Below are 57,671 nucleotides of genomic sequence, written 5' to 3'. Positions count from 1 at the left end.
ATATAATAGAAAGGCTCGCAAATGGAATTCCGACAAAAATAAGGGCAACGAGACCCAATTCTTTGTATAGAATGAAAAGAACAAAACCCATTGGGAAAGTAATAATTGTCGTTACAGTTTCCCAAATAAAATCAATGCCAAATGTCTCTCGTTTCCCATTATAAAGAACCATATTAATGATCCAAATAAAGAAATGATTAAATATATAATAGAGAATCGGATAAATAGGAATCAGCCAAAAAGAATGATCCATTTCCGCTAATCTTGCACCAGGGCTGCCGCCAAGCTTGTAATAAATTGTACCGCTCAGGAAGGAAACGAACAAAAACATAAGTGAGTTTAGGGGAAGCCGAAAAATTTGTTCTTTTGTTAATTTAACTCTTATAAATAAGGCGATTAACGTTAACTGAACGATAATCAATTCAATAAACAAGCCAAAAGTTAAAAATAAAGCCCAGGCAACCCACTGTAATAGGAAAATAGGTGTTCCGTTTATTATCATTGGGGTTGCTGCTACAAAGAGCGCAAGAATTAGGAAAACAAAAATGTCAATTTCGGCTACAGTTATATGAGGAGGGTATAACTGATAGATTAGCCATAAGCTTGGTGGGAAAATAAGGACCCATAGCCCCCAAATTACCTTTTTCTTAATAGCACTTATCATTTTCGCCCCTCCTCGCAAACATTTATAGGAAAATAGTAACAAGACCATCTTATCAAATTTTCAAAATAATGTCACATATCATTTCTTTAACATTTTTGCTAGATAAGGCTTCATTTCCGATAAAAAGTATAGAGAGCCTGTTATTGCAAGTATTTCACTTTCTTGCAGTGGTCTGATATTTTCTTCAATGGCTTTTTTCCAATCAGGGTTAAAATGCTTATTTATATTTCCGCTTAGTTCAAATAAGTCCTTTGCTTTAGCCGCACGTGGATAGTCAAATTCAACAAAGGTAATTTTGTCAGCGATTGCATCTAAATTCTCAATCATTTTATCTAGTTTTTTGTCTGCAAGGGCTGTAAAGATGAGGTTTATTTTTTTGTCGCTAAAGCGATTTTTCAACTCATGTATAAATGCAGTAATCCCTTCCTCATTATGGGCGCCATCAATGACAACCACTGGGTCTTTAGACATCATTTCGAATCTTCCTGGCCAATAAGCCTTTTTTAACCCGCTATAAAGATGCTCGTCCTCAATTAAAAAGGAATAAAACTTATTTAATACTTCTGCTGCCATAACGGCTAATGCCGCATTTTCTGTCTGATGTTTACCTGCCATTGATATTTCGAGATTTTCCCATTCTTTAAACGGTGTTTTTTGCGTAAATACTTCTCCAATTTCGGTTGATGTGTGCTCTCGAATGACTATTTCGTTTCCTAGTGAATAGATTGGAGCATTCAGTTCTCCTGCTTTTTCAAGGATTACTTGTAGAGCTTCCTCCTGTTTAACAGCTGTGATTACACTTACACCTGGTTTAATAATACCAGCCTTTTCAAAAGCAATCTCTGCATGTGTGTCGCCGAGAATGCCAGTATGGTCAAGACCGATATTCGTGATAATGGAAAGGATCGGCAAAATTATGTTGGTTGAATCAAATCTGCCGCCAAGGCCTACTTCAAAAAGCACAATGTCAACGGGATTTACACGTCCAAAATATTGTAAAGCCATAGCGGTAATAATTTCAAATTCGGTTGGACCGCCGAGCTCTGTTTCCTCTAATTCAAGTGAAAGGGGGTAGATATCATTAGCCAATCTAATAATTTCATCATCGCTTACCGGTATTCCATTGATCGATATTCGTTCATTAAATTGTTCGAAATAAGGAGAAGTGAACGTCCCGACAGCATAACCTGCATCCTGGAGTATTGAGCGCAGATAAGTAACCGTTGACCCCTTGCCGTTCGTTCCACCTATATGCACCGATTTTACCCTTCTCTCGGGGTGATCCAGTTTTTCCATCATCCATTCCATTCTTTTGAGCCCTGGCTTGACTCCAAGCCTTAGCCTAGAGTGAATCCAAGAAACAGCCTCTTCATAAGTTGTAAACATGATTACTGCCTCCAAAAATGACGTTATATTATGTAATTTTTTAATAGCAAGAGGAAGACGAACCCATATGGATTCGCCTTCAACCAAATTTATTCCCCTTTTAATTCTTTAATGCGTGCTTCTACGGCTGCTCGCTTTTCGCTGTAGTCCTGCATTTTTGCTTTCTCTTCTTCAATTACCTTTTCCGGAGCTTTTTTGACAAAGCCTTCATTGCTGAGTTTCTTTTGAACCCGCTCCACTTCTTTATCTAATTTCTCCCATTCCTTCTGCAGACGGGCTACTTCTTCCTCGATATTGATTAACCCTTCAAGCGGAAGAATAATTTCTGCACCTGTAACGATAGAAGTCATAGCCTTCTCAGGTGTTTCTACTTCAATCGCAACTGTCAGCTCTTCTGGATTACAGAAGCGTTCAATGTATCCACGGTTATTTTCAAGAGTACTAAGAACAGACTCGTCTTTGGCCTTTAAAATCATTTTGATTTTCTTGCTTAGCGGAGTGTTTACTTCCGCGCGGCTATTACGTACGGAACGAATGATTTCTACTAAAAGCTTCATTTCGCCTGCCGCGCGGGTGTCTGTAAATTCCGCATTTACTTTAGGCCATTCCGCAACTGTAATGGATTCCCCAGCATGAGGAAGGTTCTGCCAAATTTCTTCTGTGATAAACGGCATGAACGGGTGCAATAGACGCATCGTATTGTCTAAAACATAAGCCAATATAGAACGAGTTGTTTTCTTTGCCGCTTCATTTTCACCGTATAGCGGAAGCTTCGCCATTTCAATATACCAATCACAGAAATCATCCCAGATAAAGTTGTATAGTACGCGGCCAACTTCTCCGAATTCATAACGGTCGGACAATCTTGTCACCGTTTCAATCGTTTCATTTAACCTTGTTAAAATCCATTTATCAGCAACCGATTTTTCTCCTGTTAAATCGATTTCTTCAAATGTTAATCCATCCATATTCATTAAAGCAAAACGGGATGCGTTCCAAATCTTATTCGCAAAATTCCATGTTGCTTCAACCTTTTCCATGCCAAAACGCAAATCATGGCCTGGAGAGCTTCCTGTTGATAAGAAATAACGCAGTGAATCTGCACCATACTTATCAATGACATCCATTGGGTCTACACCGTTGCCAAGGGATTTACTCATTTTGCGTCCTTCCGCATCACGAACAAGGCCATGGATTAATACGTCTTTAAACGGTCTTTGTTCTGTAAATTCTAGTCCTTGGAAAATCATCCGAGATACCCAGAAGAAAATAATATCATAGCCTGTAACGAGACAGTCTGTCGGATAATAACGTTTGAAATCCGCTGATTCAACGTCCGGCCAGCCCATTGTTGAAAATGGCCATAAAGCAGAACTGAACCATGTGTCTAAGACATCTTTATCCTGTTCCCAGTTTTCAATATCTTCTGGAGCTTCTTGCGCTACATACACTTCACCAGTTTCTTTATGGTACCAGGCTGGAATCCGATGTCCCCACCAAAGCTGACGAGAAATACACCAGTCGCGAATATTTTCCATCCAGCGCAAGTACGTATTTTCAAATCGGTCGGGAACAAAGTTTACTTTTTCTTCCTTCGACTGCAGGGCAATGGCTTCATCTGCTAACGGCTGCATTTTTACGAACCATTGAGTTGATAAATATGGCTCGACAACGGCACCGCTTCGTTCAGAGTGGCCAACTGAATGCATATGCTCTTCAATTTTGAATAATACACCTTGCTCCTGCAGATCTTTAACAATTTGCTTACGGCATTCGAAACGGTCCATATCCTTATATTTGCCGGCTCTATCATTCATTGTGCCGTCTTCATTCATAACAAGAACTCGTTCTAGATTATGGCGATTTCCGATTTCAAAGTCATTTGGGTCATGTGCAGGTGTAATTTTTACAGCTCCTGAACCAAATTCCATATCAACATAATCATCTCCGACAATTGGAATTTCACGGCCAACAATCGGGAGCTTAACCGTTTTCCCAATTAAGTGCGTATAACGGTCATCTTCCGGATGAACAGCTACTGCTGTATCACCTAACATCGTTTCAGGACGAGTTGTTGCAATTTCAATATGTCCTGTGCCATCAGTGAGCGGGTATCTCATATGGTAAAACGCACCCTGAACATCCTTATGAATAACCTCGATATCTGATAAAGCTGTTTTCGTTGAAGGGTCCCAGTTGATAATATATTCGCCCCGGTAAATAAGCCCTTTATTGTATAAACTCACAAATACTTCACGAACAGCCTTTGATAAGCCTTCATCAAGTGTGAAACGCTCACGTGAATAATCTAAACCAAGTCCAAGCTTAGACCATTGCTGGCGGATATGGCTAGCATATTCCTCTTTCCATTTCCAAGTTTCTTCAACAAATTTTTCACGGCCTAAATCATAGCGGCTTTTTCCTTCACTGCGAAGCTTTTCCTCTACTTTTGCCTGAGTTGCAATCCCCGCATGGTCCATTCCTGGCAGCCATAGAACATCATAGCCCTGCATACGCTTCATTCGTGTCAAAATGTCTTGTAGAGTCGTATCCCATGCGTGGCCTAAATGAAGCCTTCCTGTCACGTTGGGAGGGGGAATAACGATTGTATATGGCTCTTTATCCGCATCATCCTTTGCCTCGAAAAATTTCCCCTTCAGCCACCATTCATAGCGTCCCTGTTCAATTGTTTGAGGATCATATTTGGTCGGCATTGTTAATTCCTTCGTTTCCATTTCATTCATTCCTTTCGATTACATCCATTATCCTAAAAAAACAAAAAACCCCATTCGTCATAAAAGGACGAATGGAGTTTGCTTCGCGGTACCACCTTTTTTTCAACCGAAAATAGAAAAGCAGGGACGACTTAACGCCCGCAATCTATAATTGATTGACTCTTAACTAGATAACGGATTTCCCGTCTTCCACTACTCGAATTTGCATCCTTTCGCGAAAGAAGCTCAAGGGCGACCTTCCAACGGATCTGCTTAGAAAACCTTTCAGCTAATAGTTTTCCTCTCTAAAAGCAAATAGCCATCGTACTCTTCCCTATCTACGCTGTTCATTTATTAATATCAATATAGTACCTAATAAATAGGATTTACGTCAATCATTATTCCCTTTTTATCAATATATTATACAAATGGACGGGATTGGTGCCTTAAAGCATGATCGATTTTCTATTTAAGCCGTTCAGATAGTTCCAAATTTAAAGCACGATCATTGAGGATGACACATAATATGAAAGGAGAAAAGTTGGAAAGGGGCATGTAAATGAGAAGAAAGTATAATCCTTATACACTGCCGCCGTGGTTAAGAACAATTAGAGGGGCTTGCACCCAATTTATTATTCCATTTTGCTGCTTTCAAGGAATACGAGTCATTATTTTTCCAACTACGTTTGACGTATTATTCCTTGCTGTCTTAATACTAATTGCCGTTGCTTTCCGCATGGAGCTATTATAGGGCCCAAAATTTATTTAATTTTGGGCTCCTTCTTGTTTTGCTGCTGCCTCTGCCTGCGCTTTTGCTTCTTGCTTTTGCCTCTCGATCTCTTCCATCCTCATTAATACATATTCCGTATTTTTAATTTGCCAATATTGTCTTTGATAGTGCAGAAGAATCTTCCGCTCCTGATGGCTATAAGGATTTTTGTAATATTTCTCAGCTGCACGAATAACCGCACCTGGATGGGCAAAATAGCTTTGAAATAGGAGCAATTCATCCTCTTTTAAAGGGAAGTATTTCAAATACGTATAAATCCACTCAATACATTCCTCTGATCTTTTTGGATAGGTTTTTAACGTTCTTGACAAAAATGGAAGCAGGTCATGTAAGGGGGAACCTTGTTTAGCCCGTTCAAAGTTTGAGAAATACCCATAGCCCTTGTCATCATATAAAAAATGGTCTGTTGAGATTTTCCCATGAACGGTTACAATTCGGGCCTTTTCATGATCCTTCGTTTTTTCGTACCACTCTTTCAGCTTTCTAATAGAATAATCTAAAGCCTGCTGCATTTCGTTATAGGAAAGAACGAACATTAATTCAAAGGGGGACAAATAGTCTCTTTGTTCACAAGCTTCCATAAATCCTTCTAAAAACTCCTGTTCTTTTTCCCTTTCTAACAGTGTTTTTTCATAATGTTCGCTTCTGTCTTCTTTACTAATCTTTAATTCAGTTGCTGATAAAGTATGCAATCTTGCTAATTCACGAAAGAGCTGATGGTGGCGTTCATGGCTTAATTCTTTTGCTTCATTCATCATCCAGGGCATGAGGTAATAAAGTTCATTTTCATGTAATACAGCATACCTTCCATCCATTGTTGGAAAGACGGGCACGATGCGATTATAGCCCTTTTGATAAAGGCCTTGTATGTGCTTGACAAAATCTCCCCCGTCTTTAGGGTCAATTTTTTTCAAGGCAAAAACGCCTTTATTTGAATAGATTTTTTGGACCCTTCCCATTTCCTCAACAAAATGGGGTTCAATTGCATAATGCTTTAAAATTGGATATACGTTCTGTAATCGATTCTTCTCTTTCATAAGAATCACCTGCCTTTATAAAAAAGCGTTTACGCGGCTAGTGCTAGAGCTAGACAAATAGAAAAACTGAGCAGGTTGCTATTTTCCCTGCCCAGCTATGATTTAGAAATTATTTGTGGGCAACAGCAACTGGGATATAAAGGACTTGCCCCTCATATATATCCTGACTAATTTCTAAATGATTCACACTGAGTAGCCGCCCAACAGGAATTTCGTATCTTTCGGCAATGATATCGATCGTATCGCCAACCTGAACGATACAAACCTTTAGCCTTGCCACATCATCCTCTGTCTTCCGAGCAAAAAATTCAGTTAAAGACATGCTTTTCTTTTTCGATGGCTTTTTCTTCTTTTTATCTGCTTCTTGTTTTTTGGCAATATGATCAGAGGATTCGTCACTGCTTGATTCTTGCTCGATTTCTATTTCGACTGCCTGAACCGGACTTTTTTCTACATTTGGCATCGAATAGATTTCCTCGGCGGAAGGCGTTTTTTCTTCGCTTCTTTGTGCCGAGAAGGAGATCTCCGGCTGTATTTCAATCTTTTCCTCAACAGCCTCTTCCTCAACTTCTTCATTTCTCACTGCTTCTTCAGGCTGTTTTTTCGCTTCAGCCTCGAATGGAACATAAATCATATTGCTTTCCTGTTCTGCACTAGGTTCTCTATCCCCAGTTGATTCATCCTCTTCTTCTATATTCCAGTTTAATTCAGGCGTTGCCTCTTCCATATGATAAGCTGGCTCATTGTCTTCAGTTTCTGTCCTTTGTGGAGCATGCTGCTGTTCCCCGTACAAACCAGAAATAGTTAAATTCGCTGTTAACTTCATGCAGCTTCTTTCAGGAAAAACATAATCAAAAGACTCGACTAACACATCAATGTTATGGACACTTTCAATTCTATTTCTGGGTATCGTTATGTCTACCGGGAAGAAGTGAGTGAATTCACAAACCCCTTCTTCTCTTTCTTCTACAACTTGAATAAATTTCGGAGCGGTAAACGAATCATCAAATTCTATTTCTGCTGATTCATACCGTTTATATTCACCTGATAGCTCGAGTGCTCCTTGAATCGTTACATATTGATCATTTTCTTGAATAAGAATATCTGGGTCAAGTGATATTGAAATTAAATCAGATACTTCCTGTCCTCTTTGAAACCAGACAGATTCCTCTAAAGAAAATCGTAAAGACGATGGGTTTCCTTGAGACAAAGCGACTCCTCCTTTCATAACCGTTACGTTTAATCACTATGTCATTTACACTTTATGAGAATGACAATTTTTTTATGATTGAAATTATCACAGCTCGGCAAAAAACTTACATAAAAAATACATTCACTTGTTTTTAAATAAAAGGCTCTGTTAACATGATTGTTGATCTTCCGTTCCAGGCACTTCGCTTTCCGCGGGCGACCGCCGAGCCTCCTCGCCACTTCGTGTCTGCGGGGTCTCGCCTGTTTCGCTTCCTCCCGCAGGAGTCTTCGTGCCTTCCACTGCAATCAACAGTGGTCAAAATCAACATCATTCTTTAACATAGCCAAATAAAAAAACACCCATCTAATAAGATGAGTGTCAGTCAATTTAGCCTTTGAGCTTTGAAAAGGCATTTTCTGTTGCTTGGATTGTTTTTTCGATATCTTCATCACTATGTTCAGTGGATAGGAAGAGACCTTCGAATTGGGAAGGTGGAAGGAATATTCCCTGATTAGCCATTTCTCTGTAGTAGGTTGCAAAATAGTCAAGGTTTGAAGATTTGGCTTTGTCATAGTTGATGACATCTTCATTTGTAAAGAAGAAACCGATCATTGAGCCAGCACGGTTGAAAGTATGAGGGATTTCATATTTTTCTGCCGCGGCTTTTATGCCTGCCTCTAATAAATCCCCTTTACGCTGGAATTCTTTATAGGAATCTGGTGTCAATTGGCTTAATGTTTCATAGCCTGCCGTCATGGCTAATGGATTTCCAGACAATGTACCCGCTTGATAAATTGGGCCGCTTGGTGCAATTTGCTCCATAATCTCAGCCTTACCACCGTAGGCACCAACAGGAAGTCCCCCGCCGATTACTTTGCCTAAACAAGTGATATCTGGTGTAACATTGTAATAGCCTTGAGCACAATGATAGTCAACACGGAACCCAGTCATAACCTCGTCAAAGATTAGAAGGGCACCATATTGAGTCGTGATCTCTCTCAAGCCTTCTAGGAAGCCAGGAAGCGGCGGAACAACTCCCATATTCCCAGCAACAGGCTCGGCAATAATACAGGCAATATCTTCGCCAAACTGTTCAAAAGCATACTTAACACTTTCTAAATCATTATAAGGAACAGTAATGGTATTTTTGGCTACACTTTCTGGAACCCCTGGGCTATCTGGCAGTCCAAGTGTAGCAACTCCAGACCCTGCTTTAATAAGCAAGGAATCCCCATGTCCGTGATAGCAGCCTTCAAATTTCAAAATTTTATTTCGGCCAGTATAGCCGCGCGCAAGCCTTAACGCACTCATTGTTGCTTCTGTACCAGAAGAGACCATGCGGACGATTTCAATAGAAGGCACTCTCTCCTGAACAAGCTTGGCCAGATCATTTTCTTGAACAGTTGGTGCCCCGAAGCTTGTACCCATTTCGGCAACCTTCTTAATGGCTTCCACAACACGATCATTCGAATGTCCTAGAATTAGGGGGCCCCATGATAAAACATAGTCAATATATTCATTGCCATCGATATCATAAATTTTGGAACCCTTTCCTCTTTCCATGAAAATCGGGTCCATCTTTACTGATTTAAAGGCACGTACAGGTGAGTTAACCCCACCAGGCATCAATTTGCTTGCTTCTTTAAACGCCTGAACAGATTTTTCGTAAGAGCGCATTTAATCCCTCTTCTCGTTTTTATTGGAGTTGTTATTAACAATTACTGATTTCTCAACCATCTTGCCGCATCTTTAGCGTGGTAGGTAATAATTAAATCACAGCCGGCACGCTTCATTCCAACTAGCATTTCCATGACAATACGCTCTTCATCAATCCAGCCATTTTGTGAGGCTGCTTTCACCATGGAATATTCCCCGCTCACATTATAAATAACGACTGGAAGATTAATATTATTTTTCACATCACGGACGATATCAAGATAAGGCATTCCCGGCTTCACAATGATAAAGTCAGCGCCCTCCATTAAATCGGATTCTGCTTCACGCAAAGCTTCCATGCGGTTCGCCGGATCCATTTGGTAGGCTTTACGATCGCCAAACTGTGGTGTACTGTCAGCCGCATCACGGAATGGGCCATAGAATGCTGAAGCATATTTAACTGCATAAGACATAATCGGCACATTTTCAAAGCCAGCTTCATCCAAGCCTGCACGAATCGCAGCGACAAATCCATCCATCATATTGGATGGAGCAATAATATCTGCGCCTGCTTTCGCCTGGCTGACAGCGGTTTGCACTAATAAATCAAGTGAAGCGTCATTTAATACTTGTCCGTTCTCAATCACACCGCAATGCCCATGACTTGTGTACTCACATAGACAAGTATCGGCAATCACAATGACATCAGGGAACTTATCTTTAATAAATCTAGTCGCTTCTTGAACAATTCCATGATCATGAAAAGCTTGGTTGCCACATTCGTCTTTTTCAATCGGAATCCCAAAAAGGAGAACAGATTTAATCCCTAATGAAACAACCTCATTCATTTCTTCTTCAAGATGATCTAAAGATAAATTATAAATTCCAGGCATAGAGGAAATTTCTCTTTTAATATTCTGTCCTTCAGCAATAAAAATCGGATAAATTAAGTCGTCTGTACTTAAATGGTTCTCACGGACTAAAGCTCTCATATTTGGACTTTGGCGAAGTCTTCTATGTCTCGTAAATTGGATATCCATTAGGCTCACTCCTCTAAATGAAAAATTACTTTTTCATATTTACATATTCAATAATACTTTCTAGCATATGATCAGTTGTATAGATGGCCGGCTCACAGTGAACATTTAGTCCGTAGGATATAATTCTATCCTTTGTAATTGGGCCAATACAGCTAATTATACTATTTTCCAGCCGATGATAAAGCTCGTTTTCCTTCATCACTCTCATAAAATGATCAACAGTTGAGGGACTTGTAAAAGCAAGGATATCAATTATTCCTTCCGTATATGCCTCAGCTAATTTCGTTCTGCTTTCATCAGGAAAGAAAGTATCATACATGATAATCTCGTCCACATTTGCGCCTTTTTCCGTTATGGCGGTATAAATAATATTTCTAGCCAGTTTTCCTTTAGGGATTAAAATATTCATACCTGCCTTCACATGCGGCAAGAAATCCTTAACAAACCCTTCCGCTACATACTCTCTTGGAATAAAATCCACCTTTATTCCTGCGTCCAGCAGGCAGGCTTCTGTTTTTTTTCCAATGGCTGCGATTTTGGGCAGCTCCATTCTTTCAGGAGAGTCGATAAAGGAAAGAAAGGTTTCAACCGTGACATTGCTCGTAAAAATAATCCAGTCATACGTATGTAACTGATGAATAATCTTCGTAATCTCATCTGTAATTTCTACTGGCTTAAAGGCGATGAGAGGAATTTCAACAGGAATTCCCCCATATCCTTTAATTAAATTTGAAAAGGTTTTCGCTTGCTCCTTCCCTCTAGGAACGAGGACTGACATTCCCTTAAGAGGAAGGGCCCCTACGCCCTCGCCTCCACCGGTCATTCCTGGTCCAGCTCCTCTTTCACCTGATCGATTAATTCTTTAGCTCCCTGCTTAATTAAGAGATTAGCCGCTTCCACTCCGACCTCTTCTGGGTCTAAGCCTTTCACTTGTTCTGAGTAGATCACTTTACCATCAGGAGAGCCAACCAGGCAGGTAAGCACAATTTCTTCTCCATTAAGCTCCGCAAAGCCAGCGATCGGCACTTGGCAGCCTCCCTCCATTTTGTGAAGGAATGCTCTCTCTGCGCGAACAGTTGCTTCTGTTTCCTTGCATGTAAATTTATCTAATAAACCGCGCAGTTCTTCATCATCACTGCGGCATTCAATAGAAAGAGCCCCTTGCCCAATAGCAGGCAAGCAAATATCTGGGTCTAATAATTCTGTCACGACATCACTTGCCCAGCCTAACCGCTTTAATCCAGCAGCTGCTAATAGAATCGCATCATACTCTTCAGTTTCAAGCTTAGCTAATCTTGTATCTACATTTCCTCTAATCCATTTAATTTCTAAGTCTGGTCGGCGAGCTAATAGCTGCGCTCCTCTGCGTAAGCTGCTCGTACCAATAACAGCACCAGGTTTGAGGTCTGCGAAACGAACATGGTCTTTTGATATTAGTGCATCCCGATGATCTTCTCTAGCGGGAATACATCCGATTATTAACCCTTCAGGCAGAACTGCCGGCATATCCTTCATACTGTGGACAGCCATATCAATTTCTTTATCCAGCATGGCCTGCTCGATTTCCTTCACAAATAAACCCTTACCGCCAACCTTCGAAAGTGTCACATCTAATATGCGGTCGCCTTTCGTGACAATTTCCTTCACTTCGAATTCAAAGGATGGGTCAATCTCCTTCAATTGATCGATTACCCAATTTGTTTGTGTTAATGCAAGTTTACTTCTGCGTGAACCTACGATAATTTTTCTCATGACAGCCTCCTAATTTACGAATACCAGAAATGGAAAGATGATAATGAACCGAATAGAAAAAAGTTAATTAAGACAATTAGAAAGGATGCAATATTCCATAATGCTAATTGGTTCCCGACAAGCCCTTTGCCTACTTTTAAATACAGATAAATGCTGTATGCAGCGATAACGACAAAAGAACCGACCACTTTAGAATCGTACCAAATCATATCTGGCACCTTAATATAGGCCCACTGAACGCCTAAGATTAAGCTAATCATCAACATGGGAACACCAATCACATTTAATACATATGAGGTTTTATCCAGCTTCGATAAATCCGCAACCCTTAATAGCCTTGGGCCCCATTTCTTTCTTTTCAACAGGTCATACTGAATTAAATATAATACGGAAAATACAAAAGACAAGGAAAATGCCCCATATGACAAAATCGCAACTGTAATGTGTATTAACAGCAACTCAGAAATGAGCTTTTGAGCCATCACATTTGATTCATACTGCACAGGGGCAAATGTATGAATGGCCATAATGATAAAACCAATGACATTTGTAAAAAAGACAATAAAATCTACCCTAAGAAAACGGTTTAACGCTAATGACAAAGTAATGAGCACCCAGGCATAAAAATATAATCCTTCAAAAATCGTCAATACAGGAAATCTTCCTGTTTTCATCATGTACAAAAAGAGAAAGACAGTTTGCAAAAGCCATACAAATGCAAGTAACCAGAAGGCAATACGGTTTGCCTTCCGGTTATGATGTAGGAAATCAATAAAGTATAGTAAGACACTTAAGGCATACAGAACGACAGTAGCTTCATGCAGCCGTGTCATATATATATCGATCATATTCTAGTACTCCTACGATTGAAAGGAAGCCTGTGACATATGAGCGATAGAATTTTGTGATTCGGCTTGCTGTGCTATTTTCCGCTCGGAAACAAGTTCTTCGATATTAAAAATTTTCATAAATAATTCTAATGCCTTATCAGCTTCCTTGCCCCCAGCCATTTCCTTCGCCTGTAAAATAGGATCTTTTAACAGCTGGTTAATGATGCTCTTTGTATGTTTATTTAGTACCTTTTTATCGCGTTCACTTAAATTTGGCATCTTTCTTTCAATACTTTCCATTGTTTCAGCCTGAATCGCTAATGCCTTTTCCCTTAATGCAGAGATAACTGGAACGACGCCTAGCAAATTCAGCCATTGTTTAAATTCAACAATTTCCTGCTCAATCATAAGCTGAATTGTTTCTGCCGCCTTCTTACGCTCCTGCAGGTTTGCTTCAACAATTCCTTCAAGATCATCTATATCATATAAGAAGACAGTATCTAATTCAGCGAGGGCAGGGTCCAAGTCACGGGGCACAGCGATGTCTACCATGAATAAAGGCTTTCCTTTACGCATTTTTTCAACGCCAGTCATCATTTCCTTCGTGACAACAAACTCTTTTGCACCAGTGGAACTAATTAGAATGTCTGCCTCAACTAGAGAGCACTGAAGTTCTTGAAGCGTTTTCGCCTTGCCAGCGTATCGTCCGGCTAAATCCTGCGCTTTTTCAAAAGTACGATTGATAACGGTTACCTTACTTGCACCGTTTGCATGGAGGTTTTGGATCGCAAGCTCGCCCATTTTCCCGGCTCCCAAAATCAGTACATGCTTATTCTCTAATGAACCAAATATCTTTTTTGCCAGTTCTACTGCTGCATAGCTAACTGAAACGGCATTGGCGCCAATTTCTGTTTCAGAATGAGCACGTTTTGCTACCGTAACTGCTTGTTTAAATAAATGGTTAAACACCGTTCCAATCGTATGATCTTCCTGGGCCATCAGAAAGCTTGTACGTACCTGTCCCAAAATTTGGGTCTCTCCTAGAATCATGGAATTCAGTCCACAGGAGACATTAAATAAATGCTCAATAGCCCCTTCATGCTCATAAAAAAACAAATAAGGAGAAAATTCTTCCTTCTCTATGTTAAACCACTCTGATAAAAATTCCTTAATATAGTAACGGCCTGTATGAAGCTGATCAACAACCGCATAGATTTCAGTCCGGTTGCAAGTAGACAGAATAACATTCTCAAGGATGCTTTTTTTATCTTTTAACGTTTTCATAGCATCTGTTAATTGAGAAGGGTTAAACGTCAATCTCTCCCGAATTTCTACAGGGGCTGTTTTATAATTTAGACCAACAACAACTATATGCATTTAGAATGGACCCCCCAAAGGATTTACACAATAATATCTTAATTGTAGCACTTATTTCCCGTTAATTTATGCGAAAATGTGAACAGATCTTGAACTCATATGGTAAAATATTCATTGAAATTGATCGTACACAAATCATGTTTATATGTTTTTTCGACAAAATACTCCCATATGTACAGTATCAAAAATTGCCTATAGATTCAAGTGAACCTTATTGAAAGGGTGTAAATATGAAAAATCAGAGAGTTTTCCCTGGTATTATCCTAATTGGCTTTGGAGCATACTTCTTTCTTCAACAATCAAATATCAAGATTTTTCAGCCCTTTTTTACATGGCCTAGCCTTTTAATCATCGTTGGGATCGCATTTTTATTTCAAGGCTACGGAGCGAAGGATTATCATGCCATCTTACCAGGTGTCATCCTGACGGGGTTTGGCTTGCATTTCCATGTTGTGAATCGTCTTGAAATATGGCCGGATCATATCGGAACATTTATTTTAATCATTGCTTTAGGCTTTTTACTTCAGCACCAAAAAACTAGAACCGGGTTATTTCAAGGAATCTTATTTTTAATTCTTGCTTCCTTGCTCCTATTTTACGACCGGATTATTGTATGGTTTGGTTTATTGGAAAACGGGGTTTCAACCGCCTGGAAGTTTTGGCCAGCCATCTTTATTCTTGCGGGTATTTACTTTCTGTTTTTTAAAAAGAAATAAGAGGACAAGGTTATTATTCCCTGTCCTCCGTGTTTATAATACCGAATCTAAGAAGTGTTTTGTACGGGTTTCCTTTGGATTAGAGAATAAGTCCTTCGGATGTCCAACTTCGACAATACGGCCTTCATGCATATAGACGACCCAATCAGCAACCTCCCTGGCAAAGCCCATTTCGTGTGTGACGACAACCATTGTCATTCCCTCTTCAGCCAGCTCCTTCATTGTAGCAAGCACCTCGCCAACAAGCTCGGGATCTAAAGCAGATGTAGGCTCATCAAACAGCATGATTTCAGGTTTCATCGCTAATGCCCTTGCTATGGCTACCCGCTGTTTTTGTCCGCCAGACAGCTTGGATGGGTACACATTTTCCTTATCTGAGAGACCTACTTTTTTCAATAATGCTTTTCCTTCGGCTAAAGCTTGCTCTTTAGATATCTTTTTCACATAAATGGGAGCTTCAATCACGTTTTCGAGTACCGTCCTATGAGGGAATAAATTAAAATGCTGAAATACCATCCCAACTCGTGCCCGAACCTTATTAAGATCATGGGTTTCCTTTTCAATTTGCTCCCCGTTAATTATGACTAGCCCACTATCCTTTAATTCCAAATAATTGATGCATCGAAGAAGTGTGCTTTTCCCTGAGCCGCTCGCGCCTATTAAACAAACCACTTCACTCTGCCAAACCGTCATATTAATATCCTTTAATACGTGCAAATCCCCAAAGGATTTATTTAGCATGTCAACTTTTATCATGACCGTACCGCTCATATGATAACTCCTTTCTTAATCGCTGCTAGCCATTCTTTTTTCGATTATCCTGACAATAATGGAGAAGAATAGAACTAATACTAAATAGTAAACCGCTACAATGAGCAAGTAGCTCATATAGTCGTATTTAATTGAGCCTTGAGTAGTCGCTACATTAAACAGCTCGTACATTCCGATAAAAGATGCAAGCGAGGAATCCTTTAGGGCAATGATAAATTGATTTCCAAGGGGCGGCAGCGCCCTGCGAATAGCTTGTGGGAGAATTATCCTCCTCATCGCTAAGGAAACTGTCATACCAAGAGAACGCCCTGCCTCCATCTGACCATGATCGACTGACTGGATCGCCCCTCGGAAAATTTCAGCAATATACGCACCGTTATGAAAGGCTAGTCCAAGAACAACAGCCCAGAAGTCTGGCATATTGATAGAGGTTAAACCAAAGTAGAAAATAAAGATTTGCACAACGAGCGGTGTTCCCCGTACGAGAAAAATATATGCATCTGCTACTAACTCTAATACCTTCACCTTCGAAATCTTTAAAAAGGCAAAAAAGAGGCCAATAAATATAGCGATAAAAATGGAAATAATCGTGAGTTGGAATGTAAGGACCATTCCTTTTAAGAAAATGGGGTATGTGTCCATAAATTTTGTAAATAAATCCACAGGCTTTCCTCCTTTACTTTTATTAATAGCTTTTGTTACTGAATATTGTTGGCGATCAAACCGCCTTATGCACACCTGCTCTCTACGTTATTCGTCCCGAATAAAACCCGTTCGCATGCATGCATAAGGCTAATTCTCAACTATAGTCTTATTAATAAATAGAGGATGACTAAGTCATCCTCTATTTGCTTATTCCTTCTCAGGGTCTTTCGTAATATCTTCGCCGATGTATTTTTTACTGATTTCCGTCAATGTTCCGTTCTCATGTAATTTCTCAAGCGCTTCATTAATTTTTTTCAAAAGCCCCTCGTTTTCTTTCGCAACAGCTATTGCTTGTTCACTTTTTCCCAGCAATTCTTTACCAACAATATTCATTCCAGCGCCAATTGCCTCTTTACCCGTAATAAAATCAGTGATGACTGCATCATGCTTTCCTTTACTTAATGCTTCAAGCGCCACGACATCGCTATCGTAAAATTTAATATTATCTGTTACAGGCTGTGCGACATCTGCATAAGTAGTTCCTTTAGCGACAGCAATTTCTAATCCTTTTAAATCATCAATTGTTTCAACCTTGCTGTCAGGACGGACATAGATTTGCGGTCCAGAATAGTAGTATGGAATCGAGAAATTTACCGCTTCTAACCGTTCTTCCGTGATTGTATGACTAGCAACAGCTGCATCAAAGCGGCCTGATTTAACCCCTTCCACGATGCCTCCGAACTTAAACTTTTTCTGAACTGGCTCCAGCCCAAGTTCTTTTGCTATAGCTTCTCCTACCTCAATGTCAAAACCGGTCATCGTCCCATCTGCATTCGTCACACTAAATGGGTTAAATTCACCTGACGATGCATAAATAAACTTACCTTTCTCGACAAGCTTAAAGCCCTCATTCGATGCTTCCTTTGACCCACAGGCAGCAAGAACAATAATAGAAATGAATAAAAGTAATCCCTTTCCAAGATGCTTCACTATTAGAAATTCCCCTTTCATCTTCTCTCAAATTTTTTCTAATTACCTAAACATATGATAAGAATTCTTCTAAGATTCATATTTTCTGCTAAATGTTTTCGTGATTGCTTCTAGCAGTCTAAAAATATTCATACTTTCATACCGGCTTTTTCTCTATTAGTAAAATATAGATTGATATAATTCATTCTTATAGCCAAAAAAAATCCCGGTGCATTTCTGCATCGGGATTGAAGCTTATATATAGCTTAGAAGCACAGACCATGCTTCATCCTTCCCTTGTCCAGTTTCGGACGAAAAGAGGATCAAAGGATCATTTGGATCGAGGTCCAGTGTTTCTTTCGTTATTTTTATATGCTTTTGCCATTTTGATTTCGGAACTTTATCGGCCTTTGTAGCAATAATGACACATGGGATTTCGTAATGCTTTAGAAAATTATACATCATGATATCATCCTGAGATGGGGGATGACGCAAATCAACTATTTGCACAACAGCTTTTAGCTGCTCTCTTGATGTTAAATACGTTTCAATCATTTTGCCCCAGGCTTCTCTTTCTTTTTTAGAAACTTTAGCGTAGCCATAACCAGGTACATCGACAAAATGTAACATCTCATTAATCAGGAAAAAATTTAATGTTTGTGTTTTCCCAGGCTTTGATGAAGTTCTAGCTAACGCTTTTCGATTTAACATTTTGTTAATAAACGAAGATTTCCCAACATTGGACCTGCCTGCTAAAGCAAACTCTGGTAAAGCGTCACCCGGATATTGGTCAGGCTTTACCGCACTAATGACGATATCTGCTGAATTTACCTTCATGCTTCTGCACCGCCAGTCAATGCATGCTTCAGCACTTCATCTACATGGGAAACAAGAACAAATTCCAGGTCATCGCGGACACTCTCAGGAATATCATCAATATCCTTTTCATTATCCTTTGGAAGAATGATTTTCGTCAGACCCGCTCGATGAGCACTGAGTGTTTTCTCTTTAACGCCGCCAATTGGCAGGACGCGCCCACGCAAAGTAATCTCCCCAGTCATCCCAATTTCTTTACGGATTCGCTTACCAGAAAGGGCAGACACTAAAGCAGTTGTAATCGTAATACCTGCAGATGGGCCATCTTTAGGGACGGCACCCTCCGGAACGTGAATGTGAATATCATACTTTTCATGGAAGTCCTCTTCAATCCCTAGCTCACTTGCTTTGGAACGAACATAGCTAAAGGCTGCTTGAGCTGATTCCTTCATGACATCTCCAAGCTTCCCTGTAAGAACAAGCTTGCCTTTGCCTGGTGAAAGAGATACTTCAATTTGCAGTGTATCCCCACCAACTGTTGTATAAGCAAGCCCTGTCGCCACACCAACTTGATCTTCAATCTCAGCTTGCCCATAGCGAAAAATTGGCTTGCCCAGGAAGTCTTCCACATTTCTTTCGGAAATTACAACTTTTTTCTTTTCACCTGAGACAATAATCTTCGCTGTTTTCCGGCATATCGTTGCCAACTGTCTTTCAAGTCCGCGTACGCCCGCTTCTCTTGTGTAATAGCGAACGACCTTTTGAATTCCGTCCTCGCGAATTTGAAGCTGGGATTTTGTAAGACCATGCTCTTTAATTTGTTTCGGTAAAAGGTGATCTTTTGCAATATGGTTTTTCTCTAGCTCTGTATAACCAGCAATTGTTATAATTTCCATCCGGTCTCTAAGTGGTCCAGGAATAGTCGCTAAATTATTTGCTGTTGCGATAAACATGACTTTTGAAAGATCATATGTTTCCTCAATATAATGATCACTAAAGTTATGGTTTTGTTCAGGGTCTAAAACTTCAAGCATCGCTGAAGACGGATCTCCCCGGAAGTCACTTGACATTTTATCAATTTCATCAAGTAAAAATACTGGGTTAATTGTTCCAGCTTTCTTCATTCCCTGAATAATACGGCCTGGCATAGCACCTACATACGTTCTTCGATGTCCCCGAATTTCAGATTCATCGCGAACACCGCCAAGTGAAATACGGACAAAATTTCGGTTGAGGGATGTAGCAATGGAACGTGCTAAGCTTGTTTTACCTACTCCAGGGGGTCCTGCAAGGCAAAGGATTGGCCCTTTTAATGAATTCGTCAGCTTTTGAACAGCTAAGTATTCCAGAACACGTTCTTTCACTTTTTCAAGACCGTAATGGTCATTATTTAAGATGCGTTCTGCTTTATGAATATCTAAATCATCTTCCGTTGCCTTGCTCCATGGCAATGAAATCAGCCATTCAATATAATTTCGGATAACGCCGCTTTCCGCAGAGCTTGAAGGGATTTTTTCATAACGATCTAGCTCTTTAAGAGCGGTCGTTTGGACATGCTCTGGCATGCCGGCTTTTTCAATTTTTTCAGTAAGGTCAGCAATTTCTCCTGTCTTTCCTTCTTTATCTCCAAGCTCTTTCTGGATAGCCTTCATTTGTTCGCGTAAATAATATTCCTTCTGTGTGCGTTCCATTGATTTCTTTACGCGCTGCCCAATTTTCTTTTCTAAATTTAATACTTCTTTTTCATTATGAATGATTTCAATAACTTGATTCATCCGGTCTTTAACATCAAAGGTTTCTAATATGTCCTGCTTTTCCTTTAGCTTTAAAGGTAAATGGGATGCGATAATATCCGCCATGCGCCCAGGCTCTTCAATATCCGAAACAGCAGAATACGTTTCTGCTGATACTTTTTTCGATACCTTTATGTATTGTTCAAAGTATTCCAGCATCGTTCTCATTAAAGCTTGATCTTCTGTATCCTTTGTCGTTTCCTCATCGAATACTTCTATTTTGACTGTGTAGTGGTTAGGGTCATCTTTAAATTCAATGATTTGCGCCCTTTTTAACCCTTCTACTAAAACCCGGATTGTCCCGTTAGGAAGCTTAAGCATTTGCTTGACACGTGTTAATGTTCCAATTTGGTATAAATCGTCTTCTGCGGGTTCATCTATCGATATTTCTTTCTGTGTAGTCAAGAAAATTAGATGGTCATCTACCATCGCTTTTTCAAGGGCTTGCACCGACTTTTCACGGCCAACATCTAAGTGCAGGACCATCGTTGGATATACAAGCAGACCCCTTAGCGGCAGGAGGGGGACGATAATTTCTTTCTTTTTCGCCATAACCCAGGAAGCACCTCCATAATACATATCTTCATTAGCCTAAAATTGCTAATATTTTCTTTGTACAATTCTAACTTATTTATGTGTAAGTGTCTAATTTGAGAAGCTGTAGCACTATTTAAAGTGTTCTTGGATGGACTTTTCGCATGCCAACTTTGGTCTAAATGTCCGTCCAAACGGGCTGGATGGACTTCTCGCACGCCAACCTGGATCTAAATGTCCGTCCTCTCTACATAAAGAAAACTTCGGCTTTCATGCTGGTAACAATTAGCCGAAGTTGACCATCTAAATGCTTTCTTTTTTTGCCAATTCGATTGAAGCAGTGATGGATTGTTCCAGGTGAAAGTTCTTCAATAGGGCTATTTCAAAAACTTCATTCAAATGACTGACAGGAACAATGGTGATTCCGGTTATTTCATTTAGGATGGATTGCATATTTTCTTTTGGAATAATAACGGTTTTGGCCCCAGCCTTTTTTGCTGCTTTAACTTTAGGATAAACACCGCCAACCGGTTTCACATGCCCATGAATACTTATTTCTCCTGTCATGGCAACAGTGTGGTCAATAGGATACTTATAAATCGCTGAATAAATCCCGGTGGCCATAGCAATACCTGCGGATGGGCCATCTATTGGAACACCGCCGGGAAAATTGACGTGGATATCATAGTCGCTTGCAGGGACACCCATCGAACGAAGAACGGTTAGAACATTTTCAACCGATCCTCTTGCCATACTTTTTCTGCGAATGGATTTTCCTTGTCCGCCAATGCTTTCCTCTTCAACAATACCTGTAATATTAATACTTCCTTTGTCTTTTGCAGGAATAATGGTAACCTCAATTTCGAGGAGTGCGCCTGAGTTCGGGCCATATACAGCTAGACCATTAACTAATCCCACTTCAGAACTGGTGTTTATTTTTCTTTCCATTCTTGGTGTCAGCTGACTCGATTGAATAACCCACTCAATGTCTTCATCTTTTATGTAATTTCGTTCTTCTGTAATGGCAAGCCCTGCTGAAATTTGAATCATGTTGACTGCTTCGCGGCCGTTCCGAGCGTAAGAAGCAAGGATCATTAATCCATTTTCACTAATGGACAGATTAACTTTCTCCGCTGCTCTTCTGCCGACATCTGCGATTTCCTCTTCAGCCAGCTCGCGGAAAAATACCTCCATACATCTGGAACGAATGGCCGGAGGAATCTCACTAGGTGTTCTTGTAGTCGCTCCAATTAATCGAAAATCAGCTGGAAGGCCATTTTTAAAAATATCATGGATATGATTCGGGATTTGGGTGTTTTCCTCATTATAATAGGCACTTTCCAAGAATACTTTCCGATCCTCTAACACTTTTAGTAATTTGTTCATTTGGATAGGATGAAGTTCTCCAATTTCATCAATAAAAAGGACGCCACCATGTGCATTTGTGACAGCCCCTTGTTTCGGCTGAGGTATGCCAGCTTGTCCCATGGCTCCCGCTCCTTGATAAATAGGATCGTGAACTGATCCGATCAGCGGGTCTGCAATCCCTCTTTCATCAAATCGGGCCGTAGTGGCATCTAATTCAATAAATACAGATGAAAGTTTAAAAGGGGATTTTGCCGTCTTTTTCGCTTCTTCTAAAACTAATCTTGCTGCGGCTGTTTTTCCTACTCCTGGCGGTCCGTAAATGATCACATGCTGCGGGTTTGGGCTGCATAGAGCTGCTTTTAACGATTTAATTCCATCCTCTTGACCGACTATGTCTGCAAAGCTTGATGGGCGAACTTTTTCTGCTAAAGGCTCAGTTAAAGAGATGGATCTCATCTTTTTCAATTGGTCCATTTCTTTTCTTGATTCTCTATCAATTGATACTTTCTGTGTTCGTTGATTTTTAAGCAAATTCCAGAAATAAAGACCAATCACAATTCCAAAAAACAATTGAATAAATAAGGCGATCCCCGTCCAACTCATACTTTTCCCTCCTGCAATCTAGTTCTCGGTGATATATGCTAGTATCTCCCTGACTGAGTTGGAATAAACAAGATTTTACTGTAAAAAGCTGGGGGGATTTTGAAATATGCTGCTTAAAAATATCCCAAAAATCCATGCAAAAAGCCAAACCATAAAGGCTTGGCTTTCTCTATTTCAAGGGCTTCTTTTTTGTTATGCAGAAGTCTTTTCTTCTTTTACAATCGTTCCATCTTCAAGAATAAGCTTTGGTGATGTATTTTCTGTGATTGTTTCCTTTGTAATGATACATTTTTTAATATCATCACGGGAAGGAAGATCAAACATAACATCCAGCATAATTCCTTCGATAATAGAACGAAGTCCGCGGGCTCCTGTTTTGCGCTCAATGGCTTTCTTGGCAATTTCTACTAGTGCCGCATCTTCAAATTCAAGCTCAACATCGTCAAGCTCTAGCATCTTTTGATATTGCTTCACTAATGCATTTTTTGGTTTAGTCAGAATTTCAATTAATGCTTCTTCATCTAGCAAGCCAAGACTTGCAATCACTGGAAGACGGCCAATAAATTCCGGGATTAAACCAAATTTCAGAAGATCTTCTGGAAGAACTTTAGTTAGAAGTTCTTTTTGGTCTACATCGGTTTCTTTTGTGTTCGATCCAAAGCCAATAACCTTTTGACCTAAGCGGCGTTTAATAATTTGTTCGATGCCGTCAAATGCGCCTCCACAAATAAATAAAATATTCGTTGTGTCAATTTGAATGAATTCTTGATGAGGGTGTTTACGGCCACCTTGAGGCGGAACGCTTGCTACAGTCCCCTCTAGAATTTTTAATAATGCTTGTTGAACCCCTTCACCAGAAACATCTCTAGTGATGGAAGGATTTTCTGATTTACGGGCTACCTTATCAATTTCATCAATATAAATAATGCCTTTTTCCGCTTTCTCCACATCATAGTCTGCTGATTGAATAAGCTTTAATAAAATATTTTCAACATCTTCCCCTACATAGCCTGCTTCTGTTAAAGAAGTAGCATCAGCAATAGCAAACGGCACATTTAAAATACGTGCTAATGTTTGAGCTAATAAGGTTTTTCCGCTTCCTGTTGGTCCAATCATACAAATGTTGCTTTTGAAAAGCTCCACATCATCGATTTTACTATTGGAATTAATACGCTTGTAATGATTGTACACGGCTACTGATAATGATTTTTTCGCCTGATCCTGTCCAATTACGTATTCATCAAGAATGTCACGGATTTCAGCTGGTTTTGGGACATCTTTAAACTCAACTTCCTCTTCGGTTCCAAGCTCTTCTTCAACGATTTCGGTGCAGAGCTCTATACACTCATCACATATATATACACCTGGACCTGCAACAAGTTTTCGCACTTGATCCTGAGTTTTTCCACAGAAAGAACATTTTAATTGTCCTTTTTCATCACTAAATTTAAACAAATCCTTCACCCCTTAAAAAAACATCCAATTATTTCTGCGAATCTTATGCAAACTGTTACGTTATTAAAACTTTTTCTTTACAATCATTTTTTGTTATGTACTGCATTGTAACATATTTTCACAATGGACAGGAAATGAAAACACTTATGTTCTATTATGTATCTTTGTTTGCAAAGAGGATTCACATCTAACTTATGTTAAAATTATATTCCTAATAAACTAAGCTTAACCATTATTGATCAATTTAAATCGAAAGAATTTATCCAAATCCTTCATATGTAGGTTATTAAAAAACATTATGTAGTAATAAGATTAATTATGTATGTAATTATATGTTTATTGTATAAAACAAGGCACGAATAATCGCGCCTTGTTCATTTTATTTACTTATGTTTATTCTTTGTCTAGTTCTGCCTCCTTGCCACTCGAGGTCATAAGTCAATCCATCTAGAAGGTTAAAGTACAACCTTCCAGCTGGCTTGCCTTATGCTTGTCGTGGCAGAACAGTCGGCTCCACTTTTCTATTTTGTTTTGCTGTTTTCTACTAAGAACTCAACTGCTTTTTTAATTTGAAGGTCTGTTTTAAGTCCTTCTAGGCTTCCAAGAGCTTTTTCGATGCTTTCAACGGACATGTTGTACATTTCAGCCATTTTGCTAAGCTCAGCAGTTACTTCTTCGTCTGTTACTTCGATGTTCTCTGCTTTTGCAATTGCTTCAAGAGTTAAGTTTACACGTACGCGATTTTCTGCTTCTTCTTTCATTTGAGCGCTTAGTGCAGCTTTATCTTGACCAGAGAATTGGAAGTAAAGATCAAGGTTCATACCTTGCATTTGAAGACGTTGTTCGAATTCATTCATCATGCGGTCGATTTCTGTATCAACCATTACAGATGGAAGATCGATTTCAGCATTTTTTGAAGCTTTTTCTACTACAGCATCTTGAACAAAATGCTCACCTTCATGCTTCTTGCTGTCTACTAAACGTGTTTTTACTTTTTCTTTAAGAGCATCTAAAGATTCAACTTCTTCATCAACATCTTTTGCGAACTCATCATCTAGAGCAGGAAGTTCTTTTGTTTTGATTTCATGAACAGTTACTTTAAATACAGCAGGCTTGCCAGCTAATTCAGCAGCATGGTACTCTTCAGGGAATGAAACTTCAACATCCTTAGATTCGCCAGCTGCAGTTCCAACTAATTGTTCTTCAAATCCAGGAATAAATTGACCTGAACCAAGCTCAAGAGAATAGTTTTCAGCTTTGCCGCCTTCAAATGCTTCTCCGTTAACAAATCCTTCGAAGTCCATTACAACTGTGTCGCCAGTTTCAGCTTTGCCTTCTTCTTTCACTACAAGCTCAGCTTGTCTTTCTTGCATAGATTTAAGTTCGTTATTTACGTCTTCTTCTGTTACTTCTGTATCGAATTTTTCTACTTCAAGTCCTTTATATTCGCCAAGCTTTACTTCAGGCTTTAAAGTTACTTTTGCTGTAAAAATTAAGCTCTTGCCTTTTTCGATTTGTTCTACATCGATTTCTGGGCGATCTACTGGCTCAATTCCAGTTTCTTCGATAGCACCTGCATATGCTTCAGGCAGAAGAAAATCTACTGCATCTTGGTAAAGTGATTCAACGCCGAAACGCTTTTCAAACATACCACGAGGCATTTTTCCTTTACGGAAGCCAGGTACATTAATTTGTTTAACGACTTTTTTAAATGCAGCGTCTAAACCTTCGTTTACCTTTTCTGCATCTACTTCAATTGTAAGAACTCCAACGTTCCCTTCTAGCTTTTCAAATTTAGCAGACATATAATTATTTCCCTCCAACAATCTATTATCATTTCATTCGTAACGAATTGGTATTGATACAGCTCGATTCCCAAGCATTATCATTTTTTTACATAATAAATACCATTTACATATACAACCATTATATTATAACATACAGACCCTAGCTTTCAACATTGAAGCTAATAATTTGGGGATGAAATTTCTTCTATTTTCTTTAGAAATGCCCCTGCTTGACCGATCTCTTTCTCCGTAGCTTTGTATCTTAAAGCTAGATCCTTTATAGTGTAACGGAGTCCTTGATACTCCGCTGCAAGTTGATGATAGGCAGCTCCCCAAACATTTTCACTAAAGGGCTTAAGCTGAAACGGAAATAGAATAAATAAATGGCGCTCTATCAAACTTTTGATATGTTCAAAGAGAATGGGGTCTTCATGTTCAAGCTGGTTGGCTGCGATGTTTACCAGTTTATCCATCTGACTATTATGCTGAGCACCTAGGAGATTTGAAGGTTTAACAATCATCGCTTCCCCGAACTTTTCCACGTTAACCTCTTTTTCATACCCGTGTTCAATTAGAACATTTAAAAGCAACGTTTTAAAGAACAGCTGTCCTTCACTTGATTCTAGATAAGCCTTTATATGATTAATAAAAGGCTTTAAGTTTCTATTTGTTAACATTGTAGCCATTTGGATTTGCTCGTGCTGATCCTTTAATGAAAAAAGATCTATTTCCATATCCGAAGTTTCATCCTGAATAGGATCATCTATATGAATATTTGGAGATGTTTCAGCCATTCTTTTGCTAAAGTGGAGCATCCGTGAAAAATGGTCAATTTTTTCTTCCGGAATTTCTTTTTCTTCTATTAATATTTCAATCGTTTTTACGATTTCATCGTACTGATGCAATTGCACGAGAATCATTAAATAGAGATCAATAATTTGAATATAATCACCGATGCCCTTTTGGAGCATGCTATTTGCCAATTCCTTTGCTTTCGTTAATTGTCCGGACTCAAAATAAGCAAGAACCAGTCCAATATGTATATCATTATTTTCTTCTTCTAAAATATTTGCCTCTTCAAGAAAGTCAATCGCCTCACGGAACCTTTTTTGCTGAAGGCTTTCAAGGCCTTTTTCCAAAAGCCTCTTTTCCAAACCAGGAAAAAGGACAACTTTATCGTTTAGTTTTTTCCGATTCCGTTTTTTCATTTATGTCACGCCGCTTCGTTTTTGAAGTTTAGTGTAGCATGATTATTATAAAAAAACAAAAGGATTCACAGAGTTGACTGTGAATCCTTTACGCTTAGCGAACACCTTGCAGGGACTTTTCATATTCAGCAATTTTTTCATCCAGCTGAAGGGTAATTTCAATTTCATCCCAGCCGTTCATCAACATCTTCTTCCAGTAATCATTGATCGGGAATGATGTGGAGAAGCCACTATCATCTGAGACTGTTTCCTGTTCTAAGTCAATTTTCAGCTGGAACGCCTGAGATTTTCCTTTGGCTAATAAATAAGATACTTCTTCCTCTTTAAGCTGAATTGGAAGTATTCCGTTCTTCAAGCAATTTTGATGAAAAATATCAGCAAATGAAGGGGCAATGACCGCTTTAAAGCCATAGTCTAATAGTGCCCATGGTGCATGCTCCCGGGAAGATCCACAACCAAAGTTCTCATTGACAATTAAAAAGGATGCACCTTCGTTTTCGGGACGATTTAATTCGAATTCTGGATTTGGCTCCCCATCTTTCAAAAATCTCCAATCATAAAATAAAAATTGGCCAAACCCTGTTTTTTCAATTCTTTTTAAAAATTGCTTCGGGATAATTTGATCTGTATCTACATTTGCTCGATCAAGAGCTGCCGCTTTTCCTTCTAAAACTTTAAAACCGCTCATTCGTATTCCCTCCTTCTTTCCTATAATTAAACTGTTTCTGCTGTTATCAATGAGCTAACATCAACGAATCTTCCATAGATTGCAGCAGCTGTAGCCATGGTTGGACTGACTAAGTGCGTTCTTGCCCCAGATCCTTGTCTGCCCTCGAAATTCCGGTTAGAGGTTGAAGCACAATGCTCTCCGCTAGGAACGATATCATTGTTCATACTTAAGCACATGCTGCAGCCAGAATCACGCCATTCAAACCCAGCTTGTTTGAAGATGACATCTAATCCTTCTGATTCTGCTTGCTTCTTCACTTGCTGTGAACCTGGAACGACAAGCGCTCTAACATTCTGATGGACTTTCTTTCCTTTTGCAATGCTAGCAGCTTGGCGTAAATCCTCTATTCTAGAATTCGTACAAGAGCCAATAAAGACATGTTGAATCTCAATATCTTCAATTTTTTGACCTTCCTGCAATCCCATGTAGGCAAGTGCCCGTTCAAGCGATTTCTTTTCGATCTCTGTTTTGCAATTATCCATAGTCGGGATTCGATCACTTATTTTCGCAGTCATCGATGGATTTGTTCCCCAGCTTACCATAGGAGCAATGTCATTTGCATCAATAGCGATGACCGAATCATATTCAGCATCCGCATCGGAAGCAAGCTCTTTCCACTTATCCACAGCCTGAGAGAATTCCTCACCCTTTGGAGCATATCTTCTTCCTTGAATATAATTAAATGTCGTTTCGTCCGGGTTAATAAGTCCAGCACGCGCTCCGCCCTCAATGGACATATTACAAATGGTCATTCTTTCTTCCATAGTCATTCTCTTAATCGTGTCTCCACAATATTCAATGACATGACCTGTTCCGAAATCAATTCCATATTTCGCAATAACGTAAAGGATGAGATCCTTTGCAGTCACGCCTTTTTTAAGCTCACCATTAATTTCAAGCTTTAATGTTTTTGGTTTTTCTCTCCAAATTGTTTGAGTCGCTAAAACATGCTCAACCTCGCTCGTCCCAATTCCAAACGCTATGGATCCGAAAGCTCCATGTGTCGATGTATGACTATCACCGCAAACAATCATCATTCCCGGCTGGGTTAAACCAAGTTCAGGTCCGATAACGTGTACAATCCCTTGATCCGGGCTATCAATGCCTGCTAGTTGAACACCAAACTCTGTACAGTTCTTTTCTAGCGTCGACATTTGATTTAAAGCAACAGCATCCTTGATTTCATAACGATTATCAGTTGGGATATTATGATCAACGGTTGCAAATGTTTTATCCGGTCTTCTTACTTTCCGATTCTTCATTCTCAATCCAGAAAACGCCTGTGGAGATGTAACCTCATGGACTAAATGCAGGTCAATATATAATAGGTCAGGGTTCCCCTCTTCCTGATGGACAATATGCTGTTCCCAAATTTTATCAATTATTGACTTTCCCATTTTTTCCTCCCCCTTCAATGTGTTATTTTTAAAAGAAACACGACCATTTCTGGCCGTGTCTATACTTTTTTTATCTGTCTAACTGTAACTCAAAAGAGCTTCCGCTTTTCTATCTGTCTAGCTCCAGCGCCTAGGGGCTCGAGGTCATAAGTCAATCCGTCAGAAAAGTTAAAGTACAACCTTCCTGTCGGCTTGCCTTATGCTTGTCGCCCCTGGGCACAAAGGAAATCTTCTGCGAATAATCATCGCAGGAACAATTGTCCTTTAATTGTTCCGAAGGCGCTTCCGCTTTTCTATGCATAAGCACCCATGATGTTCAAAATAGCTTCATTATCAAGCAATGTTGCTTTAACTTCTGCAATCATTTCAGTAGTTGAAACTTGCTTCATTCCGGGCGACATGATGTCACCTGTACGGTATCCGGCTTCAAGTACTTGATTTACTGCATGTTCAATCGATTCTGCTTCCTCATTCATTCCAAATGAAAGTCTTAGCATCATCGCGGCTGAAAGAATCGTTGCTAGTGGATTAGCAAGGTCTTTCCCTGCGATATCGGGAGCTGAGCCATGGATTGGTTCGTATAGATATGGCCCTTCCGCTGATAAACTTGCTGATGGCAGCATTCCTAATGATCCAGTAAGAACAGAGGCTTCATCACTTAAGATGTCTCCAAACAAATTCTCAGTAACTACGACATCAAATTGTGTTGGCTTTCTAATCAGCTGCATCGCCGCATTGTCGACTAACATATGCTCGAGAACAACTTCAGGATAGTCCTTTGATATGTCTTCGGCTACCTCTCTCCACATTCGGCTCGATTCTAATACATTAGCCTTATCGACTGAGGTTACTTTCCCATTGCGTGCTTTTGCAAGCTCAAATGCAAGCTTAATGACTCTTTGCATTTCTTCCTTTTTATAAAACAATGTATCTACGACAGCTGCTTCGCCATCTCTTGTCGTGCGTTCACTTGGCTTTCCAAAGTATAAGCCGCCTGTTAATTCCCTAACCATCAGCATATCTACGCCTTCAATCACTTCCTTTTTAAGAGAGGAAGAATCTGCAAGACTTTGATAATAGGTGGTTGGTCTTAAATTGGCATATAAATTTAAATCTTTTCGAATTTTCAATAAACCGCGTTCAGGCCGGAGGTGAGGCGGCTGGCTCTCCCATTTAGGACCGCCAACTGCCCCTAGTAAAACCGCATCGCTTTGTTTGCATAGGTCAACTGTCTCATCGGGCAGCGGTGTTCCAACCGTATCAATTGCTTCCCCACCAATTACTCCATATTCAAAATGAAACTGGTGACCGAAACGCTCTCCAACAGCCTGTAAAACTTCTATTGCTCCTTTTACCACCTCTTTGCCGATTCCATCTCCTGGTAGTACAGCGATACGCTTTTCCATTTTTATCCCTCCGTTTAGTAATTATGTGATTTTCTAGTTGATATAAACCTTATAATTTACTGGGTCAGACTAAGTTCACGACCCATATTTTTCATATAAATGACTCTGTTAATCGCATTTAGATAGGCCTTTCCTGAAGCCTCCAACACATCTTGTGCAAGTCCCCGCCCGCTAGTCTCGATATCCAAGTATTTCATTTTTACATAAACCTCTGCTAAAGCATCTCTTCCTGCACCAACAGATTGGATTCGATAATCTAATAGATTAATGGTTCCATCCACGCATTTTTCCAGCGTATTATAAAGGGCCTCGATGCTGCCCGCTCCGGTTCCAGCTTCTTGAATGACTTCCTTGTCAACACCGGTCAAAGTGACTGTTGCTGTCGGGATTTGATTTGTTCCGTATTGAACCTGAATTTGATTTAGTTCATAGAAGCTAACTTCTTTTGATAATTTTTCATCAAGCACAAGAGCAACTAAATCATAGTCCGTCAATTCTTTTTTCCGGTCGGCCAATTCTTTAAAGGAAACAAATAATTTGTTAAGCTCTTCATCAGGAACATTTAAGCCTAATTCATTTAAACGATTTTTAAAGGCATGTCTTCCGGAATGCTTCCCAAGCACTAAAGAATTGGACTGTACTCCTACTAATTCTGGAGAAATAATTTCGTAAGTTGTTTTTTCTTTTAGTACTCCATCCTGGTGAATGCCAGATTCATGGGCAAATGCATTTTTCCCTACTACCGCTTTATTGGCTGGAACAACCATTCCAGTCAATTTGCTTACTAAGCTGCTTGTGCGGCTAATCTCCTGAAGATTCAGACGAGTTGAAGCCTGGTAAAAGTCTTTTCTAATATGAAGGGCTACAGCAATTTCTTCAAGAGCAGCATTCCCGGCTCTCTCCCCAATACCATTAATTGTTCCTTCCACTTGAGTAGCTCCGTTCTCTACTGCTGCAAGTGAGTTAGCAATCGCCATCCCTAAGTCATCATGACAATGAGTGGATAAAGAAACCTTATCAATAGAAGGAACATGTTCTCTTAAGTATTTAAAAATCTTCCCGTATTCCTCTGGAGTACCGTATCCTACTGTATCTGGAAGGTTGATTACGTGTGCACCTGCTTGGATTACCTTTTCAACAATCTCAGCTAAGAAAGGAAGTTCAGTTCTTGACGCGTCCTCTGCGGACCATTGAATAATCGGGAATTTTTTGGCAGCATACTTAACAGATTCAACTGCCCTCTCAATTACTTCTTCCTTTGACATCTTCAATTTATATTGGCGATGAATTGGGGATGTCGCAAGAAAAGTATGCAGTCTAGGCTCTGCTCCATCTTTAAGCGCGTCCCACGCAGCGTCAATATCTGATATGACGCCGCGTGCAAGACCCGTTACGGAACAGTTTTTTACCATTTGAGCAATTTTTTGAACTGATGCAAAATCACCTTTTGAAGCAGCTGGAAAGCCAGCTTCAATGATATCAACGTTTAATCTTTCAAGTTGTCTCGCAATTTCAAGTTTCTCTGATAAGTTAAGATTGACACCGGCCGATTGCTCTCCATCTCTCAAAGTTGTATCGAAGATTTTAATTTTTTGCACTGCCAACAACTTCTTTCTTCTTGCCTTGGTTAATGAACGGCATCATTGCTCTTAGTTCTCTACCAACTTTTTCAATTAAATGCTCGTTTTCTCTCGTCTTGATTGCAGTATAAACTGGACGGTTTGTTTGGTTTTCAATGATCCAGCCTTGTGCAAATTTGCCATCTTGAATATCTTTAAGTACAGCTTTCATTTCCTCTTTCACTCTAGCATCTACAATACGAGGACCTGTTACGAAATCTCCCCATTCTGCTGTATCAGATACTGAATAGCGCATTCCAGCCATTCCGCCTTCATACATTAAGTCAACAATTAGCTTTAGCTCATGTAATGTTTCGAAATAAGCAAGTTCTGGCTGGTATCCAGCTTCTACTAAAGTTTCGAAGCCAGCTTTTACAAGTGCAGTTAATCCACCGCAAAGTACTGCTTGCTCTCCGAAAAGATCTGTTTCTGTTTCTTCTTTAAAAGTAGTTTCTAATGCGCCTGCACGCAACGATCCGATTGCTTTTGCATATGCTAAAGCAAGTTCTTTCGCTTCTCCTGTTACATCCTGGTGGATAGCGAATAATGCCGGAACACCTGCATCTTGTTCAAACGTTCTTCTTACAAGGTGGCCAGGGCCTTTAGGAGCAACTAGCAAAACATCACAGTCAGCTGGAGGCACGATTTGGTTAAAGTGTACGTTAAAACCGTGAGCAAACATGATTGCTTGGTTTGTTAAATTAGGCTGGATTTCTTCTTTATATACTTTCGTTTGCTGCTCGTCTGGAAGTAAAATCATTACGATATCAGCTTGAGCAGTTGCTTCTCCTACTGAGTATACTTGGAATCCGTCTTCCACTGCTTTATCCCATGATTTTCCTTGGCGAAGACCAATGACAACTTCAACGCCGCTGTCTCTCATATTTTGTGCATGTGCATGACCTTGTGAACCGTAACCAATTACTGCTACTTTCTTTCCGTTTAAATATGCTGCATTTGCGTCTCCGTTATAGTACATTTTTGCCATTGTTAATCTCCCTTTCTTCGTCTAAAGTTTATTTTTTATTTTGAATTTTTTAGTTATTATAATGTGTTGAACTATTACTCTTAAACAATTGATATGTTCTTTAAATCTTTTGCTGTTCTTTGTGTCCCTCTAGGGAAGGCTGTTGTTCCGGTTCTTGCCAATTCTTTAATGCCATATGGCTTAATTAACTCAATGAAAGCTTCAATCTTTTCGAATTCACCTGTTATTTGAATAACTAGACTGTCCTTGCCCACATCGATTACAGTTGCTCGAAACGGCTCAATAAGTGAATAAATTTCACTTCTTGTTTGTGCAGTTACAGGAACTTTTACTAAGGCCAATTCCCTTGCGACAATCGATTGATCACTTATATCCACAACTTTTAATACATCAATTTGCTTATTCAGTTGCTTCGTGATCTGTTCAGCCTCACGATCGCTCTCAACATGGACAACGCATGTGATTCGAGAAACGCCTTCATGCTCTGTCAGTCCGACTGAGATGCTTTCAATATTAAAGTTTCGCTTGGAAAATAAATTAGTGATTCTATTAAGTACGCCTGGACGGTTTAAAACTGTCATACTTATTGTTCTTTTCAAGGCTTAGCACCTACCATTTCATGCAATCCTTTTCCTGGTGCGATCATTGGATATACATTTTCATTTGGATCAATTCTGAAATCTAGCAGAACTGGTTCACGATCATTCAATACCTCGTTTAAAATCTTCTCTGCTTCTTCCTCTGATCTAATCACATACCCTTTAATATCGTATGCTTCAGCTAGTTTCACGAAGGAAGGCTGAACTGAGATTTTACTATGAGAAAAACGCGATTCATAGAAGATTTCCTGCCATTGTCGTACCATTCCTAAAGAGTGGTTATTAAAAATACAAATCTTGATTGGAAGATTGAATTCTCTTATGACAGCAAGCTCTTGTGTAGACATTTGGAAACCAGCATCTCCTAGAACAGCAACAACACATGCGTCAGGATCAGCGAATTGGGCACCGATACTTGCTGGAAGACCGAATCCCATTGTTCCTAATCCCCCTGAAGTTACCCATCTGTCTGCTTGATTAAAGCGGTAATACTGCGCTGCCCACATTTGATGCTGACCAACGTCAGTAACAACAATTGCATTCCCGGCTGTTTTCTCGAATAGCATCTCCATCGTTTTCTGAGGCTTTAAATTGTCTTCAGTAGACACTCCGTAATAATACGGGTATTCCTCATTCCACTTTTGGATCTGCTCACGCCACTCCGCATTGACTGGCGGCTTTCCATTTTGCTGAACCAATTGCTTTAAAGCTTCCTTTGCATCAGCTACAATCGGAATCGCTGTCGGCACGTTTTTGCCAATTTCAGCTGGATCGATATCGATGTGAGCTACTGTTGCTTTTGGTGCAAAGTGCTGTAAATTACCCGTTAATCTATCATCGAAGCGTGCTCCGATATTGATAAGTAAATCACATTCGCTTAGTCCCATATTTGCCGCATAGCAGCCATGCATCCCTGCAAGCCCTACGAAAAGCTTATTATCAGCTGGGAAACCGCCTAAGCCAAGCAATGTATGGATAACAGGAATCTGCTGCTGTTCGGCATATTCCTTTAACTCTTGTGAAGCTTTAGCATGAAGCACTCCGGCACCCGCTAGTATGACTGGTTTCATTGCACTGCTTACAGCTTCAGTTAATTTACGAATTTGTAAATAGTTAGGCTGTAATGTTGGCTGATACCCAGGTAAATTAATTTCTTGCTCTTCCGGACGATTTGAAACAGAAGCTGCAATATCTTTTGGAACATCTATTAGCACTGGACCAGGTCTTCCGCTAGAAGCAATATAGAATGCCTCCTTCACGATCCTTGGAATATCCTCAATATTTCGAATTTGATAGTTATGCTTTGTTATTGGTGTTGTTATTCCCAGAATATCCGCTTCCTGGAACGCATCTGAACCGATGACACTTGTTGCTACCTGACCTGTAAATACGACGAGAGGCAAGGAGTCCATCATGGCATCTGTTAATCCTGTCACAATATTTGTCGCTCCTGGTCCTGAAGTGGCAATTACCACCCCCGGTTTACCTGAAATTCTTGCGTAGCCTTCAGCCGCATGAATTCCGCCCTGTTCATGTCTCGGCAATACATGGAGGATTTTTGAATGATATATTTTGTCATAAATCGGTAGGACTGCTCCTCCTGGATATCCAAAAATTACTTCTACATTTTCCTTTTCCAAGGCTTCTAATAACAGATCTGCACCCGTGACAGTTGTAGTCTTCGGACTTGATTCTGTATAGGCAGCTTCCTGCAACATTCTAATAAAACCTCCTCTTTGTTCCTTACATAATTTCAATAAAAAAAGCCCTTCCATCCCTCATAAACCTACTTATCGCAGGTAAAGGGATGAAAAGGCTTATTAACCTATTCCACGGTACCACCCTAAATTCACGCAAAAGCGTGCACTTATGAACAGAAAATCCTGTTCGTTTTGATAACGGGTGGGCAACACCCGACCAACTCTACTAGAGAGATCTTTCAAGCTGGTGCTCTGAGGTGAGTTCACTTTACGTTGGAATTACCGGCTTTCAGCACCCGCCGGCTCTCTGGAAATCCCATATCATAAAACTACTTATCCTCTTCTTCGCTTTAACTCATTATGATTTTTCACTGCTTTAAACCATTGAACTTTAAGGTTAAAAAAAACTGTTTTAAGAAATTAATTTATCAACTAAAGTGTTTGCTTAGCTTTTGTTGAGCTTTTTATTTTCTTATATTGAGGACTATCTTACGCTGATTTTATTAAACCGTCAACACCCTATTTGCAAATTATTTGATAATTTTAATTACTCCAATTATGTGAATCCGCTTTCATCGTTGATTTACAAATGTTCCTGCACATAATAAATTTTTTAACTTTTTTATGAACAAATTAAATTCAATAAATTGAATTTAATTTGTTGGATTTTCCTTAAGTCGGCTCAGAGGATCATTTCATCCATTTTAATCTTACAGAAGAATATTGTTTTCACTCATTTATGGTCTTTTTATAATCGAATAGCTTTAACTAATATGGAAATAATTTATCTTAGAGAATAATGGAGGAGGAATTCCTTTGAAGCAAATTAACCCTATAAGTTCCTCAGAGCTCGGCACGCTTTGGGTTACATATCAAGAAAAGACAATGATTTTAAGAATGTTAGAATACTTCCTTGAAAAGGCGGATGACCAAGAGTCTAAGAACATAATGGGCATGCTGTGGCAGGAGCTCGATTATTATGTCGAATTGATGAAATCGGTTTTTGAAAGTGAAGGAGCAGTTATTCCTATTGGATTCACAAAAGAAGATGTTAATTTAGATGCACCAAACTTGTTCGAGAAAGGCTTTGACATTATGTTTATCCGCGTCTTAAAACAAGTTAGTTTGGGAATGTACTCAATTAATATGAATAGGCGTGAAGTACAGTGACAAACTCAACTGTTGCGCCATTTTCTGATAAACTTATGATGTTTTGCATCAACCTTCTAAATGGGTTTAGTATTGTGGGGAGCAGTTTCGGAACGTTTTTTACATTAAGAAATGATATATCCTTAAAAACAGCAATACTCGCCAAAGATGTATATTTTTATGGGCAAGATGGGCTTGAAATTATGTTTAAAAACGGTTGGTATGAAGAGCCTCCTCAAGTTGAAGACCGAAGCAAATTAATAAACCGATAAGAATAAAATTGGGTGATCAATCGGAAAATAAGACTGTGTTATTTATAACACTAAAAATTCAATGTGGAGGGATACATGTTGAAAACTCTACTTAGCTTATTGACATTATTAATTGAACTGGCTGTTAGAGCTTCCTTCTTTATTCATAGGATGGAAATAAAGTTAAAGTCTTCATTAAGAATGCCAACTTTAGCATAAGCATTGAGTCAATTTTAAGTATCGACAATTTCCACATTGCATGAAAAAGGCAGGCACATTCATTGTGTTTGCCTATTTTTGTCATATAAAAAAACCTTCTATATCGTAGAAAGTCCAAGTCAATAATGGCTGTAATTTCTTACGATATAAAAGGTTATAAAATTATGGTGTATGTAGTATTTAGATGGCGTCCCAGGAGAGATTCGAACTCCCGACCGTACGCTTAGAAGGCGTATGCTCTATCCAGCTGAGCTACTGGGACATAATTAATTAATTTCAACGACAAGTTTTATTATAGTAGGCTAACAATGAAATGTCAACATAAAAAGTAAATATTTTTTATTTAGGGGGGAGATGATCTTCCCCCTGAATAATATATGCTTCGTAGCATCTTACGTTAGTAAAAACTTTTGTGAAAATCCATTTATTTCGCCAAGCCTTAGATCATAAACACTTAAGTTTATTTCATCTTTTTCAATGTCCATTATAACATATGTTTTCTCTTTTCGTCCTCTTGGCTGCCGAATGCTCCCTGGATTGATATAAAGAATATCATCAATCATTTCTGCTCCTAAATAGTGGGAGTGACCAAAACAAACAATCTTGGCACCGACTTCCTTCGCACGCAGGCTCAGATTTAATAAGGTTGATTTTACAGCATAGCGATGGCCATGTGTAATGAAAACCTTATGGCCGCCTATTACCTCAACATGTTCCTCTGGGAAAGCTTTATCAAAATCACAATTTCCGCGTACAACAGTATAGCCCTCTAAGCTAGGATGATCTGATTCTAATTCTGAATCCCCGCAATGTATCAGTTTATCAATTTCCATAGAATGCTCTTTTATTTCCGTTAATTCATCTGTCAAGCCATGACTATCACTGACAATCAACAATCTCATGAGTTTTCTGCCTTCGGGAGGAGGGTAGGCAGCTTGCTTTCTAATTTTCTTAAGGCCTGTGCCCTATGGCTAATTTCCGCCTTTTCTTCTGGCTTTAATTCTGCCATGGCTTTACCCTTGTCCACTACAAAGAAGATGGGGTCATAACCGAAACCATACAAGCCCCTCTTTTCACGTAAAATCAAGCCCTCACATGTTCCGGAAACAGTGAATGTTTCAACACCTGGTACGGCTACAGCCAATGCACAGTAAAACCTCGCTTGTCGATCATTATCAGGTATATCCTTTAATTCATCCAGCACTTTTGCCATATTGGCTTCATCGCTTTTTTCTTCCCCGGCATATCGAGCTGAGTAAATACCTGGCCGGCCATTAAGCGCATCGACAGAAAGCCCGGAATCATCCGCGATCACGATTTTATTTAGTGCCTTTGAGACACTTTCTGCTTTTAAAATCGCGTTCTCTTCAAAGGTACTCCCTGTCTCTTCAATGTCTTCTATCTCTGGAAAGTCTATTAACGTTTTAACTTTATAGCCGAGCGGCATGAACATGCGCTCAAACTCTTTTGCTTTTCCTGCATTTTTTGTAGCAATAATCACTTCTTGCATTCTAAGCCTTCCCCTCTAAACTTTCTTTTCTTGCATTAATTTTACTTGTAATGGCTTCACCAAGCGCTTCTTGCTGCATCTCAAAAAGGGAGGCCATTCCGTTCTGGGCTGCTTTTAATAGCTCCTGGAGCTCGCTATATGAAAAGGTGGCTTCTTCCCCTGTTCCTTGCAGCTCAACGAATTCCCCATTGCCGATCATAACCACATTCATATCAACGAGAGCTTTCGAGTCTTCTATATAATTTAAATCTACGACAACTTGTTTATTTTCTAATATTCCTACACTTGTTGCTGCTAGAAAGTCTTTGATTGGGTATTTTGCCAGTTTTTTACTTTTTGCAATTTTATCTAAAGCCAAAGCCATGGCAACGAATGCGCCTGTTATGGAGGCAGTTCGCGTGCCTCCATCCGCTTGGATCACATCACAATCCAGCCAAATTGTTCTCTCTCCGATTGCCTCCAGATCAACAACTGCCCGAAGAGCACGTCCAATTAATCTCTGAATTTCCATTGTTCGTCCAGAGATTTTCCCTTTCGCTGCTTCACGAATATTCCGTTGTTCGGTTGCTCTGGGAAGCATGGAATATTCAGCTGTAATCCACCCTTTTCCTTCTCCCCTCATAAAATGCGGAACCCGCTCATCTATACTTGCAGTACAAATAACTTTTGTATCCCCAACGCTTATTAACACGGATCCTTCAGGATGCTTTAAATAATTTGTTTCAATATGTATAGGTCTTAATTGCTGTTGTTCCCTTCCGTCAGCACGCATAAGTTACATTCCTCCCTTATTCCAAAACAACAAATAAAGAAGAGGGGGCATGTCGCCTCCTCTTTCATTGTCATTATATAGTATATCAAAAAACTTTTTTTAAAAACTACCTGTGTTTACTTTTTGCGGACGTGTAACAGGCTCGGTCATTTTTTCTCCCTCATCATTGACAAAATCTGACTTGCCGTTAACTGTGATCGCAACGCTTTCTATTCCTTTTTGTTCAGTTAATGAAAGAACAAGGGCATCTAATAAATGCCTGGAAACAATTTTCTCTTCAGAGTTGCTGTATACAAACTCATTAAAGTTAAGAGTCACTTTTCCATTTTCAATTTTCGGATCATCCAAAAGCTTAACTTCTGCTAAGAAGTCGCTTTCAAGGTTAGAGGCAATGCTAGGGCCTTTAACTAACTCGTTTACAACAGCTCGCAAATTGTTAGCCTCATTATTCGTCACTCTCTTCGTTACCGGAACATAATAGTATGAGTCTGCTTCTCCGCCAATGTAGTAAACAGTAACAGGCTTCGTATTGCGAATATCAAGGACATCTGCAGTATCGAGATTAATACCTTTTGATCTGCTATATGTTTCCCCGATAGGAGTGCCATTTACAGGCATTTCATTAAGCTCATGACCATTTAATTTAAACTTTACTTTATCAATCGAATCAAATTGAGTTAAAGTCCATGTGACAGATTCAAGGATTTTCAATTCATCCTCTGCCTGATATTCCTTAAATTCTTTAGAGAAGTTGACTGTTGCCACCTTATCCTTAATATCGACAGATAACTTCGTATCAACAGGCAGAACAGACATAAAGCCATTTGGCAGCATTTCTGTTACTGGACCATCCTTTACTAAATGTTCCAAGGCTTGTGTTGCGACTGATTCTGTTTTCGGCAGATTTAAAGTTTGAGGGACTACTAAGCCATCTTTATTAATTAAATAGAGCTCCGTTTGCACAGTGTTTGTAACAGCTTCGTCTTTTCCTGCAGTTTCCATTCCCACATCCTCTTGACCCTCAACAGCCGTTTGATCCTCTTCGTAGACAACTGATTTCGGCGGATCAATTTGCTCTTTTCCGCTCCCCCCAAATAACCCGCAACCTGATAAAAACACCGATGACGCAAAGACAGCCGAAACGATCGTTGTTTTTTTATTTATAGACATATAATCCCTCCAAAGAACAGTTTGTACTAACATGTATACGAGCCTGTTTGTAATTTAGACCGGCTAGATGAAAAAAATTTCGGCTTTTTTTATACTGTCTTTGGATGAGGCATCTGAATTAATTTATTGGCTTAATTGGTTTCATTTTTAGCTAAGACTGCTTTAATCGTGAAATAATCAATACTAGGGTCGAGTTCATCTTTTATCGGTTTAAGTTTTTCCCTTCCAACTCTTCCTACAGCCTCCATAATGCTTTGTTCTGTCTCTTCATTAAAAATATCAGACCATTGCAAAGCATTTCCTTCTTGAACAGCACGAATGATATGGTTCTGAATGGTAATGGGCGAAAATTTACGCTTTTTGGCAATTTCATCAATTGTTATCCCTTCCGAATAATATTGGTAGGACAATAAGTAGCTAGGCGAATCGTTAATTTCCCGATCCTCTGAACGTACTTCAACCTGCGGAATGGCGTCTACGTTTATATTGTGATCATTCATGAAATTCTTAATTTCTTCAATAAATAACTCACCATATCGATCAAACTTTACTTGCCCAACGCCCTTTATTCTTAGCATTGCTTCCCGATTAATCGGAAAATACTGGCTCATTTCTTTTAGAGCAGTATCGGCAAAGACCACATACGGAGGAACCTTTTCCTGATCTGCAATCGATTTTCGCAAAGTCCGCAGTCCTGAAAATAAATCAGTATTTTCTTCTGCTTCCTTAATAGGGGCTTGAATTGTCTTTTTCATAAAAACATTTTCTTGTTTCTTTATTACTGGTACGACCCTCTCAGCGAGTCTGACTACCGGAAATTTACTATCTGTTAAAGTTAAGTATCCTTCAGCCAGTAAATAATTGATGATGTCCGAAATTTCTTTTTCCTTATAACTTTGAAGTAAACCATAAGTGGTTAGTTTATCAAACTGAAATTCGCGAATCCTTTTGTTCTGGGACCCTTTTAATACTTGTGCAGTTAAGGTGACACCAAATCGTTCTCCCATTCTTTTAATGCAGGAGAATATCATAAGCGCCTCCTCTGTTATATCGATCTGCTCCCGCTTATCTAAGCAATTGCTGCATTTTCCACAACTAGCATTCTCATATTGCGAATCAAAATACTCGATAATATAAGCTTGAAGACATTTTTCCGTATGACAGTAGTGGATCATTTGCTTTAATTTATTATATTCTTGCTCCCTTTTCTGAAAATCAAGGTTGGATTCCTCAATAAGAAATTTTTGAAGCTGAATATCCTGTGGTGAAAATAATAAATAACAGGAGCTTTCGTCTCCATCCCTTCCTGCTCGGCCAGCTTCCTGATAATAAGCTTCGATATTACGCGGGAGGTTATAATGGATGACGAAGCGGACATTGGATTTATCAATTCCCATTCCAAACGCATTTGTCGCAATCATAATATCAGCTTCATCAAAAACAAACTGGTTTTGTGACTCCTTACGTGCATCCTCTCCCATTCCTGCATGGTACTTGGCAACAGAATGATTCTTTTCCTTTAAATAGCTGTAAAGCTGATCTGTTTCTTTCCGGCTTGATGTATAAATGATTCCTGATTCTCTAGGGTGATTCTTCAAATACTGTGTAATAAATTCTCTTTTGTTAACACCCTTCATCACGTTAAAAGCAAGATTTTCTCTTGCAAAACCAGTAATGAAGCTATCAGATTCTTGAATATGTAAGAGATTCCGAATATCATCGGCAACATCCTTTGTAGCTGTTGCTGTTAATGCTGCAATAACAGGTACGTGATTAAGTCTGCCCAAATGATTAATGATGGAACGATAGCTTGGTCTGAAGTCATGGCCCCATTGGGAAATACAATGGGCCTCATCAAAGACAATCATAGATATTTGCAGAGAATTGAGCATGTCTATAAAGCTGTCTGATTCGAACCGTTCTGGAGCAACATAAATTAATTTATACTTCCCGGCAAAGATATCAGCCATTCTTTCTTTATATTCCTGCATATTAAGTGAGCTATTAATAAATGTGGCTCGTATATCTGCAGTGATTAATGCATCAACTTGATCTTTCATTAAGGAAATTAATGGAGAGATGACAATCGCTGTTCCTGGGAGAATGAGTGCGGGAATCTGAAAGCAGAGGGATTTGCCTCCTCCGGTTGGAAGGATGCCGAGCGTGTTTTTATGCTCCAACAAATTGTGGATGATTTCCTTTTGCCCGGAACGAAATGTGGAATATCCAAAGTATTGGTTTAAATAAGTTTCTGCCTGCGAGTACAAAATATATCACCTTATTCTATTATATTTGTTCTAATCTTATCATCTTTTTCATAGACTTGGAAATGGATTGCTATTAAATAAGTGGATGGGATAGTTGAAAGAAATTAATGCGGACACTAAATCCCTTATTTTCCACGCCCCAAATAACCCTATCCAATACAAAAACCTCCCGAAAGGAGGTTTATAACGTAACTTTTTTCACATGACGAACGGGTACCGCCAGCCATTCGGAGGCTATTTTCGTAAAAATATCTGTCGATCCTGTTGTGAAGAACTGATGGTTCGGCTCGTCCTGACAGCTATTTAATAAGCCTTGATGATATAGAATTGTACTAACCTCTCTTGCTGTTTCGTCCCCTGAACTTATCACGCTGACTTGATCACCTGCCGCCTTTTGTATTAACGGTTCAAGCAGCGGATAATGTGTGCAGCCCAATATAAGTGTATCCATTCCATTATTTCTAAATGGCTCCAAAGTTTCAGTTACAATTCTCTCGGCTAAATGCCCCTCATATTCTCCACTTTCCACAAGGGGGACAAATTTAGGACAGGCTAGGCTATGAACCTTTACCCGGCTATTAATTTGCCTTAAGGCCATTTCATATGCACCGCTCTTTATCGTACCTTCTGTGCCAATGACACCGATCGTTTTATTTTTTGTTTTCTTTATCGCTGCTCTTGCACCTGGAGATATGACACCAATTACCGGTATCGGCAGCTGACTTCTAATTTCATCTAGAGCGACTGCTGTTGCCGTGTTACAGGCAATAACTAGCATTTTGATTTGTTTGTTTAAAAGAAATCGGGTTATTTCCCAAGTAAATGCTTTTACTTCTTCACCTGACCTTGGCCCATATGGACATCGTGCTGTATCCCCCAAATAAATAATTTCCTCATGTGGGAGCTGCCTCATTACTTCCTTGGCTACAGTCAAGCCTCCGACACCTGAATCAATAATACCTATCGGATTTTTCAATCGAACCGCCTCATTCTTCGCGCATATCTTGATGTAATCTTGTTAAGTTCTTTTTTAGGAGCTGAACCTCTTCATCAGTAAAATTAACGAGTACCTCTTTTAAATATAATTGCCGCTTTTTAATACACTCGTCAATAATCCTTTCCCCTTCTTCTAGAAGATGGATCCGAACAACCCTCCGATCATTCGGGTCTTTAACCCGTCTAACAAGGTTGTTTTTTTCCATACGATCAACAAGATCTGTCGTCGTGCTAAAGGCAAGATACATTTTATTCGATAGCTCGCCAATTGTCATATCTCCCTCTTCAAAAAGCCATTGGAGGGCAACAAATTGGGGTGGAGTGATTTTGTAATTGCTTAATATTTCACGGCCCTTTTGCTTAATAATGCCTGATATATAGCGCAGCTCCTTTTCTATAATAGCTACTGTATCTATGTCATCAATTGCTTTCACGTCTTCTAAATCCATTACATACAACTCCTATATGGCTATTTCTATTCCAACAAGATGATATAATCCACAAGCTCTATTGCATATATTTTCGCCTTTTTTCAGCTAAATTTCAAGGCTGAAATAAATATAGAAGCTATAGTTAAGTTAATTTTGCTTATTAAATAATATAAACCGGCATCCAATAAAGGATGACCGGTCTTAATTAAAGTTCTAGCTCTCCCATTCGAAGGAGCTCTACAACAGCTTGTGATCGCCCCTTAACACCAAGCTTTTGCATGGCATTCGAAATGTGGTTCCGAACCGTTTTTTCGCTTATAAATAATTCACCAGCGATTTCTCTCGTTGTTTTATCCTGTACTAACAGTTCGAATACTTCTCTTTCTCGTTTGGTGAGTAACGGCTTATGAGTAAATTCGTTCTCCTTCAAGTATTGTAACCCTCCTTGCCTTTCGCCAGCTATGAACCGCGGGATGGGTATATATTTAGTCACAATATCTTATGTAACGCAGAGGACTTGAGTGACACCAATTCCTTAAAGGAGAAGATTTTATTTTAAAAAAGTTATTAAAATGAATTAGGCAGCTTTATGACATGATTTTGAAGCAAAGATTTCATTTCTTCAGTCCATGGATAGCCTTTCCCTGTTTTCTTTGAAATTTGAACCATTGTCCCTCTTCCCGTAAAGCAGACGGATCCATCCTCTTTTTTTCCCATATAGTGTAGATCCACTGAAGATGTACCGATTGCTTCTGCTTTCACATATATTTTTAAATGTTCATCAAAGAAAGCCTGCTTTAAAAAATCGCATTGCAAATCAGCTACAACAGGAATGGTTTCGTTTTTTGGATTTACCCACTCCTGCATAAAGCCGATACTTTTGAAAAATTCTATTCTTGCTACTTCAAAATAGGTAAAGGGAACCGTATTATTTAAATGACCAAACATATCTGTTTCCGAAAAACGCACCTTAATAGGATGAAAAAACTCAAAGCCTTCTTCCCATGCAGGAAAATCATTTATATAGCTTATTTTGCTCATGTAATCTCCCCCACTATAATCAAAAATGAATAACGATTCATTCTACCATTATATAACTATTGGAATAAATTGAAAATAGAAATGTGGAAACGCCTTGGTCAGGGGCGACAAGCATAAGACGAACTGGCAGAAAGGTTGTACTTTAACCTTACTGACAGTTTGGCTTATGACCTCGAGCCCCTAGGCGTTGGAGCTGGACAACAAAAAACCCCTCTTCCAAACGGAAGAAGGGCTTTCGTTTATTAAACTTGATCGCTTCCAAAGAAGTTTTTGAAAGATTGTAATGTAGCCGCACGGTTTACAGCAGCGATTGATGTTGTAATAGGAATTCCTTTTGGACATGATTGCACACAGTTTTGTGAGTTTCCACAGCCTGTCATTCCGCCATCATCCATGAATGCATTTAAGCGTTCTGCTTTATTCATTTCACCGGTTGGGTGAGCATTAAACAAGCGAACTTGGTTAAAGACAGCTGGTCCCATAAAGTTTGTTTTGCTATTTACGTTAGGACAAGCTTCTAAACATACACCACAAGTCATACATTTAGATAACTCGTATGCCCATTGGCGCTTTGGTTCAGGCATACGTGGTCCTGGGCCAAGATCATACGTACCATCGATTGGAATCCATGCTTTAACCTTTTTCAATGAATCAAACATCCGGCTTCTATCTACTTGCAAGTCTCTTACAACAGGGAATGTACGCATTGGTGCTAAGCGAATTGGCTGTTCTAATTGGTCAACTAGCGCCGAACAAGATTGGCGCGGTTTTCCATTAATAATCATTGAACAAGCACCACATACTTCCTCAAGACAGTTCATATCCCATGTTACTGGTGTTGTATTGTCACCTTTTACATTAACAGGGTTACGGCGTATTTCCATAAGTGCTGAAATAACGTTTAAGTTCGGACGGTACTCTACTTCGAACTCTTCATCATAAGGCGCAGAATCTGGATTGTCTTGACGAGTTATAATAAAGCGAATTGTTTTTTTGTCACTCATCACTTACTCTCCCCTTCTCTTAATGTTTTTTTGTATAGTCACGTTCACGTGGTTTAATTAATGAAATATCAACTTCTTCATAATGGAATGCAGGCGCTGATTCTTCCCCAGTGTATTTTGCCATTGTTGTCTTTAAGAATTCTTCATCATTCCGTTTAGGGAATTCTGGTTTGTAATGGGCACCACGGCTTTCATTACGGTTATATGCACCGATTGTGATCACACGAGCTAAATGAAGCATATTTTTCAACTGGCGAGTAAATGCAGCTCCTTGGTTGCTCCATTTGGCTGTATCGTTAATATTAATGTTATTAAAACGTTCCATTAACTCAACAATTTTCTCATCCGTTTTCAATAGCTTGCTGTTTTCACGAACAACTGTCACGTTATCAGTCATCCATTCACCAAGCTCTTTATGAAGAACATAAGCGTTTTCTGTTCCATCTAATGACATAATATCATTCCATTTTGCTTCTTCTTGATTAACATGACGATCAAATACAGAAGAAGAAATCGAATCAACACTTTTCTCAAGACCATTGATATAATTAACAGCATTTGGTCCAGCAACCATTCCGCCGTAAATAGCTGAAAGTAAAGAGTTCGCACCTAAACGGTTCGCACCATGCTGTGAATAATCACACTCACCTGCAGCGAATAATCCAGGAATGCTTGTCTGCTGCTCATAATCAACCCATAGTCCACCCATTGAATAGTGAACAGCAGGGAAGATCTTCATTGGAACTTTACGTGGGTCATCGCCCATGAATTTCTCGTAAATTTCAATGATACCGCCAAGTTTAATATCAAGCTCATGCGCATCTTTATGAGAAAGATCCAGATACACCATGTTTTCTCCATTAATACCTAGTTTTTGATTGACACATACATCAAAAATTTCACGTGTTGCAATATCACGCGGTACTAGGTTCCCATATGCAGGGTATTTCTCTTCAAGGAAATACCAAGGCTTTCCATCCTTATAAGTCCAAACACGTCCGCCTTCACCACGCGCAGATTCACTCATAAGACGCAGCTTATCATCACCAGGGATTGCAGTTGGATGAATTTGAATAAATTCTCCATTCGCATAATAAGCGCCTTGCTGATAAACAATAGAAGCTGCTGACCCTGTATTAATCACTGAGTTTGTTGATTTACCAAAAATAATTCCAGGGCCGCCTGTAGCCATAATTACTGCATCTGCAGCAAATGTTTGGATTTCACCAGAAGTTAAGTTCTGTGCTGAAATTCCACGGCAAACACCATCATCATCAATAACGGCACCTAAGAATTCCCAGCCTTCGTATTTCGTAACAAGTCCTACAACCTCTTGTCGGCGCACTTGTTCATCCAAAGCATATAAAAGCTGCTGACCTGTTGTAGCTCCAGCAAATGCAGTACGGTGATGCTGTGTTCCGCCAAAGCGGCGGAAATCAAGTAAACCTTCAGGTGTACGGTTGAACATTACACCCATACGGTCGAATAAATGGATAATACCAGGTGCTGCTTCACACATTGCTTTAACTACCGGCTGGTTTGCTAAAAAGTCTCCGCCGTAAATAGTGTCATCAAAGTGTATATATGGTGAATCTCCTTCACCCTTTGTATTTACAGCTCCGTTAATGCCGCCTTGAGCACAAACAGAGTGAGAACGTTTAACCGGTACTAAGGAAAATAACTCAACCGGAGTCCCTGATTCTGCAACTTTAATTGTTGCCATTAAGCCGGCTAGTCCGCCGCCGACAACGATTACCTTACCTTTAGCCATAGTGACTCACTCCCTATTACTTTGTAAAACTAAAGCAAAATTTTTAACCGAACGTTTCTACTGCATATTAAACAAATGCTGTAATCGCACGAATACCGACAATTGATAATAGAATGAAGATAACAATTGTAACGTATGTTGTTATTAACTGTGAACGAGGTGAAATTGTAATCCCCCAGCTTACACAGAAAGACCATAATCCATTAGAAAAGTGGAAAATTGTTGAAATAACCCCAACGATATAAAACCAGAACATAAATGGATTTGAAAGAATATTCTCCATCATTTGGAAATTAACATCTGCACCGAATGCAGCTTGCACACGAGTTTCCCATACATGCCATGCGATGAAAATAAGTGTAATAACACCAGACACACGTTGTAGCATGAACATCCAGTTACGGAAGAACCCATATTTGCTTACATTGTTTTTTGCTGTAAACGCAATATATAGCCCATAGATGGCATGAAATAATAAAGGCAAGAAAATAATAAATGTTTCTAAAATAATTCTAAACGGCAGACTTTCCATAAAGCCTGCAGCCTTATTAAAAGACTCCTCTCCCCCTGTTGCAAAATGATTGACTACTAGATGCTGAACTAAAAATAGTCCTACTGGTATAACACCTAGTAATGAATGCAATCTGCGATTTAAAAACTCTCGATTACCCGCCATGATTTACCCCCCTATTTTTTTGCAAGATGTTAGGTGTCGTTACCTCGAATGTAAATTTCCACCAAAACATCCTTTCGAAAATGGCATATCATTTTCTTACAATTATGTGACATGTCCATTTTACTCCCAACATGTTAGAGCGTCAAGGAAACGATTACATAAAATATTGTAACTATCGAAATCATAAAAATATATTAATATTACTTACTATTACATATCTAACCATATTTATTAAGCAAAAGCTCACTTGGATTAATATATTAAAAAAGCAATAATCTTCCTCCGCAAAAACACCCCTCTTTTTCATCATTCTATAACTAAATTCCTTCCCATTTGTATATAATAGAAGAATAATAGAAAGAGGGGATCTTAGCTTGAATGAAACAGCTTCAGAATTAATTCCAATTGAACAAAAAGCCGAATCCATTTCTGACTTTGGATACGAATTGATCAGGGAAGTTCTTTTACACGACATATTAGGCGACGATGCGCCTGAAATATTATATTGGGCTGGAAAAAGCCTTGCACGTAGATATCCTCAAACGACAGTATCCCAAATAATTGATTTCTTCGAACAAGCTTCATGGGGACACCTAGTCCTAAAGAAAGAATCAAAAAATGAAATGGAATTTGAGCTTTCCAGTTCTTTCATACAGGAACGCTGCAAAAAAAATACCCGATGCACCTTTCAGCTTGAGGCAGGGTTTATTGCTCAGCAAATTGAAATGCAATCTGAAGTGATTTGTGAAGCATATGAGCATCCTAATAAAAGAAAAGGAAAAATTCAGTTCACCGTTAAATGGGATAAAAAGGACAAAATCTAATAGTCACTTTTTGACGAAAAGAAGGCTTTCAATTCAATGAAAGCCTCTTTCTTACTATTAAGATTCAATCGGTATACCTGATAAATGAAAGGCTTCGTGAAGAGCCTCAACAGCCTGAACCATTTTTTCTTGTCCAATTACCGTTGAAACCTTTATTTCCGAAGTACTCACCATCTTTACTTCGATGTCATTGGAGGCCAGCACTTCAAACATCTCCGCTGCTACCCCTGGATTTGAAACCATTCCTGAACCGATAATCGAAACTTTGGCAAGACCTTTCTCTGATTCAATACGGCTATAATTTAATTTATTCTTACAGTTTTCCAGAACCTTAATCGTGTCATCAAGATCTTCATTTTTAATCGAAAAGGATAAATTTGCTGATTGTTCTGCCAGTGTACTTTGAATAATAATATCAACATTAATATGATTTTTGGCTAATTCAGAGAAAACCGTGGATAACCCAATTAAAGAGTTCGGCAACCCAATGACAGTGACTCTTGTGATTTCGTTTTCGAATGCTATTCCCCGGACAACTAAATTTTCTTCCATGTATACTTCCTCCTCAATCATAGTCCCTGATTCGCTTTCACTGCTTGATCGCACTTCAATTGGGATTTGATAGTTTTTAGCAAATTCTACAGCTCTAGGATGCAATACACCAGCACCTAAATGGGCAAGTTCAAGCATTTCATCATAGGATACCGCTAATAATTTTCTTGCGTTTTTAACATAGCGCGGATCTGTTGTAAACACTCCCGTCACATCGGTATAAATATCGCATTTATCCGCTTTAAGAGCCGCAGCAATGGCAACTGCCGTAGTATCGGAGCCACCGCGCCCCAATGTTGAAATCGCTCCGTCTTCCGTTATGCCTTGGAACCCCGCGACAATAACAATCTTTCCTTCGTTAAGCTCTCTCTTCAGCCTGGAAGTATCAATATCCAATATTCTCGCATTGCCATGTACTGACTCTGTTTTGATTCCAGCCTGCCAGCCTGTAAAAGATACAGCTGGAAAGCCCTTTTCTGATAAAGCCATTGCTAATAAAGAAATCGTCACCTGTTCACCCGTAGTTAAAAGCATGTCCATTTCTCTTTTGCTTGGAGAGGAGGAAATTTCCTTTGCCAGACCGACAAGCTGATCTGTAGATTTCCCCATTGCGGAGACAACTACAATGACATCATTGCCCCTATTCTTTTCCTCGATTACCCGATCGGCAACGTTTCGAATCTTTTCTACATTTGCAACAGATGTTCCACCAAACTTTTGGATGATAAGTCCCATGTTTTCCCCACTTTCTAATTTTGCAAATTGTTCATTAGCAGCTATCCGTCAATTGCATTATAAAATATGTCAGAAATGCCCGATTGATTGGATTTTGGCATAAAAAAAAGCAATGAGATTCTATCTCATTGCTGTGTTTATAACGTAGAAAAAATACATTTTTACACAGTGAGATAGCTCTCCAAGACGGTTTTGTCTTGACAATCTTACATTTATTCAATGCAAGACCAGCGAAAAAAGTTATGAGACTTTATCCACTTCGGCGAACATTCCCTTTCAAAGCTTTTCATTGAAGCTCATTCTTCTCCAAGCTTTTACTATTGAAGTTCGCACCTCTACCTTCACTTTAATACTATAAAGTGATATTGAATTTTCAGTAATTATAGCATGTTCACTTACAGCAAACAATACTATTCCTTTAATTTTCTTTTTAATTCTTCCGCAATATTTGCCGGAATGCCAATTTTTCTAAATTCCTCAATGCTGGCCTCTTTCATCTTCTTAATCGATCCAAAGGTTTTTAGCAGCTGTTTCTTTCGCTTTTCCCCAATGCCAGGAATGTCATCAAGCACTGATTGAAACGCATTTTTCCCTCGAAGCTGACGATGAAAGGTTATAGCAAAACGGTGGACTTCATCTTGAATTCTTTGCAGCAAATAGAACTCCTGACTGTTTCTCCCAAGCGGAATAATTTCTAATGGATTCCCGTACAATAGCTGTGAAGTTCTATGCTTCTCATCCTTAACTAACCCAGAAATTGGAATATCAAGATTTATTTCATTTTCCAATACATCTCTTACTGCCTCAACATGCCCTTTTCCTCCATCGATGATGATCAAATCTGGAATAGGCAGGTTTTCTTTTAATACCCGGGTATATCTTCTCCGTACGACCTCGCGCATAGAATCATAATCATCCGGCCCCTGTACAGATTTTATTTTATATTTACGATATTCTCTTTTCTCTGGCTTGCCATCAATAAAAACAACCATAGCGGATACTGGATCCGTTCCTTGAATGTTCGAGTTATCGAAAGCCTCAATTCGATGAGGAGTATAAATCCCTAGCTGATGCCCTAAATTTTCAATGGCTTTAATGGTTCGTTCTTCATCCTTTTCAATAAGGGAGAACTTTTCTTGAAGGGCGATTTTTGCATTTTTAGAAGCTAATTGTACTAAATCTTTTTTCTGGCCTCTTTGCGGTTGAAAGGCTTTTACTTCCAAAAGCTCTTCAGCCAAATCTGAATTAACCGTATTCGGCAGTAATATTTCTTTTGGCTTAAAATGATTCGCCTTTAAATAAAATTGACCTAAGTATGTTAACATTTCTTCGTCAGGCTCGTTATAAATTGGAAACATTGACACATCCCGTTCAATTAATTTCCCCTGTCTAATAAAGAATACTTGAACACACATCCAGCCTTTATCGACAGCAAAGCCGAATACATCCCGATCTGTAAAGTCTGTTGTTGTGATCTTTTGCTTTTCCATTGTTGTCTCAATATGAGTGATCCTATCACGGAAATCCTTCGCTTTTTCAAAGTCAAGTTCTTCAGCAGCGGCTGTCATTTTTTCTGTTAATTCTTTTTTAATTTCCTTATAGCCCCCATTTAAGAAACGGGTAATCTCGTCAACCATTATTTTATATTCCTGCTCGCTTACTTCTTTCACACAAGGAGCTAAACATTGTCCTAAATGATAGTAAAGGCAGACACGGTCGGGCAAGGTTGTACATTTTCTTAATGGATAAATTCGGTCAAGCAGCTTCTTCGTTTCATTTGCAGCATGGACATTTGGATAAGGCCCAAAATATTTCCCCTTATCTTTTTTAACCTTGCGGGTAGTAATAAGGCGGGGGTGTCTTTCGGCAGTTAGTTTAATAAATGGATAGGTTTTATCGTCCTTGAGCATAACATTATATTTTGGATCGTGTTTTTTTATTAAGTTCATCTCAAGAATTAACGCTTCGATATTGGAGGATGTCACAATATATTCGAGGTCTTCTATTTCATTGACTAATCTTTGGGTTTTTCCGTCATGTGAACCAGTAAAGTAGGATTTGACACGATTTTTTAAAACCTTTGCCTTCCCCACGTAAATTATAGTTCCTTGACGATCCTTCATTAAATAGCAGCCCGGCTGATCAGGCAATAGCATTAATTTATTTTTTATGATTTCATTCATATCATTATCACTTCCGAGTAGAAATGCGTAAGCGCCGTGGTCAGGGGCGACAAGCATAAGGCGAGCCGGCAGGAAGGTTGTACTTTATCCTTCTTGACGGATTGACTTATGACCTCCGACGTACAGGACGTACTAGTGCTGACATTGCCACAGGACGTGGCGTTCTTAGTCGGCGAGCCCCTAGGCGCTGTAGCTAGACAAATAGAAATGCGTAAGGGGCCGACTATGTCAGACCCCTTACTAATCTAATTCTATTATGCATGTTTTGATAGAAGTTCTGCAAGAGCTTCTTTCGGCTGGAAGCCAACCACTTTATCTACAACTTCTCCGTCTTTAAAAACGATTAAAGTTGGGATGCTCATAACACCATATTTTCCTGCTGTTTCTTGGTTTTCGTCTACGTCAAGCTTAACGATTTTTACTTTATCGCCCATTTCTGAATCAAGTTCTTCAAGAACTGGTGCAATCATTTTACAAGGTCCGCACCAAGGTGCCCAAAAATCTGCCAATACAACACCTGAGCCAGTATCTGTAGAAAAAGTTTGATCTGTTGCGTTTATAATAGCCATTGAAATGCCTCCTATTTGTAAGTGAATTAATAAATATAACGTCAGTATACCATTGTTCTTTCTGTCATGCTAACGTTTTGCTTCGGACGTAATTTCCCCTAATTTTTCTATAACTATTCATATTGTATTATTTTCGAAATCATTTCCATAATGAAAATAAGCGGCCAAAAGCCGCTCATTTCTCACTTAAATAATCAGCTTATGCATTTATTAACAGCTTCTTAAACTCTTCAGTTAGCATTGGAACTACCTCAAACAGATCTCCAACAATCCCATAGTCTGCAACCTTAAAGATATTTGCCTCCGGGTCTTTATTAATCGCCACAATAACTTTGGAGTTTGACATACCGGCAAGGTGCTGAATTGCTCCTGAAATTCCACATGCGATATAAAGATCAGGTGTAACAACCTTTCCTGTTTGGCCGATTTGCAATGAATAATCGCAATAATCTGCGTCACAGGCGCCGCGAGAAGCCCCAACAGCTCCATTTAGAACTTTCGCAAGCTCTTTTAATGGACCAAATCCTTCCTCACTCTTTACTCCGCGTCCTCCGGCAATGACAACCTTCGCTTCAGAAAGATCGACTCCTTCGCTTGCCTTGCGGACAACCTCTTTAATAATGGTGCGAAGATCTTTAATATCAACAGATAGAGAAGTAACATCCCCTGATCTAGATTCGTCCTTTACAAGCGGGCTAATATTATTCGGGCGGATTGTAGCAAAAATTAAGCCATCTGTAACAATTTTCTTTTCGAATGCTTTTCCCGAATAAATAGGACGAGTGAACACTAAGTTTCCTCCAGCGATTTCTAATGCTGTCACATCAGAAATCAATCCGGAGCTTAATTTAGCTGCAATTTTTGGAGCTAGATCCTTACCTAAAGCTGTATGTCCAAAAATCAGTCCATCCGGCTTTTCTGCATCAATGACAGCCATAACAACCTGTGAATAGCCATCTGATGTATATTGCTTAAGTTTTTCATCTTCAACGGTTATAACACGGTCCGCTCCATATTGGATTAATTCTCCGCCTAAAGCGCTTACAGAATCGCCAATTAACACTCCTACAACTTCTCCGCCTTCTGCTGCCGTTTTTGCTGCAGCTACCGCTTCAAAGGAAACATTACGCAATGATCCGTCACGGACTTCACCTAAAACTAATACTTTTCTAGCCATTATGCTTTACCCCCTGCGTTCATATTCTTGTATATTCCGATCAGACTACTTTTGCTTCAGTATGAAGAAGTTGTACTAGTTCTTTTACTTGATCTGCAAGATCGCCTTCGAGGATTTTCCCTGCCTCTTTTTTAGGCGGAAGATAAATTTCAATCGTTTTTGTTTTTGCCTCGACATCGTCTTCCTCAAGGTCAAGATCATCAAGCTCAAGTTCATCAAGCGGTTTTTTCTTTGCTTTCATAATCCCTGGCAATGATGGGTAGCGCGGTTCATTTAAGCCTTGCTGAGCTGTAACTAGTAATGGCAGGCTTGTCTCAATTACTTCGGAATCTCCTTCAACATCACGAACAACTGTTACATTGCTTCCCGAAATATCAAGCTTTGTAATCGTTGTGACATAAGGAATGTTTAGAAGTTCAGCTACACGAGGGCCCACTTGACCCGAACCGCCGTCAATCGCAACGTTTCCAGCGATGATTAAGTCAGCATCCTTGTCTTTTAAGTATTCGGAAAGAATTTTTGCAGTGGTAAATTGATCACCATATTCTAAATCATCATCTGTATTTATTAAAACAGCTTTATCAGCACCCATAGCAAGAGCAGTACGAAGCTGTTTCTCAGTTTCTTCATTACCGACAGAGACAACCGTTACCTCTCCGCCATTTTCATCACGAACTTGAATCGCTTCCTCGATTGCATATTCATCATAAGGGTTAATGATAAATTCTGCGCCATCCTCGTTTATTTGACCGCCTGAAATCGTAATTTTCTCTTCTGTATCAAAGGTTCTTTTCATTAAAACATAGATGTTCATGATTTCCCTCCTAATTTTAAAAGCGTAAGTGCCTCGCCCAGGGGCGACAAGCATAAGACAGGCCGGCGAGAAGGTTGTACTTTAACCTTCTTGACGGACTGGCTTATGACCTCGAGCCCCTAGGCACTGTAGCTAGATAATAAAAGTATGACTGATTTCTAGCAAAAAATTTCATTACTTCTAAAGATTAAGAAAATTTATTTCGTACGGGGCGTACAACCCCGTACATGTTAATTATAATAGATTGCTAGAAAAATTGTTATCGAAAAAAAATAATTATTTTTATTTGCCTGTAAATTTCGGTTCCCTTTTCTCGATAAATGCAGAAATTCCTTCTTTTCCATCTTCAGAGACAAATACATCTCCGAACAGTTTTGCTTCCATCTTTACTCCTTCAAAATATTCTTTTGGCTTTGAATAGTTTAAGAGATCGATAGCAGCCTTAATGGAAACTGGACTCTTCTTGGCAATTTTCTTTGCTATATTGTAGGCATTTTCCAAAAGTTCGCTTTCAGGATACGCATGGTTGGCAAGACCATATTGGACTGCCTCTAATCCTGTTATCGGATCACTTGTAAAAAGCATTTCGGCAGCCTTAGCTGTACCAACGAGCCGAGGAAGGCGCTGTGTTCCAGCAAACCCGGGAATTAATCCAAGCTGAAGCTCAGGCAATCCAAGCTTAGCATTCTCGGCAACTAATCGGAAATGACAACCCATAGCAAGCTCTAGTCCTCCGCCAAGTGCGGCGCCATGAATGGCAGCTATAATAGGCTTGGGGAATGTTTCCATTCGTTCAAATAATTCCTGGCCATAGGTTGAAAGTTTAGAGAAATCATCTTCAGTTTTAATTGTTGTAAATTCTTTAATGTCTGCCCCTGCTGAAAAGAAACGCCCTTCTCCGTGTATTAAGATGACCCTGATTTCGTTATTTGCTTCAATTTCATCTAATACTGCGGACAACTCCTTCAATAATCCTGAAGAAAGAGCATTTGCCGGAGGACGTTCAATCGTAATAGTAGCTACCATATCCTGATTAGACCATTTTAAATACTCCATATTCATCCCCTTTTCTTTCAAAGCAATTCAATGGTTATGGACGCGCAGCACAGCCGCCCAGAAGCAGTTGATGCACGGGTCCTGCTAACGAGGTTAAATCATATTTTTGCTCATTCATCACCCAAGTTGTGACTGTTTCATCCATCGTGCCAAAAATCATCTGGCGTGCTAATCGAGTATCTAAAGCGGCTGAAAACTCACCGCTTTCTTTTCCTTCTACTAATATTTTTTCAACTATAGAAAGAACTCCTTTTAGAACTTCGTTAATTTTATGACGGATCTCCTTATTGGACTGTCTAAGCTCCAATTGGGTCACGATGGCAAGATGACGATCTTCAGAAAGCATATTAAAATGTGTTTCAACCAATACTAATAACTTCTCTGCCGCTGTTTCTTTTCCTGCAATTTTCTCTTTATATTTCTCAACAAAATATCCCATTTTTTCTTGAAAGAGAGAGATAAGGATATCTTCTTTATTTTTAAAATATAAGTAAATCGTTCCGTCCGCGACGCCAGCCTGCTTGGCGATTTTGGAAACCTGCGCATGATGATACCCGTTCTCTGCAATGGCTATGACTGCGGCATCAATGATTTGACGATATTTAGGTTTGTTTCTTTTCATCGTATCCCTCCTTCCAAGAAAGTGTAGGCTTTTATCTGTATAAAGGGCGAATGATTGCTAATTGATAATGAATGAATCATCATTCATATTTTTATAATAGTGCTGCAATTCCGTTCTGTCAAGAAACTGTCGCGCAATTTTTGATGGACGGATCTATTATGTCATTTATTAAAAAATGGGACAAGCTTTTCGTCAAAAAATAAAGAGCCGAAGTAGAAGCTCGGACTCAAAGTTAAGCCTGCTTTTCCTGGTCATCATCTAATCTCTTTTTTTCTTCATCTATCAGGGCTCTTCTTAATATTTTTCCAACGGCTGTTTTCGGGAGCGCATCTCGAAATTC

Annotated in this window: 53 protein-coding genes, 1 tRNA gene, 1 riboswitch and 2 other annotated features (2 of these 57 running past the window's edge); of the genes, 6 read left to right on the top strand and 48 right to left on the bottom strand. The window is 39.3% G+C overall.

Features of this window, described 5'->3' with window-relative positions:
• The 3 genes from AR328_RS07685 to AR328_RS07675 all read right to left on the bottom strand — a co-directional run.
• On the bottom strand, positions 1–664 hold the start of the coding sequence (locus tag AR328_RS07685) for a sensor domain-containing diguanylate cyclase (RefSeq protein ID WP_082677160.1). It extends 1,052 nt beyond the left edge of the window; only the first 664 of its 1,716 coding nucleotides appear in the window; its start codon is at positions 662–664; the stop codon falls past the left edge of the window.
• Positions 665–742: 78 nt separating this feature from the next.
• On the bottom strand, positions 743–2,050 hold the full coding sequence (locus tag AR328_RS07680; RefSeq protein WP_066294611.1) for a bifunctional folylpolyglutamate synthase/dihydrofolate synthase: 1,308 nt from the start codon (positions 2,048–2,050) through the stop codon (positions 743–745).
• An 89-nt stretch (positions 2,051–2,139) separates the two neighbouring features.
• The gene (locus AR328_RS07675; protein WP_066294608.1) at positions 2,140–4,785 is read right to left on the bottom strand and encodes a valine--tRNA ligase; all 2,646 of its coding nucleotides are present in this window, start codon (positions 4,783–4,785) and stop codon (positions 2,140–2,142) included.
• A gap of 60 nt (positions 4,786–4,845) precedes the next feature.
• Positions 4,846–5,114: a binding site (T-box leader), on the bottom strand.
• 209 nt (positions 5,115–5,323) lie between these two features.
• Between AR328_RS07675 and AR328_RS07670 the strand changes: the two genes are divergently transcribed.
• Positions 5,324–5,515, top strand: coding sequence for a hypothetical protein (locus tag AR328_RS07670; protein ID WP_066292814.1), 192 nt, complete (start codon positions 5,324–5,326; stop codon positions 5,513–5,515).
• 14 nt (positions 5,516–5,529) lie between these two features.
• Here the strand turns inward: AR328_RS07670 and ysxE are convergent, their stop codons facing one another.
• From ysxE to hemA, 8 genes are all read right to left on the bottom strand, one after another.
• The gene (ysxE, locus tag AR328_RS07665; protein WP_066292812.1) at positions 5,530–6,591 is read right to left on the bottom strand and encodes a spore coat protein YsxE; all 1,062 of its coding nucleotides are present in this window, start codon (positions 6,589–6,591) and stop codon (positions 5,530–5,532) included.
• Positions 6,592–6,700: 109 nt separating this feature from the next.
• Entirely contained in the window at positions 6,701–7,801 is a 1,101-nt protein-coding gene (gene spoVID, locus AR328_RS07660) for a stage VI sporulation protein D (protein WP_066292805.1), read from the bottom strand.
• A 369-nt stretch (positions 7,802–8,170) separates the two neighbouring features.
• Entirely contained in the window at positions 8,171–9,460 is a 1,290-nt protein-coding gene (hemL, locus tag AR328_RS07655; RefSeq protein ID WP_066292793.1) for a glutamate-1-semialdehyde 2,1-aminomutase, read from the bottom strand.
• 41 nt (positions 9,461–9,501) lie between these two features.
• Positions 9,502–10,479: a porphobilinogen synthase gene (gene hemB / locus AR328_RS07650; RefSeq protein ID WP_066292775.1), complete on the bottom strand. Its 978-nt coding sequence runs from the start codon at positions 10,477–10,479 to the stop codon at positions 9,502–9,504.
• A 25-nt stretch (positions 10,480–10,504) separates the two neighbouring features.
• On the bottom strand, positions 10,505–11,302 hold the full coding sequence (locus AR328_RS07645; RefSeq protein ID WP_066292771.1) for a uroporphyrinogen-III synthase: 798 nt from the start codon (positions 11,300–11,302) through the stop codon (positions 10,505–10,507).
• Positions 11,299–12,231, bottom strand: a complete 933-nt coding sequence (gene hemC, locus AR328_RS07640) for a hydroxymethylbilane synthase (protein ID WP_066292766.1) — start codon at positions 12,229–12,231, stop codon at positions 11,299–11,301. Before hemC ends, AR328_RS07645 begins: the two co-directional genes overlap by 4 nt.
• 14 nt (positions 12,232–12,245) lie before the next feature.
• The gene (locus AR328_RS07635) at positions 12,246–13,079 is read right to left on the bottom strand and encodes a cytochrome c biogenesis protein (RefSeq protein ID WP_066292763.1); all 834 of its coding nucleotides are present in this window, start codon (positions 13,077–13,079) and stop codon (positions 12,246–12,248) included.
• 12 nt (positions 13,080–13,091) lie between these two features.
• Positions 13,092–14,438 (bottom strand): glutamyl-tRNA reductase, encoded by a 1,347-nt coding sequence (gene hemA, locus AR328_RS07630; protein ID WP_066292760.1) that lies wholly within the window; start codon positions 14,436–14,438, stop codon positions 13,092–13,094.
• Positions 14,439–14,668: 230 nt separating this feature from the next.
• Here hemA and AR328_RS07625 point away from each other — a divergent pair, with 230 nt between their 5' ends.
• Positions 14,669–15,154 (top strand): LiaI-LiaF-like domain-containing protein, encoded by a 486-nt coding sequence (locus AR328_RS07625; RefSeq protein ID WP_066292757.1) that lies wholly within the window; start codon positions 14,669–14,671, stop codon positions 15,152–15,154.
• Between the two features lie 33 nt (positions 15,155–15,187).
• Here AR328_RS07625 and AR328_RS07620 read toward each other — a convergent pair whose 3' ends face one another.
• The 16 genes from AR328_RS07620 to ilvB form a co-directional block, all read right to left on the bottom strand.
• On the bottom strand, positions 15,188–15,925 hold the full coding sequence (locus tag AR328_RS07620) for an amino acid ABC transporter ATP-binding protein (RefSeq protein WP_066292754.1): 738 nt from the start codon (positions 15,923–15,925) through the stop codon (positions 15,188–15,190).
• 15 nt (positions 15,926–15,940) lie between these two features.
• Positions 15,941–16,567 carry an amino acid ABC transporter permease gene (locus AR328_RS07615; protein WP_066294606.1) on the bottom strand — a complete coding sequence of 209 codons (627 nt, stop codon included), beginning with the start codon at positions 16,565–16,567 and terminating at the stop codon, positions 15,941–15,943.
• Between the two features lie 210 nt (positions 16,568–16,777).
• Entirely contained in the window at positions 16,778–17,581 is an 804-nt protein-coding gene (locus AR328_RS07610; protein ID WP_197414428.1) for a transporter substrate-binding domain-containing protein, read from the bottom strand.
• A 213-nt stretch (positions 17,582–17,794) separates the two neighbouring features.
• Positions 17,795–18,376 (bottom strand): ribosome biogenesis GTP-binding protein YihA/YsxC, encoded by a 582-nt coding sequence (gene yihA / locus AR328_RS07605; protein ID WP_066292750.1) that lies wholly within the window; start codon positions 18,374–18,376, stop codon positions 17,795–17,797.
• A complete protein-coding gene (gene lon / locus AR328_RS07600; protein ID WP_066292746.1) occupies positions 18,373–20,700 on the bottom strand; it encodes an endopeptidase La in 2,328 nt (775 codons plus the stop codon). The genes yihA and lon overlap by 4 nt, the downstream gene beginning before the upstream one ends.
• 285 nt (positions 20,701–20,985) lie before the next feature.
• Positions 20,986–22,653 carry an ATP-dependent protease LonB gene (lonB, locus tag AR328_RS07595; protein WP_066292743.1) on the bottom strand — a complete coding sequence of 556 codons (1,668 nt, stop codon included), beginning with the start codon at positions 22,651–22,653 and terminating at the stop codon, positions 20,986–20,988.
• Positions 22,654–22,845: 192 nt separating this feature from the next.
• Entirely contained in the window at positions 22,846–24,108 is a 1,263-nt protein-coding gene (gene clpX / locus AR328_RS07590) for an ATP-dependent protease ATP-binding subunit ClpX (protein WP_066292740.1), read from the bottom strand.
• Between the two features lie 521 nt (positions 24,109–24,629).
• Positions 24,630–25,913, bottom strand: coding sequence for a trigger factor (gene tig / locus AR328_RS07585; protein WP_066292730.1), 1,284 nt, complete (start codon positions 25,911–25,913; stop codon positions 24,630–24,632).
• 161 nt (positions 25,914–26,074) lie between these two features.
• Positions 26,075–27,103, bottom strand: a complete 1,029-nt coding sequence (locus AR328_RS07580; protein ID WP_066292727.1) for a tetratricopeptide repeat protein — start codon at positions 27,101–27,103, stop codon at positions 26,075–26,077.
• Positions 27,104–27,197: 94 nt separating this feature from the next.
• Entirely contained in the window at positions 27,198–27,791 is a 594-nt protein-coding gene (gene leuD, locus AR328_RS07575; RefSeq protein ID WP_066292725.1) for a 3-isopropylmalate dehydratase small subunit, read from the bottom strand.
• Positions 27,792–27,817: 26 nt separating this feature from the next.
• Positions 27,818–29,230 carry a 3-isopropylmalate dehydratase large subunit gene (gene leuC, locus AR328_RS07570; protein ID WP_066292721.1) on the bottom strand — a complete coding sequence of 471 codons (1,413 nt, stop codon included), beginning with the start codon at positions 29,228–29,230 and terminating at the stop codon, positions 27,818–27,820.
• A gap of 293 nt (positions 29,231–29,523) precedes the next feature.
• Positions 29,524–30,636, bottom strand: coding sequence for a 3-isopropylmalate dehydrogenase (gene leuB / locus AR328_RS07565; protein WP_066292718.1), 1,113 nt, complete (start codon positions 30,634–30,636; stop codon positions 29,524–29,526).
• A gap of 56 nt (positions 30,637–30,692) precedes the next feature.
• Positions 30,693–32,234, bottom strand: coding sequence for a 2-isopropylmalate synthase (locus tag AR328_RS07560; RefSeq protein WP_066294601.1), 1,542 nt, complete (start codon positions 32,232–32,234; stop codon positions 30,693–30,695).
• Positions 32,221–33,243 (bottom strand): ketol-acid reductoisomerase, encoded by a 1,023-nt coding sequence (ilvC, locus tag AR328_RS07555; RefSeq protein WP_066292716.1) that lies wholly within the window; start codon positions 33,241–33,243, stop codon positions 32,221–32,223. Before ilvC ends, AR328_RS07560 begins: the two co-directional genes overlap by 14 nt.
• Before the next feature lie 80 nt (positions 33,244–33,323).
• A complete protein-coding gene (gene ilvN, locus AR328_RS07550) occupies positions 33,324–33,842 on the bottom strand; it encodes an acetolactate synthase small subunit (RefSeq protein WP_066292712.1) in 519 nt (172 codons plus the stop codon).
• Positions 33,839–35,560 carry an acetolactate synthase large subunit gene (gene ilvB / locus AR328_RS07545; protein ID WP_066292709.1) on the bottom strand — a complete coding sequence of 574 codons (1,722 nt, stop codon included), beginning with the start codon at positions 35,558–35,560 and terminating at the stop codon, positions 33,839–33,841. Before ilvB ends, ilvN begins: the two co-directional genes overlap by 4 nt.
• 82 nt (positions 35,561–35,642) lie before the next feature.
• Positions 35,643–35,897, bottom strand: a binding site (T-box leader).
• A 461-nt stretch (positions 35,898–36,358) separates the two neighbouring features.
• On the opposite strand from ilvB, the gene AR328_RS23385 reads away from it, so the two are divergent.
• The 3 genes from AR328_RS23385 (at position 36,359) to AR328_RS23285 (ending at position 37,161) form a co-directional block, all read left to right on the top strand.
• Positions 36,359–36,712: a DUF3231 family protein gene (locus tag AR328_RS23385; RefSeq protein ID WP_066292706.1), complete on the top strand. Its 354-nt coding sequence runs from the start codon at positions 36,359–36,361 to the stop codon at positions 36,710–36,712.
• Positions 36,709–36,963 carry a DUF3231 family protein gene (locus AR328_RS23380; RefSeq protein WP_066292703.1) on the top strand — a complete coding sequence of 85 codons (255 nt, stop codon included), beginning with the start codon at positions 36,709–36,711 and terminating at the stop codon, positions 36,961–36,963. Before AR328_RS23385 ends, AR328_RS23380 begins: the two co-directional genes overlap by 4 nt.
• A gap of 75 nt (positions 36,964–37,038) precedes the next feature.
• The gene (locus AR328_RS23285; protein ID WP_269433509.1) at positions 37,039–37,161 is read left to right on the top strand and encodes a hypothetical protein; all 123 of its coding nucleotides are present in this window, start codon (positions 37,039–37,041) and stop codon (positions 37,159–37,161) included.
• Between the two features lie 185 nt (positions 37,162–37,346).
• Here AR328_RS23285 and AR328_RS07530 read toward each other — a convergent pair.
• The 13 genes from AR328_RS07530 to AR328_RS07470 all read right to left on the bottom strand — a co-directional run bounded on the left by AR328_RS07530 (position 37,347) and on the right by AR328_RS07470 (position 48,799).
• A tRNA-Arg gene (locus tag AR328_RS07530) sits at positions 37,347–37,423 on the bottom strand.
• Positions 37,424–37,553: 130 nt separating this feature from the next.
• Positions 37,554–38,063 carry a metallophosphoesterase family protein gene (locus AR328_RS07525; protein WP_066292701.1) on the bottom strand — a complete coding sequence of 170 codons (510 nt, stop codon included), beginning with the start codon at positions 38,061–38,063 and terminating at the stop codon, positions 37,554–37,556.
• Positions 38,060–38,671 (bottom strand): XTP/dITP diphosphatase, encoded by a 612-nt coding sequence (locus AR328_RS07520; RefSeq protein WP_066292694.1) that lies wholly within the window; start codon positions 38,669–38,671, stop codon positions 38,060–38,062. Before AR328_RS07520 ends, AR328_RS07525 begins: the two co-directional genes overlap by 4 nt.
• Before the next feature lies 1 nt (position 38,672).
• A complete protein-coding gene (gene rph, locus AR328_RS07515; protein ID WP_066292687.1) occupies positions 38,673–39,443 on the bottom strand; it encodes a ribonuclease PH in 771 nt (256 codons plus the stop codon).
• Positions 39,444–39,542: 99 nt separating this feature from the next.
• A complete protein-coding gene (locus AR328_RS07510; RefSeq protein ID WP_066292684.1) occupies positions 39,543–40,613 on the bottom strand; it encodes a GerMN domain-containing protein in 1,071 nt (356 codons plus the stop codon).
• Positions 40,614–40,744: 131 nt separating this feature from the next.
• A complete protein-coding gene (recQ, locus tag AR328_RS07505) occupies positions 40,745–42,880 on the bottom strand; it encodes a DNA helicase RecQ (protein WP_066292677.1) in 2,136 nt (711 codons plus the stop codon).
• A gap of 181 nt (positions 42,881–43,061) precedes the next feature.
• A complete protein-coding gene (gene racE / locus AR328_RS07500; RefSeq protein WP_066292674.1) occupies positions 43,062–43,856 on the bottom strand; it encodes a glutamate racemase in 795 nt (264 codons plus the stop codon).
• Between the two features lie 10 nt (positions 43,857–43,866).
• Positions 43,867–44,325 (bottom strand): MarR family winged helix-turn-helix transcriptional regulator, encoded by a 459-nt coding sequence (locus AR328_RS07495; protein WP_066292669.1) that lies wholly within the window; start codon positions 44,323–44,325, stop codon positions 43,867–43,869.
• Between the two features lie 187 nt (positions 44,326–44,512).
• Complete coding sequence (locus AR328_RS07490; RefSeq protein WP_057771856.1) at positions 44,513–44,737, bottom strand: helix-turn-helix domain-containing protein; 225 nt, start codon at positions 44,735–44,737, stop codon at positions 44,513–44,515.
• A gap of 137 nt (positions 44,738–44,874) precedes the next feature.
• Positions 44,875–45,348, bottom strand: a complete 474-nt coding sequence (locus AR328_RS07485) for an acyl-CoA thioesterase (RefSeq protein WP_066292667.1) — start codon at positions 45,346–45,348, stop codon at positions 44,875–44,877.
• A gap of 242 nt (positions 45,349–45,590) precedes the next feature.
• The gene (gene sdhB, locus AR328_RS07480) at positions 45,591–46,352 is read right to left on the bottom strand and encodes a succinate dehydrogenase iron-sulfur subunit (RefSeq protein ID WP_066292665.1); all 762 of its coding nucleotides are present in this window, start codon (positions 46,350–46,352) and stop codon (positions 45,591–45,593) included.
• 19 nt (positions 46,353–46,371) lie between these two features.
• Positions 46,372–48,123 carry a succinate dehydrogenase flavoprotein subunit gene (gene sdhA / locus AR328_RS07475; protein WP_066292659.1) on the bottom strand — a complete coding sequence of 584 codons (1,752 nt, stop codon included), beginning with the start codon at positions 48,121–48,123 and terminating at the stop codon, positions 46,372–46,374.
• A gap of 67 nt (positions 48,124–48,190) precedes the next feature.
• Positions 48,191–48,799: a succinate dehydrogenase cytochrome b558 subunit gene (locus AR328_RS07470; RefSeq protein ID WP_066292655.1), complete on the bottom strand. Its 609-nt coding sequence runs from the start codon at positions 48,797–48,799 to the stop codon at positions 48,191–48,193.
• 374 nt (positions 48,800–49,173) lie between these two features.
• Here AR328_RS07470 and AR328_RS07465 point away from each other — a divergent pair, with 374 nt between their 5' ends.
• The gene (locus AR328_RS07465) at positions 49,174–49,623 is read left to right on the top strand and encodes a YslB family protein (protein ID WP_066292650.1); all 450 of its coding nucleotides are present in this window, start codon (positions 49,174–49,176) and stop codon (positions 49,621–49,623) included.
• Positions 49,624–49,680: 57 nt separating this feature from the next.
• On the opposite strand, the gene AR328_RS07460 is transcribed toward AR328_RS07465, so the two are convergent.
• The 8 genes from AR328_RS07460 to AR328_RS07425 form a co-directional block, all read right to left on the bottom strand.
• Positions 49,681–50,910, bottom strand: a complete 1,230-nt coding sequence (locus AR328_RS07460; RefSeq protein ID WP_066292646.1) for an aspartate kinase — start codon at positions 50,908–50,910, stop codon at positions 49,681–49,683.
• Positions 50,911–51,076: 166 nt separating this feature from the next.
• Positions 51,077–51,256: riboswitch (Lysine riboswitch) on the bottom strand.
• A 64-nt stretch (positions 51,257–51,320) separates the two neighbouring features.
• Entirely contained in the window at positions 51,321–53,093 is a 1,773-nt protein-coding gene (gene uvrC / locus AR328_RS07455) for an excinuclease ABC subunit UvrC (RefSeq protein WP_066294598.1), read from the bottom strand.
• A gap of 254 nt (positions 53,094–53,347) precedes the next feature.
• Positions 53,348–53,662, bottom strand: coding sequence for a thioredoxin (gene trxA, locus AR328_RS07450; protein WP_066292644.1), 315 nt, complete (start codon positions 53,660–53,662; stop codon positions 53,348–53,350).
• A gap of 199 nt (positions 53,663–53,861) precedes the next feature.
• A complete protein-coding gene (locus AR328_RS07445; RefSeq protein ID WP_066292642.1) occupies positions 53,862–54,839 on the bottom strand; it encodes an electron transfer flavoprotein subunit alpha/FixB family protein in 978 nt (325 codons plus the stop codon).
• A gap of 40 nt (positions 54,840–54,879) precedes the next feature.
• The gene (locus AR328_RS07440; RefSeq protein ID WP_066292639.1) at positions 54,880–55,653 is read right to left on the bottom strand and encodes an electron transfer flavoprotein subunit beta/FixA family protein; all 774 of its coding nucleotides are present in this window, start codon (positions 55,651–55,653) and stop codon (positions 54,880–54,882) included.
• A 282-nt stretch (positions 55,654–55,935) separates the two neighbouring features.
• Positions 55,936–56,709 (bottom strand): enoyl-CoA hydratase, encoded by a 774-nt coding sequence (locus AR328_RS07435; RefSeq protein WP_066292638.1) that lies wholly within the window; start codon positions 56,707–56,709, stop codon positions 55,936–55,938.
• A 34-nt stretch (positions 56,710–56,743) separates the two neighbouring features.
• On the bottom strand, positions 56,744–57,331 hold the full coding sequence (locus AR328_RS07430; protein ID WP_066292636.1) for a TetR/AcrR family transcriptional regulator: 588 nt from the start codon (positions 57,329–57,331) through the stop codon (positions 56,744–56,746).
• 232 nt (positions 57,332–57,563) lie between these two features.
• Positions 57,564–57,671, bottom strand: partial view of an AMP-binding protein gene (locus tag AR328_RS07425; protein WP_066292634.1) — the end only. It continues 1,596 nt past the right edge of the window; only the last 108 of its 1,704 coding nucleotides appear in the window; its start codon lies beyond the right edge, outside the window; its stop codon occupies positions 57,564–57,566.

This window comes from Bacillus sp. FJAT-29937 (genome assembly GCF_001509555.1).
Classification (GTDB): Bacteria; Bacillota; Bacilli; order Bacillales; family Cytobacillaceae; genus Cytobacillus.
Note: the sequence above shows the minus strand (reverse complement) of the source record. Positions and strands in the feature narration are given on the sequence as shown.

Coding starts and splice junctions, on each gene's coding strand:
- leuD (WP_066292725.1), bottom strand. CDS start 27,791: ATGAGCGGTTTTAAAGTTTTAGAAGGAAAAGCGGCAGCTCTTGATCGA.
- hemB (WP_066292775.1), bottom strand. CDS start 10,479: ATGGATATCCAATTTACGAGACATAGAAGACTTCGCCAAAGTCCAAAT.
- AR328_RS07635 (WP_066292763.1), bottom strand. CDS start 13,079: ATGATCGATATATATATGACACGGCTGCATGAAGCTACTGTCGTTCTG.
- hemL (WP_066292793.1), bottom strand. CDS start 9,460: ATGCGCTCTTACGAAAAATCTGTTCAGGCGTTTAAAGAAGCAAGCAAA.
- AR328_RS07645 (WP_066292771.1), bottom strand. CDS start 11,302: ATGACCGGTGGAGGCGAGGGCGTAGGGGCCCTTCCTCTTAAGGGAATG.
- AR328_RS07525 (WP_066292701.1), bottom strand. CDS start 38,063: ATGAGATTGTTGATTGTCAGTGATAGTCATGGCTTGACAGATGAATTA.
- lon (WP_066292746.1), bottom strand. CDS start 20,700: ATGGCGAAAAAGAAAGAAATTATCGTCCCCCTCCTGCCGCTAAGGGGT.
- leuB (WP_066292718.1), bottom strand. CDS start 30,636: ATGGAAAAGCGTATCGCTGTACTACCAGGAGATGGAATCGGCAAAGAG.
- hemA (WP_066292760.1), bottom strand. CDS start 14,438: ATGCATATAGTTGTTGTTGGTCTAAATTATAAAACAGCCCCTGTAGAA.
- AR328_RS07440 (WP_066292639.1), bottom strand. CDS start 55,653: ATGAACATCTATGTTTTAATGAAAAGAACCTTTGATACAGAAGAGAAA.
- yihA (WP_066292750.1), bottom strand. CDS start 18,376: ATGAAGGTAAATTCAGCAGATATCGTCATTAGTGCGGTAAAGCCTGAC.
- AR328_RS07485 (WP_066292667.1), bottom strand. CDS start 45,348: ATGAGCAAAATAAGCTATATAAATGATTTTCCTGCATGGGAAGAAGGC.
- hemC (WP_066292766.1), bottom strand. CDS start 12,231: ATGAGAAAAATTATCGTAGGTTCACGCAGAAGTAAACTTGCATTAACA.
- rph (WP_066292687.1), bottom strand. CDS start 39,443: ATGCGTGCTGACGGAAGGGAACAACAGCAATTAAGACCTATACATATT.
- AR328_RS07670 (WP_066292814.1), top strand. CDS start 5,324: ATGAGAAGAAAGTATAATCCTTATACACTGCCGCCGTGGTTAAGAACA.
- AR328_RS07680 (WP_066294611.1), bottom strand. CDS start 2,050: ATGTTTACAACTTATGAAGAGGCTGTTTCTTGGATTCACTCTAGGCTA.
- lonB (WP_066292743.1), bottom strand. CDS start 22,653: ATGAGTTGGACGGGGATCGCCTTATTTATTCAATTGTTTTTTGGAATT.
- AR328_RS07675 (WP_066294608.1), bottom strand. CDS start 4,785: ATGGAAACGAAGGAATTAACAATGCCGACCAAATATGATCCTCAAACA.
- trxA (WP_066292644.1), bottom strand. CDS start 53,662: ATGGCTATTATAAACGCAACAGATCAAACTTTTTCTACAGATACTGGC.
- AR328_RS07445 (WP_066292642.1), bottom strand. CDS start 54,839: ATGGCTAGAAAAGTATTAGTTTTAGGTGAAGTCCGTGACGGATCATTG.
- AR328_RS07625 (WP_066292757.1), top strand. CDS start 14,669: ATGAAAAATCAGAGAGTTTTCCCTGGTATTATCCTAATTGGCTTTGGA.
- AR328_RS07580 (WP_066292727.1), bottom strand. CDS start 27,103: ATGAAAAAACGGAATCGGAAAAAACTAAACGATAAAGTTGTCCTTTTT.
- AR328_RS23285 (WP_269433509.1), top strand. CDS start 37,039: ATGTTGAAAACTCTACTTAGCTTATTGACATTATTAATTGAACTGGCT.
- AR328_RS07510 (WP_066292684.1), bottom strand. CDS start 40,613: ATGTCTATAAATAAAAAAACAACGATCGTTTCGGCTGTCTTTGCGTCA.
- ysxE (WP_066292812.1), bottom strand. CDS start 6,591: ATGAAAGAGAAGAATCGATTACAGAACGTATATCCAATTTTAAAGCAT.
- AR328_RS07620 (WP_066292754.1), bottom strand. CDS start 15,925: ATGAGCGGTACGGTCATGATAAAAGTTGACATGCTAAATAAATCCTTT.
- uvrC (WP_066294598.1), bottom strand. CDS start 53,093: ATGAATGAAATCATAAAAAATAAATTAATGCTATTGCCTGATCAGCCG.
- AR328_RS07470 (WP_066292655.1), bottom strand. CDS start 48,799: ATGGCGGGTAATCGAGAGTTTTTAAATCGCAGATTGCATTCATTACTA.
- AR328_RS07435 (WP_066292638.1), bottom strand. CDS start 56,709: ATGGAGTATTTAAAATGGTCTAATCAGGATATGGTAGCTACTATTACG.
- ilvC (WP_066292716.1), bottom strand. CDS start 33,243: ATGGCAAAAATGTACTATAACGGAGACGCAAATGCAGCATATTTAAAC.
- sdhA (WP_066292659.1), bottom strand. CDS start 48,123: ATGGCTAAAGGTAAGGTAATCGTTGTCGGCGGCGGACTAGCCGGCTTA.
- ilvB (WP_066292709.1), bottom strand. CDS start 35,560: ATGTTGCAGGAAGCTGCCTATACAGAATCAAGTCCGAAGACTACAACT.
- tig (WP_066292730.1), bottom strand. CDS start 25,913: ATGTCTGCTAAATTTGAAAAGCTAGAAGGGAACGTTGGAGTTCTTACA.
- AR328_RS07520 (WP_066292694.1), bottom strand. CDS start 38,671: ATGCAAGAAGTGATTATTGCTACAAAAAATGCAGGAAAAGCAAAAGAG.
- AR328_RS07495 (WP_066292669.1), bottom strand. CDS start 44,325: ATGGATTTAGAAGACGTGAAAGCAATTGATGACATAGATACAGTAGCT.
- AR328_RS07615 (WP_066294606.1), bottom strand. CDS start 16,567: ATGGACACATACCCCATTTTCTTAAAAGGAATGGTCCTTACATTCCAA.
- AR328_RS07610 (WP_197414428.1), bottom strand. CDS start 17,581: ATGAAAGGGGAATTTCTAATAGTGAAGCATCTTGGAAAGGGATTACTT.
- AR328_RS07460 (WP_066292646.1), bottom strand. CDS start 50,910: ATGGGACTTATCATCCAAAAGTTTGGTGGAACATCTGTTGCAAATGTA.
- AR328_RS07430 (WP_066292636.1), bottom strand. CDS start 57,331: ATGAAAAGAAACAAACCTAAATATCGTCAAATCATTGATGCCGCAGTC.
- leuC (WP_066292721.1), bottom strand. CDS start 29,230: ATGGGAAAGTCAATAATTGATAAAATTTGGGAACAGCATATTGTCCAT.
- sdhB (WP_066292665.1), bottom strand. CDS start 46,352: ATGAGTGACAAAAAAACAATTCGCTTTATTATAACTCGTCAAGACAAT.